Source organism: Streptomyces sp. BK79, from assembly GCF_044142145.1.
Classification (GTDB): Bacteria; Actinomycetota; Actinomycetes; order Streptomycetales; family Streptomycetaceae; genus Streptomyces.
The window spans coordinates 1-41,370 of the sequence record NZ_JBHVOC010000041.1; the positions used below are offsets into that span (position 1 = coordinate 1).

The window sequence follows — 41,370 nt, forward strand, 5'->3', positions numbered from 1 at the left end:
CGTTCGGTGGCCGGACACCCCCCGGCCCGGCCCCAACCCACCCGACCACGCACCGCGCAACCCGCACCCCCACCCACCCCGCACAGGCCGCCGCAGGCACCCGGCTCAACCGCCGGAGGCAACCGCCCGATCCAGCAACCCCGTCCGCGCCGCCAGCGCCGCCGCCTCCAGCCGCGACCCCACGCCCAGCTTCATCAGCACCCGCTGCACATGCGTCCGGGCCGTGGACGGCGCGATCCCCATCCCCGCCGCGATCAGCCGCGTGTCCTCTCCGTCGGCGACCCGCACCAGCACCTCCACCTCCCTCGGCGTGAGCATCTGCAACAGCCGCTGTCCCTCGTCGTCGGGCTGGGCCGCCGGATTCAGCAGCTCACCGAACGCCCCCTGCAACAACGCCGGCGCCACCGCCGCCTCCCCCGCCCGCGCCTTCATGATCGCCCGCTCGACGCCCTCTATCCGCTCGTCGTGCCGGACGTACCCCGACGCCCCCGCCGCGAACGCCGCCGCGATCCCCCGCGGACTCGGCACCGGCCCCAGCACGAGCACCGCCACCTGCGGCCGCTCCCGCTTGATCCGCACCACCGGATCGAAGATCCCCGGCTCGGCCGGTGCCGCCGTCCCCAGCAGGCACACCTCCGGCGCCCGGCTGATCACCAGCTCCGCCGCCCCCGCGGCCGGCGCCGCCGCGGCCAGCACCCGGTGCCCCCGCAGCTTCAGCGCCGAGGCCAGCGCCTCGGCGAGCAATCGGTGATCGTCGACCACCATGAGCCGTACTCCCATAGAGCAACCCCCCAGTCACCCAGACCCCCGGCACGGCACAGCACGGACGGCAAGGACCCCGGCCCCCCACCCACGGCCCCACCCCGACCCGACCCCGCCCTTCATCCCCCGGAAGCTACACGCTGGCTCGACGTCGCGCTGCCCCTACCGGTGATAACCGCCCCGGATCGCCGAATTCCCCCGCAATACGGCCCGCGGCCCCGCCCCTGAACAGGGACGGGGCCGCGGGGACAGCTCCGGAACACCGGTACCCGACGCGGTGTCAGCCGCCGGCGCCGAACCCGATCGCCAGGTACTCCTTCTCGTCCGCGCTGGTCGGCTCGCTGGCGTACACCTGCGACATGTACAGGCGCCCCTGCGAGTAGAGGATCTCGGAGTACTCCGGAAGCATGCTCGCCTCCACGTCCCGCACCGTCTCCGTCGCCGGGTTCTCCAGCAGCTTCGTCTGCTGGAACGTCCCGCCGTCGATGCTGACGATCTGGCCGCCCTTGTCGTACGGCGGGCGCTTGTACGCGATCACGTTGGCGCCGTCCATGCGCAGCGGGGTGATGGTGTAGCCGTCGCCGGCGTCGGCGCGCTGCCCGGTCTGCTTGCCGGTGGCGAGGTCGAAGGCGACGACCTCGTTGGTCCGGACGTACGACTCGCCGCCGCCCTCGTGCTCCTCGGTCGGGATGTAGAGCCGGCCGTTGCCGACCGCGAGCCCCGAGCAGTGCTCGATCTTGGTGATGGTGTCGCAGCGGGCCGCGAACTGCTCGCCCGGCGCGGAGATGCGGGTGAGCAGCTTGCCGGTCTTGTTGTCGATGGAGAAGAAGTCCGAGATGCCGCTGCCGTCACCGGCGGAGTCGCCGACGTCGGCGGCCACGACCAGCGGGTTCGTCGACACGACACCCGCGTACTCGATGCCCTTGGCCATCTTGTACTCGGAGATCACCTTCCCGCTCTTCGGGTCGATGGTCTGGATGTTGAGCTGCCGGGCGTCGTACGTGCCGCACTTGCGCACCGCGACCAGCTTCTCGCCGCCGCCGTAGCCCGCGTCGTAGCAGGTGTCGGCGGTCTTCGGCGACCACAGGACGTTGCCCTTGGCGATGTCCCAGGCGACGCCGCCGTCGGTGCTGCCGGCCGCGACGGTGTCCCCGCTGATGGTCACGTTGTCGAAGGACATCGGCTGGTCACCGGCGGTCTTCGTCCACACCTTCCTGCCCGCGTCCAGGTCGATGACGGCGACCTGGGTGCAGCCGTGCGAGGGTTCCGCCTTGGTCGGCATGGCGGGCTGGTGGACGACGACCGTCTTGTTGTCGTCGGTGACGTACTTGCTGGCCGTGCACACGGGACCGGGCAGCTTGACCGTCCACTTCTCGCTGCCCTTGGCGGGGTCGTAGCCGACGATCTCGGCGATGCCGCTCTTGGCGTACACGCTGTCGGTGAGCCACGAGCCGTCGACGACGACGCTGTTGTCCTCCTTGCTCACCGGGGGCGCGGGAACCTGGAAGAGCACCTTCGAGGCGGGGTTCGAGGGCACCTTCTCCTCGCCCTTGGAGGAGCCGCCGCCCTCGCCGCCCTTCTCGTCCGTGCCGCCCTTGCCGCCGGTCCCGCCGCTGGTGCCGGCGGTGTCGTCCTTGCCGCCGTCATCGGAGGAACCGGCGTACCAGACACCACCGCCGATGATCAGCGCGATCGCGACGACGGCCGACACGATGATCGCCACCTGCGCGTTGATCTTCCGCCCCCCGCCGGGCCCGCCGGCCTGCGCCTGCATCGGCACGGTCGCCTGCGGATAGCCGTAACCGGGCTGCCCCGGGAGACCGGGCTGCCCCGGCTGGCCGTACGCCGGAGTCGGCTGCCCGTAAGGCCCCGGCTGCTGCGGCTGCGGCGGCTGCCCGTACGGGCCGGGCTGCTGACCGGGGTAGCCGTAACCGGGCTGCGGCTGCGGCGGGGTCTGCGGATACCCGTACCCCGGCGGAGTCTGCGGCGCGCCGGCCGGCGGGACCGGCGGAGCCGCGGGGGCCTGCGGCGGCGTCTGCGGATAGCCGTAGCCCGGCTCGGGCGTCTTGCCGAGGTTCGGCCCGCCCGCCGGCGGGGTGGGCGGCTGCGGCGGCTGGTCCTGCGGCGGACCGAAGCCTCCCCCCTGCGGGGGCTGGTTCGGTGGCTGGGGCGGCGGCTGGGTCATGGCGTGAGTACCTCGAAAGAGCGGGGACGGGGACGGTTCAGGACGCGGACGAACGGAAGAAGAAGGTCACTTGCCGAAGGCGAGCATCAACTTCTCCTTCGTGTCGTCGTTGCCGGTCAGCCGGGTGTTGGAGATGTAGAACCGCCCGTCGACCCAGTCGATGTCCTTGGAGTAGAAGCTGCCCTCGATGTCCGCGACGCCCTGCGGGTTCCGCAGCAGCTCGGACGGCTCGTGGCTGCCGCCGCCGGTCGCGATGGAGACGACCTTGCCGCCCGCGTCGTAGGACGGCTGGACGTACGCGATGAGCCGGTCGCCCTCGACCTTCATCGGCGTCATCGTCTCGTCCGCGGGGGACTTCACCCGCCACTTCTCCTTGCCGGTGGTGAGGTTGATCGCGACGATCTCGTTGGCGCCGGTGGTCGCCTCGGTCGGCAGGTACAGGGTGCCGCCGGCGACGGCGACGCCCGCGCAGCCCTGGAGGTCGCGTTCGAGGATCGCCCAGCCGCACTCGGGGGCGAAGTCCTCGTCGACACCGACCTGCTGGAGGACCTTGCCGCCGGAGGTGAAGGTGGAGATGTTCCAGACCTTCTTGTCCTCGTTGGTGGCGTACATCACGAGGGGGTCGACGGAGTAGGCGCGGGCGACCCGCCAGCCCTTCTCGTACTTGTAGGTCCACAGGACCTTGCCGGTCCTCGGGTCGAGGCCCTGCAGCTCGTCGTGCTCGTTGTTGCCGCCGGCGCCGCAGGAGGCGACCTGGACGAGCTTGGTCGCGCCGCCCGCGAACCCGGCCGGGAAGCAGGCGTCCCCGTACCGCTTCTTGTCGTACAGCTTCTTGCCGCTGGTGACGTCGTAGGCGGTGCCGGACTGGGAGCGGCCGACCATCAGGACCTTGCCGCTGACGGTGAGCTCGACGGAGAGCGTGGAGTCGAACAGCTCGCCGTCCCCGACCTCCTGGGTCCAGCCCTTCGCGCCGGTGGCGAGGTCGATCTCCTGGAGCTTGTTGCACTTGGCGCGGTCGCTGGAGCCGCTCATGTAGGCGACGACGATCTTGTCGTCAGCCGTCTTCTCCGGGGTGACCGCGCAGATCTTCTCCGGGAACGCGATCGGGTCCCAGGACGGCTTGCCGTCCTCCACGCCGTAGGCGAAGACCTGCTTGTACGCCGCCTTCACCGCGGTCTTGTCGGTGATCCACATGCCGGGGGCGTCGGCGCCGGAACCGGGGGCGTCGGGCGCCTCCTTGTACCAGAGCACCTTGGACTCGCCCGCCTGGCGGCCCTCGTTGAGGTCCTCGGGGTCCTCGCCGCCGTCGCCGCTGCCGTCACCGGGGTCGACCGGGGCGGCGCCGGAGCCGGCGGGCTTGGGGTCGTCGCTCTTGCCGGCGACGGGCTTCTTGTCCTTCTCCTCGTCACCGCCGCTCGCGGTGACCGCCCACACGCTGCCGCCGATGACGAGCAGCGCCGCGACCGCGGCGCCGACCACCAGGGCGGGCTTGCCCTTGAAGGGGCTGCGGGGTCCGGAGCCGCCGGGCGGCGGGGTGCCGGGGGCGCCCGGGAACTGCGCCTGCGGGTAGCCGTACCCCGGCTGCCCGGGCTGCTGGCCGTACGGTCCCGGCTGCTGCGGCTGGGCGTACGGGCCGGAGTTGTACGGGCCGGGCTGCCCGTAGGGACCCGGCTGTCCGGGCTGCCCCGGCTGTCCGTACGGTCCCGGCTGTCCGGGCTGTCCCGGCTGCTGCGGGTAGCCGTACCCGGGCTGCGGCGGCGGACCGGACGGCGGGCCCTGCGGGGGCGGCGGGGTCGGCGCCCCGAAGCCTCCCGGTGGTGGATCCTGCGGCGCTCCGAAGCCACCCTGCGGCGGCTGACTGGGCGGTTGGCTCATCAGCGCGTTCCCCCTTATTGCTCACTGATTTCTAGCCACGGCCCGAGGTACGCGCTGGCCTCGGAGTCGTCTGGCGGCAGTGATTCAGACAGTTCTCGGACGGCCTTTCTATCACCCGGGAGGAAGGGCGCACCGGGCCGCGTCCGCCCCTGTTCCCAAGGGAGGACCGGCCCGTGATGGCTCCGTTACGCGCCTTCACGCCCTCTTCACGCCACGCGCGCCCCCCGCGCGCGGTGACTCAGGCGTCCTCGGCCAGTTCCAGCCAGCGCATCTCCAGCTCCTCGCGCTGACCGGCCAGTTCGCGCAGCTCGGCGTCCAGTTCGGCCACCTTCGCGAAGTCCGTGGCGTTCTCGGCGATGCGCGCGTGCAGCTTGCCCTCCTTCTCGGAGACCTTGTCCAGCTGCCGCTCGATCTTCTGGAGTTCCTTCTTGGCGGCACGCACGTCGGCGGCGCTCTTCTCGGACACGTCCGCGGCCGGCTTCACCGCCACCGGGGCGGCGGCCGCGGCCGCCTCCTCCATCCGCTGCCGCCGCTCCAGGTACTCGTCGATGCCGCGCGGCAGCATCCGCAGCGCGCCGTCGCCGAGCAGGGCGAAGACCCGGTCGGTGGTCCGCTCGACGAAGAACCGGTCGTGGGAGATGACGATCATCGAGCCGGGCCAGCCGTCGAGCACGTCCTCGAGCTGGGTGAGGGTCTCGATGTCGAGGTCGTTGGTGGGCTCGTCGAGGAAGAGGACGTTGGGCTCGTCCATCAGCAGCCGCAGCAGCTGGAGCCGCCGCCGCTCACCGCCGGAGAGGTCGCCGACCGGCGTCCACTGCTTCTCCTTGCCGAAGCCGAAGGTCTCGCACAGCTGCCCGGCGGTCATCTCCCGGCCCTTGCCGAGGTCGACGCGCTCGCGGACGCGCTGCACGGCCTCCAGCACCCGCCAGGTGGGGTCGAGTTCGGCGACCTCCTGGGAGAGGTAGGCCAGCTTGACGGTCCGGCCGACGCGCACCTGCCCTCCCGCGGGCTGCCGCTCGCCCTCGCTGCGGGCGGCCTCGGCCATGGCGCGCAGCAGGGAGGTCTTGCCGGCGCCGTTGACGCCGACCAGGCCGATGCGGTCGCCGGGGCCGAGCTGCCAGGTGACGTGCTTGAGCAGCACCTTGGGACCGGCCTGGACGGTGACGTCCTCCAGGTCGAACACGGTCTTGCCGAGCCTGGACGAGGCGAACTTCATCAGCTCGCTGCTGTCCCGGGGCGGCGGCACGTCGGCGATCAGCTCGTTGGCGGCCTCGACGCGGAAGCGCGGCTTGGACGTCCGCGCGGGCGCCCCGCGCCTGAGCCAGGCCAGCTCCTTGCGGACCAGGTTCTGCCGCTTGGTCTCCTCGGTGGCGGCGATGCGCTCGCGCTCGGCGCGGGCGAAGACGTAGTCGGAGTAGCCGCCCTCGTACTCGTACACGTCGCCGCGCTGCACGTCCCACATGCGGGTGCAGACCTGGTCGAGGAACCACCGGTCGTGGGTGACGCAGACGAGCGCGGACCGGCGCTCGCGCAGGTGCCGGGCGAGCCAGGCGATGCCCTCGACGTCGAGGTGGTTGGTGGGCTCGTCGAGGACGATCAGGTCCTGCTCCTCGATGAGCAGCTTGGCCAGCGCGATCCGGCGCCGCTCACCGCCGGAGAGCGGCCCGATGACGGTGTCCAGCCCCTGCGGGAAGCCCGGCATGTCCAGCCCGCCGAACAGCCCGGTCAGTACGTCGCGGACCTTGGCGTTGCCCGCCCACTCGTGGTCGGCCATGTCGCCGATGACCTCGTGGCGGACGGTGGCCTCCGGGTCGAGGGAGTCGTGCTGGGTGAGCACACCGAGCCGCAGCCCGCCGGAGTGGGTGACCCGACCGGTGTCGGGCTCCTCCAGGCGGGCCAGCAGCCGGATCATGGTCGTCTTGCCGTCGCCGTTGCGGCCGACGACACCGATGCGGTCCCCCTCGGAGACGCCGAGGGACACGCCGTCGAGGAGTGCACGGGTGCCGTACACCTTGCTGACGTTCTCGACATTGACCAGGTTGACGGCCATTTCTCTCCTGACTGGGGGACGATCAGCCTTCAAGCGTAGGCCCTCCGGGGGGCGGGGTGACGCGGACGGGGTTGGTCACTCTTTGTGATGACGTGTGTCGTACCCCCCGGTTACCTTGGAGGGCAGGCAGCAGGATCCCGCATATGGGAGGAACCATGACCGCCGAGTTCGTCGAGCAGTCGCGTTGGCCGATGCCGCCGACGGACGGTTACACCGTGGACGACCTGTTCACACTGCCCGATCTCCCGCGACACACCGAGTTGATCGACGGGAGCCTGGTTTTCGTGAGTCCACAGCGCTGGTTCCATTTTGCGGCCATCGACCTGCTGGTGACCGGCCTACGGAGCACGATTCCGTCGCATCTCAAGGTCGCCCGTGAGATGACCGTCGTACTGGACCGGCGCAACGGCCCGGAGCCGGACATCTCCATCGTCAAGGCAGAAGCGAGACGAGGACCTCTCCAGACGCGTTTCGAGGGAGACGAGGTCGTGATGGCAGTCGAGGTGGTCTCGCCGGAGTCCGAGTCACGGGACCGGCACACCAAGCCCCACAAATACGCCACAGCGGGGATTCGCCACTTCTGGCTGGTCGACATGGTCAGCCCGGACAGCCGTCCTGTGATCCAGGTGTACGAGCTCGGACAGACCACGGGCACCTACGCGCTGACCGGCATTCATCACGACCGCATCAAAGTCGACGTCCCCTACCCGATCGACATCGACCTGACCGCCATCGAAGGGTACTGAAGCCGAGCCCTCTCACACCACCGTCGCCCCCGCCGCCGCCCCCACCGCCGTACGCACGTCCCGGCAGGTCCCCGACGCCCGCAGCACCCCCGCGATGTCGGACGCGGACTTCGCGTCGGTGGCGAGGAAGGCCGTCGTCGGCCCCGATCCGGAGACCAGGGCCGCCAGCGCGCCCGCCGCACGACCCGCCGCGAGGGTGTCGGACAGCTCGGGGAAGAGGGAGAGCGCGGCGGGCTGGAGGTCGTTGGTGACGGCGACTGCGAGCGCGGCGGGGTCGCCCTTGGCGAGGGCGTCGAGGACCGGCTGCGCGGCGACCGGCTCGGGGATGTCCAGGCCCTCCCCCAGCCGGTCGAACTCGCGGAAGACGGCCGGCGTGGACAGCCCCCGCGAGGCCAGCGCGAACACCCAGTGGAAGTCGCCGCCGACCTCCAGCTCCGTCAGCCTCTCCCCCCGCCCGGTGCCCAGCGCCGCCCCGCCGACCAGGCTGAACGGCACGTCGCTGCCCAGCTCGGCGCAGATCTCCAGCAGCTCGGCGCGGGAGGCGCCGGTGCCCCACAGGGCGTCGCAGGCGACCAGCGCGCCGGCGCCGTCCGCGCTGCCGCCCGCCATGCCGCCGGCGACGGGGATGTCCTTGGCGATGTGGAGACGGACGTCGGGCTCGCGGCCGTACCGCTCGGCGAGGGCGAGGGCCGCGCGGGCGGCCAGGTTGGTGCGGTCCAGCGGGACCTGGTCGGCGTCCGGGCCCTCGCAGGTGACGCGCAGGCCCTCCGGTGAGGGGGTCGCGGTGATCTCGTCGTACAGGGAGACCGCGAGGAAGACGTTGGCCAGGTCGTGGAAGCCGTCGGGGCGCACGGCGCCGACCGCGAGCTGGACGTTGACCTTGGCGGGGACGCGGACCGTCACGCTCACTTGCTCGTCACTCCTTGTGTTCGGCGATACGCGCGAACTCTTCCACGGTCAGCGCCTCTCCGCGCGCCTGCGGCGACACGCCCGCGGCGACGAGGGCGGCCTCGGCGGCGGCGGCCGAACCGGCCCATCCGGCGAGGGCGGCCCGCAGGGTCTTGCGGCGCTGGGCGAACGCGGCGTCGACGACGGCGAAGACCTCCCGCCGGGACGCGGTGGTCTTCAGCGGCTCGGTCCGCCGGACGAGTGACACGAGCCCGCTGTCGACGTTGGGCGCGGGCCAGAAGACGTTGCGGCCGATGGACCCGGCCCGCTTGACCTCGGCGTACCAGTTGGCCTTGACGGAGGGGACGCCGTACACCTTGTTGCCGGGTCCGGCGGCGAGACGGTCGGCGACCTCGGCCTGGACCATGACGAGGGTCCGCTCGATGGTCGGGAAGGTGTCGAGCATGTGGAGGAGGACGGGCACGGCCACGTTGTACGGGAGGTTCGCGACCAGCGCGGTCGGGGCGGGGCCCGGCAGCCCGGTCACGTGCATCGCGTCGGAGTGCACCAGCGCGAACCGGTCGGCGCGCTCGGGCATGCGGGCGGCGACGGTGGCGGGGAGGGCGGCGGCGAGGACGTCGTCGATCTCGACGGCGGTGACCCGGTCGGCGGCCTCCAGCAGGGCCAGGGTGAGCGAGCCGAGACCCGGCCCCACCTCGACCACCACGTCGTCGGGGCGTACCTCGGCGGTGCGGACGATACGGCGGACCGTGTTCGCGTCGATGACGAAGTTCTGGCCGCGCTGCTTGGTGGGGCGCACGCCGAGCGCTGCCGCGAGTTCACGGACGTCGGCGGGCCCGAGAAGGGCGTCGGGGGTGGGGCTGCTCACCCCGCAAGGGTAGCCGGGGGCGACGGGGTGACGGCCCGGGCGGGCGGGGGCCAAGAGGCCGGGGGCCCGGGGACCCGGGAGTCGGGGAGTCCGGCGGCCCGGCGGCCCGGGGGTCCGGGAGTCCGGCGGCCCGGCGGCCCGGAAGCCCGGGGGCCCGGGAGTCCGGCGGCCCGGAAGCCCGGGGGTCCGGGGGCCCGGGAGTCCGGCGGCCCGGAAGCCCGGGGGTCCGGGAGCCCGGGAGCCCGGAAGCCCGGAAGCCCGGGAGCCCGGGAGCCCGGGAGTCCGGGAGCCCGCAAGCCCCGAAGCCCGGAAGCCGGGCGGCCCGGGCGGGCGGGGGCCAAGAGGCCGGGGGCCCGGGAGTCCGGGAGTCCGGGGGCCCGGGGGTCCGGGAGCCCGCAAGCCCCGAAGCCCGGAAGCCGGGCGGCCCGGGCGGGCGGGGGCCAAGAGGCCGGGGCCCGGGGACCGGGGAGTCCGGGGGCCCGGAAGCCCGGGGGTCCGGGGGCCCGGGAGTCCGGGGGCCCGGGGGTCCGGGAGCCCGCAAGCCCCGAAGCCCGGAAGCCGGGCGGCCCGGGGGCCGGGGACCCCGGGAGGCCCGGGAGGCCCGGGGGCCAAGGGACCGAGGCCAGGGCCCGGGGGGCCTGGGGGCCGGGGACCGGGGGCCAGGGGCCGGGGGCCCGGGGGCCCGGGGGCCGACGCCCCGGAAACCCGGGAGCCGGGGGGCCCGGAGGCCGGGGTCGGGGGATCCGGGCCGTCGCGGGTCAGCCGCGCAGGCGGGCCCCGCAGTGCGGCCAGGGCGCGGCGCCGCTGCGTACGTACAGCTTCTTCGCGCGGGCGGTCTGCTCCGCGGGCGGCGCGTCCTGGGGGCGGCCCTCGCCGCCGAGGTCGTGCCAGGTGCGGGTGTCGAACTGGTAGAGGCCGCCGTACGTCCCCGAGGGGTCGACGGCGTCGGGGCGGCCGCCGGACTCGCACGCGGCCAGCGCCCGCCAGTTCAGGTCGTCGGCGCCCTGTACGGACGCGGGCCGCGGACGGGTGCCGACCCGCACGATCCGCGGGCGGGGCGCGCGGACCAGCTCGGTGTGCAGCAGGCGCGGTTTCTGCCGGACGCCGTTGACGGTGCGCAGGGCGTACGTGGTCCGGCGCAGCCCGGGCTGCCCCGCCTGCTCGACGACCTCGGTGCCGCGGTGCAGGGCGGGGTCGTCGGTGCGGCGCACGGCGAAGGGGACGGGGTCCTCGTGGACCTCCTGGGAGGTGGTGATCCGCAGCACGCCGACGGTCTGGCCGTCGCGGGGGAACCCGGTCGCCGGTACGGAGGTGGTGTCCTGGCCGCGCAGGGTGACGCCGGCCTCCTCGACGGCCTCGCGCACGGTCGCGGCGTTGGTGCGGATGGTGCGGGCCCGGCCGTCCGCCATGACCGTCACCACCCGCTCGGTCCGCACGTTCAGCGCGAGGCCCTCGCGTCCGATGCGCCGGGAGCCCTCGGTGGACAGGTACGCGCCCTCCGTCCGCACGCCCAGCTCCCGCAGCGCCCCCTCCACCGTCCCCGCGGTCGTCCACACCTGGCGCCGGTGACCGTCGAGGGTGAGCAGGACGGGCCGCCCGTAGCGGACGGTGACCTCCTCGCCGCTGGTCAGCGGCGTGCCGGGGGCGGGCACGACCACGTCGTGGGCGCCCACCTGGACGCCCTCCCGCGCGAGCAGTTCGGTCACGTCGTCGGCGAAGGTGTGCAGGGTGCGCGGGGTGCCGTCGACGGTCAGCTCGACCGCCTTGTCCTCGGCCACGAAGGCGGTGGTGCCGCCCGCGAGGAACGCCAGGACCAGCGCGCGCGGCAGCAGCCGGCGCAGGGAGCCGTCGGCACGCGCCGCGCTCCGCTCGCGGCGCCGGCGCGCACCCCGGCCGTCGTCCGCCGCCCGGTGGGCGGGCCGGTAGGTCTCGCCGTACGCGAGGGTCGGCGCGCTGTGCAGGTCGTAAGGCGCCGGCGCCGCGTCGTACGGCTCGTACGGCGCCGGTGCCGGTGCCGGTGCCGGTGCCGCGTCATACGGCCGGTACGGCTCGTACGGCCCGTACGGCTCGTAAGGCGCCGGTGCCTCGCAGGTCTCGAACTGGGTTCCGCTCACGCCGACACGCTCCAGGGGTCCGGATCGGGCCACCAGAACCTAGCGGAGCGCCGGTCACTCTCCAAAGCGACGCGACTACGCAGCGTGGCGCCACGCGTGCCCCGCGGGCGCCGCGACCGGTCGGCGCGCGCCTCAGTAGCCGAAGGCCCGCGCGGTGTTCGCGGCCAGCGCCGCCGCGAGCGTGTCCTCGTCGACGCCCCGCACGGCGGCCATGGCACGCACCGTCACCGGCACCAGGTAGGGCGCGTTGGGGCGGCCCCGGTAGGGCACGGGCGTCAGGAACGGCGCGTCGGTCTCCACCAGGACGCGGTCCAGCGGGGCGACGGCGAGGGCGTCGCGCAGGTTCTGGGCGTTCTTGAAGGTGACGTTGCCGGCGAAGGACAGGTAGTAGCCGGCGCTCGCGCAGACCTCGGCCATCTCGGCGTCGCCGGAGTAGCAGTGGAAGACGGTCCGCTCGGGGGCGCCCTCCTCCTTGAGGACGCGCAGGACGTCGGCGTGGGCGTCGCGGTCGTGGATGACCAGGGCCTTGCCGTGCCGCTTGGCGATCTCGATGTGGGCGCGGAAGGACCGCTCCTGCGCCTCCTTGCCCTCGGGTCCGGTGCGGAAGTAGTCCAGTCCCGTCTCGCCGACGCCCTTGACCTGGGGCAGCGCGGCCAGCCGGTCGATCTCGGCGAGGGCGTCGTCGAGCGCCGCGTCCCCGCCGGCCTGCCGCGCGCCCTGCCGGGACCAACCGTCGGGGTCCCCGTGGACGATGCGCGGCGCCTCGTTGGGGTGCAGGGCGACGGTGGCGTGGACGGCGTCGTACGCCGCCGCCGTCTCGGCCGCCCAGCGGGAGCCGGCGAGGTCGCAGCCGACCTGGACGACGGTCGTGACACCGACCGCCGCGGCCTTGGCGAGGCCCTCCTCCACCGTGCCCGCCTGCATGTCGAGGTGGGTGTGCGAGTCGGCGACCGGCACCCGGAGGGGTTCGGGGAGCGGCGGCGCGTCGTTCTTGTCGGACCGGCCCGAGGCGTTCGAAGGCATGCCGTCGATCCTACGAAAGGTCCGGCCGGTCCCGTCCGGTCCCGTCCGGGCGCCGCACCGCCCCCGGATCCCCGGTCAGGAAACGGTCACGCGCCCGCGTTCTTGGCGGCCACCACCGCGTCGAACACCTCCCGCTTGGGCACGCCGGCCTCCGCGGCCACCGCCGCGATCGCCTCCTTGCGCCGCTCCCCCGCCTCCTCGCGCACCCGCACCCTGCGCACCAGTTCCTCCGCGCCGACCTCCCCGGGCCCCTGCTCGGGCGCGCCCTCGACGACGACGGTGATCTCGCCGCGCACCCCCTCGGCGGCCCACGCGGCCAGCTCGGCCAGAGGGCCCCGCCTGACCTCCTCGTAGGTCTTGGTCAGCTCCCGGCAGACGGCCGCCCGCCGGTCGGCGCCGAAGACCTCGGCCATGGCGGCGAGGGTGTCGTCCACGCGGTGCGGGGACTCGAAGAAGACGAGGGTCCGGCGCTCCCCGGCCACCTCGCGCAGCCGGGTCAGCCGCTCGCCGGCCTTGCGCGGCAGGAAGCCCTCGAAGCAGAACCGGTCGACGGGCAGCCCGGACAGCGCGAGCGCGGTGAGCACGGCGGACGGCCCGGGCACGGCGGTGACCCGCACGCCCCGTTCGACGGCGGCGGCGACCAGCCGGTAGCCGGGGTCGGACACCGACGGCATCCCGGCGTCGGTCACGAGCAGCACCCGCGCGCCGCCCACCAGTTCCTCGACCAGCTCGGGCGTGCGGGCGGACTCGTTGCCCTCGAAGTACGACACGACACGCCCCGACGTCGTGACGCCGAGCGCCTGGGTGAGCCGGCGCAGCCGCCGGGTGTCCTCGGCGGCGACGACGTCCGCGCCGGCCAGTTCCGCGGCGAGCCGGGGCGGGGCGTCCTGGACGTCGCCGATGGGGGTGCCCGCCAGTACAAGGGTTCCAGTCACCTCCCCATCCTCCCAGCAGCGGGCGGACCGGAACGCATCCGGACCACCGGTCGGGGCCATGCGCGGGACGCACACAGCGCGGTTCCCTACGATGGCGCGGTGACCAGTACCGCGTCCTCCACGGACACCCGGCAGGACCAGGCGCCGCACGACCGGCGGACCACCTGGCCGCAGCGGCTGCGCCGCTTCGGCTACACGGCGGGGCCCGCGGCCGACGACGTCCGCGGCCGGCTGGTGCCGCCGTACACGCGCCCCGGTCCCCGCCTGTGGGTCTTCCTCGGCCTGTCGAAGCCGCGCGCCGACCGGCTCGTGCGCTGGTCGGCGTGGGGCGGGCCGCTGCTGGTGGCGCTGCTCGCGGGCGTGCTGCGGTTCTGGAACCTGGGCAGCCCGAAGGCGGTGATATTCGACGAGACGTACTACGCCAAGGACGCCTGGGCGCTGATCCACCGCGGTTTCGAGGTCAACTGGGACAAGAACGCCAACGACCTGGTCCTGAATTCCGGCGGCGACGTCCCGATCCCCACGGACGCGGCGTACGTCGTGCATCCGCCGGTCGGCAAGTACGTCATCGGTCTCGGCGAGCTGCTGTTCGGGTTCGACCCGTTCGGCTGGCGGTTCATGACGGCGCTGCTCGGCACGCTGTCGGTGCTGCTGCTGTGCCGGATCGGGCGGCGGCTGTTCCGGTCCACGTTCCTGGGCTGCCTGGCGGGCGCGCTGATGGCGCTGGACGGGCTGCACTTCGTGATGAGCCGCACCGCGCTGCTGGACGGCGTGCTGATGTTCTTCGTGCTGGCGGCGTTCGGCTGCCTGGTCGCCGACCGCGACTGGGCGCGCGGGAGACTCGCCGCCGCGCTGCCGGTGGACGAGGACGGCCGGGTGCGCCCGGACGCGGACCTCGCGGAGACGTTCCGCTTCGGGTGGCGGCCGTGGCGGCTGGCGGCGGGCCTGATGCTGGGCCTGGCGGCGGCGACCAAGTGGAACGGCCTGTACATCATGGCGGCCTTCTGTGTGATGGCCGTGCTGTGGGACGTCGGCACCCGCCGGGTCGCGGGCGCGCACCGGCCGCATCTGGCGGTGCTGAGGTACGACCTGGGCTGGGCGTTCCTGTCGACGGTGCCGGTGGCGCTGGCCACGTACGTGCTGTCCTGGCTGGGCTGGATCCTCTCCCCCGCCGACGGCAGCGGCGGCTACTACCGGAACTGGGCGGCGACCGACGGCAAGGAGAGTTCCTGGTCGTTCCTGCCGGACTGGCTGCGCAGCCTGTGGCACTACGAGACGCAGGTCCTCGACTTCCACACCCACCTGACCTCGCCGCACACCTACCAGTCGAACCCGTGGAGCTGGATCGTCCTGGGCCGTCCGGTCTCCTACTTCTACGAGTCGCCCGCGGCCGGTACGGACGGCTGCCCGGCCGACGCGGGCGAGAAGTGCGCCCGCGAGGTGCTTGCGCTCGGCACGCCGCTGCTGTGGTGGGTGGGCTGCTTCGCGCTGCTGTACGTCCTGTGGCGCTGGGTCTTCCGCCGGGACTGGCGCGCGGGAGCCATCGCCTGCGGGATCGTGGCCGGCTACCTGCCCTGGTTCTTCTACCAGGAGCGCACGATCTTCCTGTTCTACGCCGTGGTCTTCCTGCCGTTCCTGTGCCTGGCGGTGGCGATGCTGCTGGGGGCGGTCATCGGCCGGCCGGGCTGCGGCGACGCCCGGCGCGTCGCGGGGGCCACGGGCGCGGGCGTCCTGGTGCTGCTCATCGCCTGGAACTTCATCTACTTCTGGCCCCTCTACACCGGCACCGCCATCCCGATGGAGGACTGGCGGTCACGTATGTGGCTGGACACGTGGGTGTGAGCGGGCGCCGGCACACCGGATCTCCATTCGGCCAACATACGGAAACAACCGTCCCGCATGTCACTCCCCGCACCTAGAGTGCTACCCACAACTGCTTCTGAACGCGTTCAAGCCCGCGTGCGGAAGGAGTACGGAACGGGGATCCGACGGGGAGGGACTGCCGATGGGCAGGGGGGTGAAGGTCGCCGTCATAGGCGGCGTGTTCGCCGTGATGGTCGGCGGGGCCGGGTACGGCACCTACAACGTCGTCTCGGCGCTGAACGGCGACGGGGGCTCGGGGCCCGCCGGGGCGTCGGTCAAGAGCGGTCCGCCGAGCGGTGACGAGGTCGAGGAGACGGCGGAGAAGTTTTTCACGGCCTGGGAGAAGGGGGACGCCGCCACGGCGGCCTCGCACACGAACAACGCGGCGGTCGCCGGGACGCTGCTGACCGCCTACGGCGACGAGGCGCACATCACCGGCGTCCGGATCACGCCCGGCGAGGCGACCGGCACCGCCGTGCCGTTCACCGTGAAGGCGAAGGTGTCGTACGAGGGCGCGACCAAGCCGCTGACGTACAAGAGCGAGCTGACGGTGGTGCGCGGGCAGACCACCGGGCGGGCGCTGGTCGACTGGCGGCCGTCCGTCGTCCACCCGGACCTGAAGGACGGCGACACCCTGGTCACCGAGGAGTCGGCGACCCCGCAGATCCAGGCGGTCGGCCGCGACGGCGCCGTGCTCACCAAGGAGAAGTACCCCTCCCTCGGCCCGGTCCTGGCCACGCTCCGGGAGAAGTACGGCGACAAGGCGGGCGGCACCCCGGGGGTCGAGCTGGTGATCCGGCACGGGAGCGACGGCGGGCCGGACACCCCGCTGCTGACCCTGGCCCAGGGCGAGCCGGGCAGGCTGGAGACGACGCTCAGCGCGGGCGTCCAGGCGGCGGCCGAGCGGGCGGTGAAACGGTACGGCGAGTCCTCGGTGGTGGCCGTCGAGCCCAGCACCGGCGAGGTGCTGGCCGTGGCGAACAACCGGGCGGACGGCTTCAACGCGGCCTTCCAGGGACGCGTCGCCCCCGGCTCCACCATGAAGATCATCACCGCGGCCATGCTCATCGACAACGGCGTGACCACGATGAACGGCCCGGCGCCCTGCCCGGACACGGCGACCTGGCAGAGCCAGACCTTCAAGAACCTCACCGGCATGGCGCCCGACGAGGGCGCCACCCTCGCCAACACCTTCATGCGCTCCTGCAACACGGGCTTCATCAAGCTCATCGACGAGGAGCCGCTGACGGACGCCTCGCTGACGGCGGAGGCCGAGGAGCGCTTCGGGCTGGGCCGGGACGACTGGCAGACCGGCATCGTCTCCTTCGACGGCAAGGTCCCCGCGGTGAGCGGCCCGGACCGGGCGGCGGGCGCCATCGGCCAGGGCCAGGTGCAGATGAACCCGCTGAACATGGCGTCCGTGACGGCGACCGCCATCACCGGCGAGTTCCGCCAGCCCTACCTGGTCTCCCCCGACCTGGACGGCCGGCGGCTGGCCACCGCCAAGGGCGTGCCGCAGAGCACCGCCGCCCAGCTCAAGCAGATGATGCGGCTCACCGCCACGCAGGGCACCGGCGCCGCGGCCATGTCCGGACTCGGCGGCGACATCGGCGCCAAGACGGGCTCGGCCGAGGTGGACGGGCAGACCACGTCCAACAGCTGGTTCACCGGGTTCCGGGGTGACGTCGCGGCGGCGGCGATGACCGAGGCGGGCGGCCACGGCGGTGACGCGGCCGGCCCGATCGTGGCGGACGTACTGCGGGCCGGGGGCTGAACCCGGCCCGGCGGGCGGGCCGGTGGGAGGTGACGTCCCGTCCGCCGCACGGCGGACGGGAGGCGTCGGACGCCCCTCGGAACACCCCCTAGGGTGGTCGCCGTCGTTGGAAGCGTGACGCAGCAAGGGCACCGGCGGACCCGCGACGACGGGCGCCGCGGAGGAACGGGACGCAGTGAACAGCAGAAGGGCCGCCGGTGAGCGGCGGAAGACGAAACCCGCCGTGATCGGCAGCGTGGCCGCCGTGATCGTGGCCGGCGCCGGATTCGGTGCCTACGCGATGTACGGCGGCGGGCCCGGCGCCGAGGACGGCGCGCGGACCAGGTCCGCGCCGGGGAACGAGGTGAAGTCGGGCCCCCTGTCGGCGGCCGAGGTCACCTCGGCGGCCGAGCGCTTCCTGTCCGCCTGGCAGAGCGGCGACATCGCCGGGGCCGCCGCCGCGACCGACGACGCCGAGGCGGCGAAGGCGCAGCTCACCGGCTGGACGAAGGACGCCCGCGTCAAGGACGCCACGCTCACCGCGGGCACCCCGGCCGGGGAGAAGGTGCCGTTCTCGGTGAAGGCCACCGTCGCCCACGAGGAGACGGCGAAGCCGCTGGCGTACGACAGCGCGCTGACCGTCGTCCGCCGGGCCGGTGACGGCGAGCCGCGCGTCGACTGGCACGCCGCCGTGGTCCACCCGGAGTTGAAGGACGGCGACCGGCTGGTCACCGGGGAGGCCGGGACCCCGCCGGTCAAGGCGCTGGACCGGGACGGCGCGGAACTCACCGCCGCGAAGTACCCGTCGCTGGGCACCGTCCTGGACGGCCTGCGCGAGAAGTACGGCAAGCGGGCCGGCGGCACCCCGGGCGTCGAACTGCGCGTGGTCCGCGGCAAGGAGTCCAAGGCGGCGAAGGTCTCCGACAAGACGCTGCTGGAGCTGAGCGAGGGCACGCCCGGCACCCTGAAGACCACCCTGGACCCCGCCCTCCAGGCCGCCGCCGAGAAGCAGGTGTCCGGCAAGCCACGGGCGTCGGTGGTCCTGCTGCGCGCCTCCACGGGCGAGATCCTCGCCGTCGCCAACGGCGGCCGCGGCTTCAACACCGCCTTCCAGGGCTCGCTGGCGCCCGGTTCCACGATGAAGGTCGTCACCGCCTCGATGCTGATCGAGAAGAACCTGGCGTCGGCGGACAAGAAGCACCCGTGCCCGAAGTACTTCAGCTACGGCGGCTGGAAGTTCCAGAACGACGACAAGTTCGAGATCAAGGACGGCACCTTCAAGGCGAGCTTCGCCCGCTCCTGCAACACCGCCTTCATCAGCCAGGCGCCGAAGCTGGAGAACGACGACCTGACCCGGCAGGCGAAGGAGGTGTTCGGCCTGTCCATGAACAACTGGTCGGTCGGTGTGCCCACCTTCGACGGCGCGGTGCCGGTGCAGAGCGCGGCCCCGATGGCCGCCTCCCTGATCGGCCAGGGCGGGGTGCGGATGAACCCGCTGAACATGGCGTCCGTGGCGGCGACCGTGAAGTCGGGCAGCTTCCACCAGCCGTACCTGGTCGCCCCCTCGGTCGACGGGCGCGCGCTCGCCACCGCCTCGCGCACCATGTCGGCGTCCACGCTGGCGCAGTTGCGCGACCTGATGTCCTACACGGCGGCCGCGGGCACCGCCGCGGAGGCGATGACCGGGGTCGGCGGCGACGCCGGCGCGAAGACCGGCTCGGCGGAGGTCGACGGGCAGGAGAAGCCCAACGGCTGGTTCACGGCGTACAAGGGCGACCTGGCCGCCGCGGGCGTGGTCCAGCAGGGCGGCCACGGCAGCGAGAGCGCGGGGCCGATCGTCGCGGCGCTGCTGAAGAACGCGGGCTGACCGGCGCGGGCGTGGGCGGCCGGTGGTTCAGTGGGCCACCGGCTGGGCCACCGCCGTGTAGGTGCGGCGCAGGAACCGCATGAGCGCCTTGGTCTCGAACTGGACCACCGAGCAGCCCTGCGGGGTGTGGAACTCGACGACGGTCTGCACCCGGCCGCACGGCCACACCCGCACCTCGCCGCGGCCGGCCGGCGCGCGCAGCCCCTGTTCCAGCAGCGCCCGGGTGAAGGTCCACTCGCGGGGGCCGGCACCGTGCCCCCGCGCGGGGAGCGCCACCCGCACGGACCGCGGGTCGTGGTCGGGGTCGTAACGCAGCACGACGGGTATCGCTCCGCCGTCGTCCGCGTCCGGGAGGTCCGCGTCCGTCAGGATGTGGGCTCGTGCGTACTCTTCGACAACGGACATCGGATCGCCCCTAGCGCTGTGCCACCTGTGCCACCTGTGCGAAAGCTGTGCGTCCACCCCTCATCCAATGTCCCACATTTCCCGTCCCACGCCTTTCGGGCCGAATATCACAGGTGAGATGAGCGCTCGGGCCGGGGCGGAATCGCGAGGGGGAACCGGGGGCGGAATCGGGGGCGGTCGGTGGCGGTTGCACCCACTGCCACCCCCTATCACCCCCTGTCACAGGAGAGCGGAAGGAAGCGGAAACGTGGACGTGAACGTGCACGGCACGGTCGCCGAGGGCTTCGAGCCGGTCAGGGACGCGTTCGCACGCAACTTCACCGAGCGCGGTGACCGGGGCGCCGCGGTCGCCGTCTACCGGGACGGACGCAAGGTCGTCGACCTGTGGGGCGGCACCAAGCACGTCGACGGCGCGGAGCGCGCGGCGGACGGCGTCGCGGACGGCGCCGAGCCGTGGCGCCGGGGCACCGCGCAGGTCGTGCGCTCGGCGACGAAGGGCGTCGCCGCCGCCGTACCGCTGCTGCTGCACCAGCGCGGGGAGCTGGACCTGGACGCGCCGGTGGCGTCGTACTGGCCGCGGTTCAAGGCGCACGGCAAGGAGCGGGTGCTGGTGCGGCACGTGCTGAGCCACCGGGCCGGGCTGCCGGTCCTCGACCGCCCGCTCACCCCCGAGGAGGCCCTCGACCCGCTGCGGGGCCCCGAGGCCGTCGCCGCCCAGGCACCCGTCTGGGAGCCGGGCACCGACCACGGCTACCACGCGTTGACGTACGGCTGGCTGCTCGACGAGCTGGTGCGCAGGGTGACCGGCGGGCGGAGCGCCGGGGAGTTCCTCGCGGACGAGATCGCCCGGCCGCTGGGGCTGGACCTGTGGGTGGGGCTGCCGCCCGCCGAGGAGGCGGCGGGCCGCGCCGGGCGGGTCGGACGCCTGGAGGACCCCGAGCCGTCGGGGGACGGCCCGCGCCTGCGGCCCAAGCGGTCCGTCACCGAGGCGTACCAGGACCCCGGCTCCCTCACCCGCCGCGCCTTCGCCGCGATCACGCCGTTCCCCGACCAGAACGACCCCGCCTACCGCGCCGCGGCCCTCCCGGCGACCAACGGCGTCGCGACGGCGGACGCGCTGGCCCGGTTCTACGCGGCGCTGATCGGCGAGGTCGACGGCGTGACGCGGCACCCGCGGCTGTTCGATCCCGCGACGACGGAACGGGCCCGCGCCGAGGAGTCGGCCGGACCGGACCGGGTCCTCGTCGTGGGCACCCGCTTCGGCCTCGGGTACATGCTGCACGGCAGCGCGTCGCCGTTCCTGTCCCCCGGCTCCTTCGGCCACCCGGGCCGCGGCGGCGCCCTCGGCTTCGCCGACCCGGAGGCGGGCATCGCGTTCGGCTACGTCACCAACGGCTTCCGCAAGACCGTGACGGCCGACCCGCGGGCCCAGGCCCTGGTGCGGGCGGTCCGTACGTCGCTCGCCACCGGCTAGGCGTACGCCTCACGCCGCCGGCCGGGGCGCGCCTCGGGGCGTCTCACACGTGGATCGGGTGGGACGTCCTGCCCGACGCCGCGTCGATCTCGTCGTGCGCCTTGGTGAGCAGTCGCATCGCCAGCTCGTTCAACGCCCGCGCCCCCGCGACCTCCTCGCCGACCCTCGGCTGGTGGGGGTCGACGCGGTGCCGGCTGGCGTGACCGTGCGCGCGGACCTCGGTGCCGTCGGGGAGCCGCACCATCGCGACCGCCCGCGTGTGCTGGTCGTCCTCCATGAACTCCAGCTCGACATGCCATCCCACTGCGGTGTGCATCATGACGATCACCTCCGGAACACCTTCTTCCAGGGTGCGCCTCACGGGCGTCGTACGCATCACCCCGGCGGTGGCCGGTGAGGTCACTCGGGGCGTTCGCGCACGTCCACGAGGGTGGCGCCGGCGGTGGCGACGAGTTGCCCGGGCTCCATCGGGAAGACCGCGTACGGGGTGCCGGCGGCGGCCCAGACGACCTCGTGGGCGAGCAGGGACCGGTCGGCGAGCACCCGGGTCCGCTCCCGGTGCCCGAAGGGCGGGACGCCGCCGATGGCGTACCCGGTGGTCTCGCGTACGACGTCGGCCTTGGCCCGGGTGACCTTGCCCGCGCCGAGTTCCTCGCGGACCCGCTCCACGTCGACGCGGGAGGCGCCGTCCATGAGGACCAGCACCGGCACGCCGTCGGCGGCGAAGACGAGCGACTTGCAGATCTGGCTCAGCTCGCACCCGATGGCGGCGGCGGCCTCGGTGGCGGTGCGCGTGGCCTCGGGGAAGTGCCGGACCTCGGCGGTCAGGTCGCCGAGCCCGAGTCCGCGCAGGGCCTGGGCGAAACGGGGGTGGACGGCGGGGGCGGCGGTCGTCGCCGCGGTGTCGTCGGTCGTCATGGACGGCACCGTAGCGGTGCGTGTACCCGGCACGCGACCGGGTTGCGGGGCCGGCGCCGCGTCCGTACATCCCCCTAGGTCCCTCGTACATCCCCGTACCAGGATGTACGACAGGAAGCCGGTGAGGGCAGCCCCGTCCCCACGGAGCCCTCACCGGCTGGTCTCTGTCGTGCCCGTCGGGCGACGGGTGTCAGGTGCGCACCAGCGCCCGGTCCTCGTCGGGGTCGGCGCCCCGCTCCTCGGCGGTGCGCAGGCCCTCGCCCTCGACGTCCACGTTGGGCAGTGCGCGGTCCAGCCACTTCGGCAGCCACCAGGCCTTCTTGCCGAGCAGGGCGAGGACCGCCGGGACGATGGCCATGCGGACGACGAACGCGTCGAAGAAGACGGCGATCGCCAGGCCGAAGCCGATCATCTTGACCATCGACTCGCTGGAGCCGATGAAGCCCGCGAAGACCGCCATCATGATGACCGCCGCGGCCGTGACCACCCGCGCACCGTGCTTGAAGCCGGTGACGACCGCCTGGCCGGGCTGCTCGCCGTGGACGAACGCCTCCCGCATACGGGTGACCAGGAAGACCTCGTAGTCCATCGCCAGGCCGAAGACCACGCCGACCATGAAGATCGGCATCATCGACATGACCGGACCGGTCTCCTCGACGCCCATCAGGCCGGACAGCCAGCCCCACTGGAAGACCGCGACGACCGCGCCGAGGGCCGCCATGACGGAGAGCAGGAAGCCGAGGGCCGCCTTCAGCGGGACCAGGATCGAGCGGAAGACCACGATCAGGAGGAGGAAGGCCAGGCCGACCACCAGGACCAGGTACGGCACCAGCGCGTCGTTGAGCTTCTGGCTGACGTCGATGTTCATCGCCGTCGAGCCGGTCACCAAGGTCTCCGCGCCGGTGTCCGCCTTGATGTCGCCGCCCGCGTCACGGATGGCGTGCACCAGGTCCTCGGTCTGGACGGAGGACGGCTTGGAGTCCGGGATCACGGTGATCGTCGCGGTGTCGCCGGCCTTGTTGGGCGCGGGCGGGGTCACCGCCACGACGTCGTCGAGGCCCTTGATCTCGTTCGACACGTCGGTGAACACCTGCTGCGGCGCGTCGCTGCCCTTGGCGTCCACGACGACCATCAGCGGGCCGTTGAAGCCGGGGCCGAAGCCCTCCGAGAGCAGGTCGTAGGCCCGGCGCTGGGTCGTGGACGTCGGCTGGGAGCCGTCGTCGGGCAGGCCCAGTTCCAGGGAGGCCGCCGGGACGGCCGCGGCGCCGAGGCCGACGACGCCCAGCAGGAGGACGGCGACCGGACGCCGGACGACGAAGCGCGCCCAGCGGGTGCCGAGGTTGTCCTTGGGCTGCCGCTTCTCCGCCGTCCGCGTGTCCGCGTTCCGGTCGGCGTCCTCGCGGGGGGCGCGGCGGCCCAGCAGCTTGCCCTTCGCACCGGCCGGCTTGACCCTGCGGCCGGCGTAGCCGAGCAGCGCGGGGACCATCGTGAGGGCGATCAGGACGGCGATGGCGACGGTGGCGGCCGCCGCGACGCCCATCTTGGTCAGCATCGGGATGTTCACGACCGCGAGGCCCACGAGGGCGATGACGACCGTGAGGCCGGCGAAGACGACCGCCGATCCGGCGGTGCCGACCGCGCGGCCCGCGGCCTCCTCGCGCTCGCGTCCCTCGGCGAGTTCGGCGCGGTAGCGGGAGACGATGAACAGGGCGTAGTCGATGCCGACCGCGAGGCCGATCATCATCGCCAGGATGGAGGTGGTGGAGCCCAGCTCCAGCGCGCTGGCCAGGGCCGTGATCGAGGCGACGCCGATGCCGACGCCGATCAGGGCCGTCAGCAGGGGCAGCCCGGCCGCTACCAGCGAGCCGAAGGTGATGACGAGGACCACGGCGGCGACGCCGATGCCGATGATCTCGGTGGCGCCGGTGTGCGGGACGGCCTGGAGCGCGTCACCGCCGATCTCGACGGTAAGCCCGGCGTCGCGCGCCTGCTGGGCGGCGTCCTCCAGGGCGTCCTTGGTCGAGTCCTCCAGCTCCATGCCGGAGACGTCGTACCTGACCGACGCGTAGGCGATCGTGCCGTCCTCGCTGACGGCGTTGCCGGTGTACGGGTCGACGGCCGAGGCGACCTCGGAGCCGTCGGCGAGGTCGCCGACGGTCTTCTCGACGGTCGCCCTGTGGCCGGCGTCCGTCATCTTCTCGCCGGCCGGCGCCTTGAAGACGACCCGTGCGGTCGCCCCGTCGGCGCTGGTGCCGGGGAAGCGCTCTTCCAGCAGGTCGAAGGCCTTCTGGGCCTCGGTGCCGGGGATGGAGAAGGAGGTGGTGCCGGCCGGCGGGGCGCTGGCCGCGCCGACGCCCGCGAGCGTCAGCAGCGCCACCCATATGAGGGCGACGAAGTGCCGTCGGCGGAAGGCGAGCCGGCCGAGTTTGTAGAGGAACGTGGCCACGAGGGCGTACTCCCGGTCAGGTCGTGGATCATCAGGGCAGGGGGGATCGGCCCGACGACGTGAGCGGTGACGTCAGGTGGGGCTCAACTGGGGGACGTGTCTGGGGTGGCCTGTCGGAGGTGTCGGAGGGGGGACAGGTCAGGTGGTGGGTGCGCCGAGGGCGGGGAGGATCACGGCGTCGATGTACGAGAGGAGGAAGGCCCGGGTCGGGGGCTGGTCCTCCAGCAGTGTGCGGGTGGCGAACGCGCCGACCATCATGGGCACCAGGAAGTCCAGCGCCGGACAGTCCGCTCTGATCTCGCCCCGGTCGACGGCGCGTTGCAGCAGGCGCCGGAACTGCACCATCTCCGGCTCGATGAGCTGGTCCCGCAGGGCCTGGCGCAGGTCCGGGTTCTGGTGCAGCGCCATGGCCACGCCCCGCATCAGCGCGGAGTTCTGGGCCATGGTGCAGTCGTCCTCGTGGGCCATCAGGGCGTGCAGGTCGCCCCGCAGCGTGCCGGTGTCGACCTCGTCGATCTCACCGGGCTTGTTGTGCCGCATGGCCTTGACGACCAGCTCGGGCTTGCCGCCCCACTGGCGGTAGAGCGTCGCCTTGCTGGACCGGGTGCGGGCGGCCACGGCGTCCATGGTGAGGGCGTCGTAGCCGACTTCGCGGAGCAGGTCGAGCACGGCCTCGTACAGCTCGGCCTCGCGCTCGGGAGTGATCCTGCTGCGGCGTGCGGTGGCGGCTTCGGCCGTCATCTCGCTCACTCCTTCCTGCTTCCGTTCAGTACGACACCGTTTCGTACAGGACCAATGTACCCCCACCCCTAACGAAACGAAACGGTTTCGTACGTGGTCTGGGTCACGGTTGTCGGTTACTCATAAACGTCCGCGGGCGCGGGGCCGAGTTGCCGGTGCCCGGCCCCCGGCAAAGCATGGGGTGGGTGAGCTATCTGCGCCTTCCGCACCTCAGTGGCGACCAGTTGTGCTTCGTGGCCGAGGACGACCTCTGGCTCGCCCGCCTCGACGGGCCGGGCCGCGCCTGGCGGCTCACCGTCGACCGCGCCAAGACCGGCCACCCCCGCTTCTCCCCCGACGGCCGGCACATCGCGTACACCAGCTGGCGCAGCCTGGTGCCGGAGGTCCACCTCGTCCCCGTGGACGGGGGCCCCGCACGGCAGCTCACCCACTGGGGCAGCCTGGACGCGCGGGTGTGCGGCTGGACGCCCCCCGACCCGGACGGCGGCACGGCCGTCCTCGCCGTCTCCTCGCACGGTGAGCCCTTCTCCCATCTGACCTGGGCGCACAAGGTCGTCCCCGACGGCGACCCCGGCCGCAAACTGCCCTGGGGCCCGGTCACCGACATCCAGGCCGCCGACCTCGACGGGGAACGCAGGACCCTGCTCCTCACCGGCACCCCGCCGCACGAGCCGGCCGCCTGGAAGCGCTACCGGGGCGGCGCCACGGGCCGGCTCTGGCTGCACGGGAAGCGGCTGCTGCCCGACCTCCCCGGGCACCTGCACTCCCCCATGTTCGTCGGCGGGCGGATCGCCTTCCTCTCCGACCACGAGGGCGTCGGCAACCTCTACTCCTGCGCCCACGACGGCTCCGGCCTGCGCCGCCACACCGACCACGACGCCTGCTACGCCCGGCACGCGTCGAGCGACGGCAACCGCGTCGTGTACCAGTGCGCGGGCGACCTGTGGATCGTCGACGACCTGTCGCCCGGGGCGGTGCCGCGCCGGCTCGACGTGCGGCTGAGCGGGCCCCGGGCCGGGCGGCGCCGGTATCAGGTGCCCGCCGCCCAGCACGTCGGCGGCGTCTCCGTCGACGAGACGGGCCGGGCCAGCGCCGTCGTCGTACGCGGCAGCCTGTACTGGCTCACCCACCGCGACGGCCCCGCCCGCACCCTCGCCGACACGCCCGGGGTACGGGTGCGGCTGCCCGAGATGCTCGGGGAGAGCGGCCGGATCGCGTACGTGACGGACGCGGAGGGCGAGGACGCCGTCGAGATCGGCCACCTGCCCCGCGCGACCGGCGGCCGCGCGCCCCGCCGGCTGGCCTCCGGACGGCTGGGCCGGGTGCTGGAGCTGGTCTCGGACCCGGCGGGCGAGCGGCTGGCCATCGCCTCGCACGACGGCCGACTGCTGCTCCTCGACGTCTCGGAGGAGACGGACACCGTCGAGGCACTGGAGGGGACGGGGGGCACGGGAGGCCCGGAGGGCACGGGAGACTCGGGAAGCCCGGCGGGTCCGGGAGCCCCGGAAAGCACGGAAGACCCGGCGGGTCCGGGAGCCCCGGCGGGCCCAAGCCGCGACGCCCGTCCCGCCGGGACCGCCGCAGGCGGCGTCATCGAGCTGGTCCGGTCCGGCAACGGCCCCGTGCGCGACCTAGCCTTCTCCCCGGACGGGGCCTGGCTCACCTGGTCCCACCCCGGCATCGGCCGCTCCCTGCGGCAGATCAAGATGGCCCGCATCGGCGGACGGAACGGCCAGGACGGCCAGAACGCCCGGCGAGGCCCGCTGGTGATCGACGTCACCGACGGCCGCTTCGAGGACGAGAACCCGGTGTTCACGCGGGACGGCCGCTACCTCGCCTTCCTCTCCTGGCGCGGCTTCGACCCGGTGTACGACGTGCACACCGGCGACCTCTCCTTTCCGCTGGGCTGCCGCCCCTACCTCGTACCGCTGTCCTCCGCGACCCCCTCCCCCTTCGCCCTGAACCCGGAGGGCCGCCCGGCCGCCGGGGGCCTGGACCCGCTGGAGGACGAGCCCGGCGAGGGCGGCGCGGTGACCGTCGAGGTGGAGGGGCTGGAGGCGCGGGTGACCCCGTTCCCGGTCCCCGCCTCGAAGTACTCGGCGCTGCACCCGGTCGCCGGCGGCGGCCTGGTCTGGCTGCGCTGGCCCATCTCCGGCGCGCTCGGCGAGACCTTCGCCAATCCGGCCGACCCGAGCGAGCGGCCCACCCTGGAGCACTTCAACCTCGCCAAGGCGAGGAAGTCCGAACTGGTCGGCCACCTCGACTGGTTCCGGGTCAGCGGCGACGGCTCCCGCCTGGTCGTGCTCGACGAGGGCGACCTGCGCGCCGTACCGGCCACCGAGGCGGGCGACGGCGACTCGACCACCTGGATCGACCTGCGCCGCATCCTGCACGAGGTCGACCCGGCCGCCGAGTGGCGCCAGGCGTACGACGAGGCCGGCCGTCTGATCCGCGCCTACTTCTGGGACCCCGGCATGTGCGGCATCGACTGGGACGCGGTGCTGGACCAGTACCGCCCGCTGGTCGAACGGGTCGCCACCCCGGACGAGTTCGCCGACCTGCTGCGCGAGGTGCTCGGCGAGCTGGGCACCTCGCACGCCTACGTCGTCGCCGCCCGGCGCAACGAGGGCCCGGCGCACTACCAGCGCTGGCAGGGCCTGCTCGGCGCCAACATCGTGTGCCGGGACGGCCGGTGGGTGGTCAAGCGCATCCTGCCCGGCGACTCCTCCGACTCCAAGGCCCGCTCCCCGCTGGCCGGCACGGGCATCCGCGAGGGCGCGGCCCTGACCCACGTGGACGGCCGCCCGGTGGATCCGGTGACGGGCCCGTACCCGCTGCTGGCCGGCGCGGGCGGTACGACGGTGGAGCTGACCTTCGCCCCGGCGGAAGGCGGCCCGGGCCCCGCCCGCAGGGTCGCCGTCGTCCCCCTGATCGACGAACGGCCGCTGCGCTACCAGGACTGGGTGACCAAACGCCGGGCGGTCGTACGGGAGTTGAGCGGCGGACGCTGCGGCTACCTGCACATCCCCGACATGGGCGGCTCCGGCTGGGCGCAGTTCAACCGGGACCTGCGCATGGAGGTCTCCATGCCCGCGCTGATCGTGGACGTGCGCGGCAACGCGGGCGGGCACATCAGCGAACTCGTCATCGAGAAGCTGACCCGCACCATCCTGGGCTGGGACCTGACGCGGGACGCCCAGCCGGTGTCGTACACCTCCGACGCCCCGCGCGGCCCGGTCGTCGCGGTCGCGGACGAGGCGACCTCCTCCGACGGCGACATGATCACGGCCGCGTTCAAGCTGCTGCGGCTCGGCCCGGTGGTCGGGCAGCGCACCTGGGGCGGCGTGGTCGGCATGACCGGCCGGCACCGCCTCGGCGACGGCACGGTGATCACGGTGCCGATGAACGCGGCCTGGTTCGACGCGTACGGCTGGTCCGTGGAGAACCACGGCGTCGCCCCCGACGTCGAGGCCCTGCGCACCCCGCTGGACTGGGCCGAGGGCCGCTACCCGGTGCTGGACGAGGCGGTCCGGCTGGCGCTGGAGCTGCTGGAGACCAACCCGCCCGCCACGCCGCCCGGTTACGGGGACGTACCCGACCGCTCCCGCCCGCCACTGCCACCCCGCGCCTGATCCCCGCGCCTGATCCCCGTGCCTGATTCCCCGCGCCTGATCCTCGCGCCTGAGGCGTCGGCCCGCCCGGACCCGAGCGGGCAGGCGCCGGCCCGCCCGGACACGCGCAAGGGCGCCCTCCGCGCGAACGGAGGGCGCCCCTGCGTCACTTCGGCCGCGACGCGTCAGGCGTCGTAGCTCTCCTGGAACCGCTCGTCCGCGTCCCGGCGGCGCGAGGACGGGTCGGCCTCGTCCTCGTCACGACGGCGGTCGCGGTTCTGGAACTGGTCCTTGGCCTGCTCGGCACGCTGCTTGCCCTGCTCGGCACGCTGCTTGCCCTGCTCCTGCATGCGCTCGGCCTTGTTCTGGAACTGGTCCTTCATACCCATGTGGGTTCACTCCTGTGCTGTTCGGGTCCGGCCGGATCGGCCGGGCTCGATCAGATTCACACGAGCCGTGACCGTGCGCATGTCGATCACTTACGGACCGTAGCGGCGCTGGTCCGCTCCTGTTCGTCGGCCGCTCCGCCCGCGCCGACCAGGCCGGGCCGCACCCCGTTCAACCGGTCCCCGAAGCGCCGCATCTCGCGCTGCCCGACGGTGCCGATGACGGCCGGCAGATACCCGCGCATCCCCTGCATGCCGCGCAGCCACCACTGCCCGTAGACGTGGGCGGAACGCCGCTCGATGCCCTCCACGAGCCGGTCGACCGCCGGGCCCAGCGGGTACGTCTTGTTCGACGGCCAGGGCAGCCGCTGCCGCAACTCCCGCATCACGTCGTGCTGGTCCGCGCCGCGCACCATGTCCGTGTCGGTCCAGGACAGATACCCGACGCCGACCTTCACGCCCCGGTGGCCGACCTCGCCGCGCAGACAGTGCGCGTACGCCTCCACACCGGACTTGGAGGCGCAGTAGGCGCTCATCATCGGCGCGGGGGTGAGGGCGGCGAGGGACGCGACCTGGAGCAGGTAGCCGCGGCTCTCCAGCAGCGCCGGCAGGAAGGCGCGGGCCGTCACCGCCGAGCCGACCAGGTTGACCTCGATCACCCGCCGCCACGACACCGGGTCGGACTCGACGAAGGGACCGCCGGTGGCGACGCCCGCGTTGGCGACGACGATGTCGATCCTGCCGAAGCGTTCCTTCACCTCCCGGGCGACCTGGGCCATCGCCTCGTGGTCGGTGACGTCGGCGTGCCAGTGCTCGCTGTCGCTGTGCAGCCGCGCGGAGACCTCCTTGAGCGCGTCCGGCTCCAGGCCGACCAGGGCGACCTTCACCCCGCGCGCGGACAGCTTGCGGGCCAGCAGCTCCCCGACGCCCCGAGCGGCTCCGGTGACGACGGCGACCCGCCCTTCCAGGCTCACCCTGCTCATGCGCTCTCCTCGGCGTGTACGGCGTCCTCGACGCGATCGGCGGATATGACGGTCAGGTAGGTGGCGGCCAGCGCGCGTATCTTCCCGCTGACCAGGTCCGGCGCCTCCACCGGCGTCATGTGGCCGAGACCCGGGAGTTCCGTCAGCCCCACGCAGTGGGGAAGCGCGGCGGCCAGCGCGCGGGCGTGCACGGGCGGGGTCAGCCGGTCGGCGGTGCCGACCACCACCTCGACCGGCATCCGCAACTCCCGTACGCCGTGGTCGAGGTCGAGCAGGTCCAGCACCTGCGACCAGGCGTGCCGCACCCCGCGCGGGCAGGCGTGCACGATACGGGCGCAGGCCTCGACCATGTGCGGTGCCGAACCGGGTCCCATCGTGCCGTACTTGAGGATCCTGCGCGCCAGCGGCGTGACCGGCCCGAGCGGGGCCCGGGAGCCGAGGACCCGCCGGGTCAGCCAGGTCCGTACCCGGCCCTCCCCGAGCGGCAGCACGGTCGAGGACGCCACCAGCCGCGAACTGCCGGTGCTGCACAGCAGCACGGCCGCCACGTGCGCGCGCACCCGGGGCCGGGCCGCGGCGGCCATCACCGTCATCCCGCCCATGGAGTGCCCGGCGATCACGGCCCGTTCGTCCGGTCCGAGCGTGGCCGCGAGGACGGCTTCCAGGTCGTCGGCGAGGGCCTCGGTGCCGCACGCCGGATCGGCCGGGCTGCGGCCGTGACCGCGCTGGTCGTAGGCGATGACCCGGTGGTCGGCGGCCAGTTCGCGGATCTGCGCCGCCCAGAAGGCGGTCGAGCAGCACCAGCCGTGCGCGAGGACGACCGCGGGCGCCTCCTCGGGGCCGTGCACCTCGACGTGTATGCGGGCGCCGTCGGCGGCGGTGACGGTCAGCTCGCGGGCCGGCACGGGCGGGGCGTACGGCCCGGCGGCGACGTGCAGCAGGCGGCTCACGCGCTCACCTCCGCGCCGGCGTCCCTGCCCGCGCCCGCGTCCGCGCCGGTGCCGGTGCCCGCTCCGGCGACGGCCGGGCGCAGCACGTCGTACTCGGCCAGGTCCACCCGCCGCGTCAAGCGCCGGAACTCGGCGGTCGTGCCCGGCCAGACGGTGGTGTTGCGGCCACTCGCGTCCAGGTACCAGCTGGTGCAGCCGCCGGTGTTCCACACCGTGCGCTTCATGCGCTCCTGCACCCGGTGGTTCCAGTTCCGCACGGCGGCGGGCCGGGCGTCGAGGGCGACCCGGCCGCCGAGCACGTTGATCTGACGCAGGTAGTCCGCCATGTAGTTCAGCTGCGACTCGATCATCAGGATCATCGACGAGTTCCCGAGCCCGGTGTTGGGCCCGATGATCGTCATGAAGTTGGGGAAGCCGGCCGCCGAGGCGCCGCGCAGGGCCTCCATGCCGCCCTTCCAGGTCTCGGCGAGGGTCCGCCCGTCCGCGCCCACGACGCGCTCGGCGATGGGCATGTCGGTGACGTGGAAACCGGTGCCGAAGATGATCACGTCGGCCTCGGCCTCGGTGCCGTCGGCGGCGACGAGGGTGGAGCCGCGCACCTCGCTCAGCCCGCTGGCGACGACGTCCACGTTGGGCTTGGCGAGCGCCGGGTAGTACGTGCTCGACAGCAGGATCCGCTTGCAGCCGATGCGGTAGTCCGGGGTGAGCTTGGCACGCAGGGCCGGGTCCTTGATGGCGGCGCCCATGTTGCGCTTGGCGATCTGCTCGACGAAGCCCAGCTCGTTGGGGTGCTTGGTGAACGCCTGCACCTGGAGTTCCCGGATGCCCCACAGCAGCCCGCGCCGCAGCTTGGTGGTGACGGGCAGCGCCCGGTGCAGGGCGCGCTCGGCGCCGCTGATCGCCCGGTCCATGCGGGGCATCACCCAGGCCGGCGTGCGCTGGAAGAGGGTGAGGCGGCCGACCTCGGGCTGGATGGACGGCACGATCTGGATCGCGGAGGCGCCGGTGCCGATCATGGCGACGCGCTTGCCGGTGAGGTCGTGGTCGTGGTCCCAGCGGGCCGAGTGGAAGACCTTGCCGGGGAAGGAGTCCAGGCCCGGGATGTCCGGCACCTTGGGGTCGGACAGCGGCCCGCTCGCGGAGACCACGACGTCGGCGGTCAGCCGGCCGCTCGCGGTGTCGATCTCCCACCGCGCCTGCTCGCCGTCCCACGCCATCCGCTTCACCTCCGAGTCGAAGCGGAGGTGGGGACGCAACCCGAAGGTGTCGGTGACGTGCTCCAGGTAGGCGCGGATGTGCTCCTGCCCGGAGAAGGTGCGGGGCCACTCGGGGTTGGGCGCGAAGGAGAAGGAGTACAGGTGGGACGGCACGTCGCAGGCGCACCCGGGATAACTGTTGTCCCGCCAGGTGCCGCCGACGCTCGAGGCCCGCTCCAGCACCACGAAGTCGGTGATCCCTTCGCGGCGCAGCCGCACGGCGGCCCCCAGCCCGCCGAAACCGGACCCGACCACCGCCACCCGCACGTGTTCTTGAACCTGCTCGTGCTCGGCCATCCCGAAGCCTCCACGCATCGCCTAGAACTCTGCCAGTGAACACTGGCGCAATGGGGAGGGTAGAACAGCTCCGTACTCATGGGTAGGGGTCGGGCGGAGGAAAGTTACCGTCGGTACGACTTAGGGTCGTGCCGTGACCGAGAAGCGCGAATACCGCATGGAGGAACTGGCCCGGCTGGCCGGCATCACGGTGCGCACCCTGCGCTTCTACCGCGAACGCAAACTGATCCCGCCACCCCGCCGCGAGGGCCGCATCGCCTGGTACGACGACCACCACCTGGCCCGCCTGCGCACCATCGCGGCGCTGCTGGAGCGCGGCCACACCCTCAACGGCATCGCGGAACTCGCCGACGCCTTCGACCACGGCCGCGACGTCGGCGACCTGCTGGGCCTCGGCGAACCCACCGAGGAGACCCCGGTCCGCCTCACCCCCGAGGAACTCGCCGACCGCTTCCACGGCCAGGACACCCCCGAGAACCTCGCCGCCGCCATGGACCTCGGCTACCTCGGCACCGACGGCGACGAGATCGTCCACATCAGCCACCGCCTGCTGGAGGTCTCCTCCGCCCTGGTCCGCGAGGGCATCCCCCTCGCCGAGGTCCTCCGCGCCGGCGCCCGCGTCCGCGAACACGCGGACGCCCTCGCCGGCCTCTTCGCCGACCTGGTCCTGCGCCACGCCCCCGAACAGGACCTCCCCCGCCTGCGCCCCCTCGCCCGCAGCGTGATCGAGGCGGAACTCTCCCTGGCCCTGGACCGCCGGATACGGAATCCGGCGGACGAGGACCGTACGAGGACCGGACGGGAACGGGACGGGGGCTAGGGGGTGTCGTCTGGATCAGGTCGGCTCCGAGCCACGGTGCCTTGTGGCCGAGTCGAGCGGGGTGTGGTGCGTGCAGCCGCAAGGCGGAGGAGGGCGCCAGGGCGGAGCCCTGGCAACCGACGACAACGCCGCAGATGTGCGTGCCACACCCCGCGACCCCGGCATGATCCGAACGACGCCCCCTAGCGGTCGTAGACCACGGTCACGGGCGCGTGGTCGGACCACCGCTCGGCATGCGTGGCGGCCCGCTCGACATACCCCTTGACCGCCCTGGCGGCCAGCCCCGCGGTGGCCACCTGGTAGTCGATCCTCCAACCCGCGTCATTGTCGAAAGCCCGCCCCCGGTACGACCACCACGAGTACGGCCCCTCGACATCCGGGTGCAGGGCGCGCACCACGTCCACGTAGCCGCCCTCGGCGGGGTCGAGGACCCGGCCCAGCCACTCCCGCTCCTCCGGCAGGAAGCCGGAGTTCTTGGTGTTGCCGCGCCAGTTCTTGAGGTCGGCCTCGCGGTGGGCGATGTTCCAGTCGCCGCAGACGACGACCTCGCGGCCGTCGGCGGCGGCCCGCTCGCGCAGCTCCTTGAGGTAGGCGAGGAACTCGCCCATGAAGCGGACCTTCTCCTCCTGGCGCTCGGTGCCGACCTCGCCGGAGGGCAGGTATAGGGAGGCGACCGTCACACCGGGCAGGTCGGCCTCGACGTACCGGCCGCTGCCGTCGAACTCGGTCGAGCCGAAGCCGACCTGGACGCGGTCGGGCTCGCGGCGGGTGTAGAGGGAGACGCCGGCGCGGCCCTTGGCGGCGGCGGGGGCGTGCGTCACGTGCCAGCCGTCGGGCGTACGGACGTGCTCCGGCAGCTGCTGGGGCTCGGCCCGCACCTCCTGGAGGCACAGCACATCGGCACAGGTGCCGGCGAGCCACTCCACGAAGCCCTTCTTCGCGGCGGCGCGCAGGCCATTGACGTTGACGGAGGTCACGGTGAACATCCCGGCACGATACCGGCACACTGGACGCTGTCCCGCTCCGGACTCCGCATCGATATACGGTAGGAAGCATGAACATACGCCGGGTCCCCTTCGACCACCCCGACGCCGTGAAGCTCAACGACGAGGTCCAGGCCGAGTACGACGTCCGCTACGGCGACGGCGGCGACGCCACGCACCTGGACCCGTCGGACTTCGCGCCGCCGAACGGCCTGTACCTGATCGCGTACGACGAGAACGACGTCCCGGTCGCCTCCGGCGGCTGGCGCAGCCAGGACGCCAACGACGAGGGCAATCTCGACGGGGACGCCGAACTCAAGCGGATGTTCGTGATCGAGCAGGTGCGCGGCCGGGGCCTGGCCCGGCGCATCCTGGCGGCGCTGGAGGAGGACGCCCGCGCGGCGGGCCGCACCCGCATGGTGCTGGAGACCGGGACCAAGCAGCCGGAGGCCGTGGCCCTGTACACGTCCAGCGGCTACCAGCCCTGCGCGAAGTTCGGCTACTACCGCTTCCACGAGGAGAGCCTCTGTTACGCGAAGGCGCTCCAGACCCCGTAGCCGCGTCGACGCGCGCCGCCCGCCCGGGCCGGCGCGCGATCCCGCGCTCCGCGACCCGGAAACGACGAAGGTCCCGTCCGATCGTGATGATCGGACGGGACCTTCGCCAATGTGCGTGGACCTGAGGGGATTTGAACCCCTGGCCCCCTCGATGCGAACGAGGTGCGCTACCGGACTGCGCCACAGGCCCTTGCAACGAGTGAAACTTTAGCACCCCGACCGGCCTGCTCAAAAATCGCTTCCGGTGCCCCGGGGGAGGCGGCCCCGGCAGGGGCTACTCGTTGGCCGCGCGGGGGCGGTCGCCGTCCTCGTACTGGTCGAAGAGCGGGGTCCGTCCGCGCTCCCGGGCGCGGCGGGCGGAGGCGGCGCGACGGGCGTCGCTGCGGCCGGGGGTCTCCTGCCGCTCCTCGGCCCGGTCGGCCGGGTCGGCGGGGTCGGCCGGGCGCTCCGGTGCGGACGGGGCCGTCGCGTCCTGTTCGGGGGTGACGGTGCTGGAGCGGGCCGCGCTCCACGCGTCGGGCCCGCCGAGGTCCACGTCGGGGGTGGCGCGGGGGGCGACGGGAGCGGTGACGTAGGTGGGCAGGGGCACGGGGACCGGGTCCCAGCTGTCGCCCTGGGGCCTGCGCTGCCGTTCCCGCTGCTGGTCGACCCACTCGGCGTGGTCGGTCTGCTCGACCAGTGCGCGCCGGTCCGCGGCGAGCGCCGACAGGCCGGAGGCGGGCTCGGCCTCGGGGCCGTCGTCGGGCTCCTCGGTGTCGCAGGCGGGGTCGCCGAGGGCCTCGGCGGGGTCGGCGGGGGTGCGCCGGCGCGGGCGGGGGTCGCGGTCCCGCAGGCGCCGCGCGGCGGCCTCGGCCTGGCGGCGGTCCATCTGGAAGGCGAACCGGCGGCGCTCCTGCGCGCGCAGGTAGGCGATGTAGGCGCTGAGCAGCACCGCGGGCACTGCGGGCGCCCACAGGAACGCGAGTCCGCCGACGGCCGCTACGACGGAGCCGAGCGTGAAGGCGAGGAACAGCATCACGGTCGTACGGCGGCGGCGCGCGAGGACCTTGCTGCGCCTCGCGCGGGCCGCGGCCGAGGGGGAGACGGGTGCGCGCCGGGCCTGCGGCACGCGCCCGGTCTCCGCCCGGCGCCCGGCTTCGCCTTGGCGTCCGGCTTCGCCTTGGCGTCCGGCTTCCGGCTGGCGTCCGGCTTCCGCCTGTCGTCCGGCTTCGGCGGACCGGGCGGCTTCGGCGGACCGCGCGGGTTCAGCCGGCCGGGCGGATTCGGCGGACCGGGCGGGTTCGTCGGGGCGTCCGGGTCTGGCGTCCTGCGGGTGTGCGCCCGCGTCCGGCCGCGCCTGTCGGCGGGTCCGGGACACGGCGAAGGCCCGGACGTCGACCGAGTCGGTGACGGCGTCCGGGGTGTCGGCGTCGGGCTCCGCCTCGTCGGCGGAGCGCGACTGCAGGTCCTTGGCGTACCGGCGCTCCATGCCCGCCCGTCCGGAAAGCAGCCGGATGGCGGTGCTGAAGCGTTCCGTCGGACGGGCTTCGTTCAGCTCGTCCTGCCTACGGAGCCACATCGGCACCAAGTAGGCGGCCCAGGCCCCGACGATGACTGCGTAGATGAGGCCGCTGCTGCTCACGCCTCACACGGTAGAGGGGTTTGCGTGGGGCCATCCGCCAATTGAGCCGGTGTGTCGCACGATCTGGCTGATATTTCGAACTTTTTTTGTGATCGATCCGATCAGCCGACTACCAGACCGTCGACGTTATGCGTTTCGGGACGGTCGCGAGCCGATCAATTTCGAACGTATATTCAATTACCCGCGTTGGGCGTACTCCGGTCCCGTGACCGGTGCCAGCGTCGCAGCAGCCCTTCCGGGACCTCTTCCGCGGTGAGCGCGAAGACGAGATGGTCGCGCCAGGCTCCGTCGATGTGGAGATAACGCGGCCTCAGGCCCTCCTCGCGGAATCCGAGTTTCTCCACGACCCGGCGACTGGGCGCGTTCTCGGGGCGAATACAGACCTCGACGCGGTGAAGTCCGACGGTGCGGAAACAGTGGTCGACCGCCATCGCCACGGCCGTCGGCATCACCCCGCGGCCGGCCACCGCCTCGTCCACCCAGTAGCCGACGTGCCCGGAGCACATCGAGCCCCAGGTGATCCCGGCCACCGTCAACTGCCCGACCAGCCTGCCCTGGTACTCGATGACGAACGGCAGCATCCGGCCCGCGTGGGCCTCGGAGCGCAGGTGCCGCACCATCTGGCGGTAGGTCGGCCGGTGCGCGAGCGGGCCGCCGGGCGTGGGCGGCGGGATGGTCGCCTCCCAGGGCCGCAGCCAGTCGCGGTTGCGCCGGTTGACCTCGCGCCAGGCCCGCTGGTCGCGCAGCTTTATCGGCCTGAGGACGATGTCGCCGTCCCACAGCTCCACGGGCCAGGATGGGCTGTTCAGCTCGCACCCCCACCACTGGCGGGTCTGGGGTGGTCACCGCCGCGGAGCTGGTCGACGGCGTGCGTGAGCAGCGGCTCCAGCACGGCCAGGCCGTCCTTGACGCCGCCCGAGGAGCCCGGCAGGTTGACGATCAGCGTGCCGCCCGCCACTCCGGCCAGGCCCCGGGAGAGCACCGCGGTCGGCACCTTGTCCCGGCCGTACGCCCGGATCGCCTCCGCGATGCCGGGGACCTCGTGGTCGATGACCGCCCGGGTCGCCTCGGGGGTGCGGTCGGTGGGCGAGATGCCGGTGCCGCCGGTGGTGACGATCACGTCATAGCCCGCCTCGGCGCCCGCGCGCAGGGCGGCCTCGACGGGGTCGCCGTCGGGGACGACCCGGGGTCCGTCCACGGCGAAGCCGAAGCGGCGCAGGCCCTCGGCGATCAGCGGCCCGCCCTTGTCCTCGTAGACCCCGGCGGCGGCCCGGTTGGAGGCGGTGACGACCAGGGCCCTGTACGGCGCGCGCGTCGCACCGCCCGCCGACGCGTCGAGCGTCATGACCGGCTCCAGTCGCCGGACTTGCCGCCCGTCTTCTCCTCCACGCGCACGTCCGTGATGACCGCTCCCTTGTCGACCGCCTTGACCATGTCGACCACGGTGAGCGCGGCGACGGAGACCGCGGTGAGCGCCTCCATCTCGACGCCCGTGCGATCCGTCGTCCGCACCGTGGCGGTGATCTCCACGGCGTCGTCCGTGACCGACAGGTCCAGTTTCACACCGGAGACCGACAACGGGTGACACAACGGGATCAGGTCGGGGGTGCGTTTGGCGCCCATGATGCCCGCGATGCGCGCGGTGGCCAGGGCGTCGCCCTTGGGGACGCCCTCGCCGCGCAGCAGCTCGACCACGCGGGGGGTGACGAGGACGCGCCCGCTCGCGCGCGCGGTGCGGGCGGTCACGTCCTTGCCGGACACGTCGACCATGCGGGCGGCGCCCGCCTCGTCGATGTGCGTCAGCCGGCCCTGCGGGTCCTGGCCGTCGTGCGGGGGTCGGTCCTCGGTACTCATGCTCGTGTGGCGCTCCCGGTCCGGGCCCGGCGCGGTGCGGCGCGTGGGCCTGCTGTGCGCGACACGGTACCGCCAACGGGGCGCGGTCAGCCGAGCAGGACCACCTCGACGTCGGCGCCGGGCTCGACGGACTCGGTGTCCTCGGGGACGACGATCAGCGCGTCGGCGTGCGCGAGGGCGGCGACCAGATGGGAGCCGGCGCCGCCGACCGGGGTGACCGAGCCGTCGGCGTACGTGCCGCGCAGGAACTGCCGGCGTCCCTTCGGCGAGGTCAGCGCCTTGTCGGCGGTGAGGGTCGCGGTGGTGGTCGGGCGGTGGACGTCGCCGAGGCCCATGAGGGTGCGGATCGCCGGGCGGACGAACAGCTCGAAGGAGACGTACGACGACACCGGGTTGCCCGGCAGGGCGAGGAGCGGGGTGTGGTCGGGGCCGATGGAGCCGAAGCCCTGGGGCTTGCCGGGCTGCATGGCGAGCTTGCGGAAGTCCACGCCGCTGCCGGGCTCGTCCTCGTCGGCGACGTGGGCCAGCGCCTCCTTGACCACGTCGTACGCCCCGACGCTCACCCCGCCGGTGGTGACCATGAGGTCGGCGCGGACCAGCTGGTCCTCGATGGTGGACCGCAGGGTCCCGGCGTCGTCGGCGACGGCGCCCACGCGGTAGGCGATGGCGCCGGCGTCGCGGGCGGCGGCGGTGAGGGCGAAGCTGTTGGAGTCGTAGATCTGACCGGGACCCAGGTCCTCGTCGGGCTGGACGAGTTCGCTGCCGGTGGAGAGCACCACCACGCGCGGCCGGGGCCGGACCCGGACCCTGCCGCGGCCGATCGCGGCGAGCAGGGCGATCTGCGGCGGGCCGAGGACGGTGCCCGCCTCCAGGGCGCGGTCGCCGGACCGGACGTCGCTGCCCTTGGCGCGGACGTGCGCGCGTGCCTCGGCCGGCCGGTACACGTGCACGTGGCCCTCGGCGCCCTCGGGGGCCAGGCTGCGGGCGCGCATGCCGGCCACCGGGCCCTCGCCGAGCCCGCCGTCGGTCCACTCGACGGGGACGACGGTCTCGGCGCCGGGCGGCAGCGGGGCGCCCGTCATGATGCGGGCGGCCTGGCCGGGGCCGACGGACGGCGGGTCGGCCTGTCCGGCGGCGACGTCCCCGACGACGTCCAGGACGGCGGGGAACTCCTCGCTCGCGCCCGCGACGTCGGCGACGCGCACCGCGTACCCGTCCATCGAGCTGTTGTCGAAGGGCGGCAGGGAGAGCGGCACCGTGATGTCGTCGACCAGGACGCACCCCTGGGCATCGAGCAGGTTCAGCTCGATGGGTTCCAGGGGGCGGACGGTGGCGAGGATGTCGTCCAGGTGCTCCTGCACCGACCACAGCCGGTCGGGACCGGAGTCCTCGGCGGTGCGGTCGTGGCCGGCGTCGCGGTGTGCGGTGCTGCTCAACGTCGTTACATCTCCTCGGCTACGTAACTGCGAAGCCAGGTCCGGAAGTCCGGGCCCAGGTCTTCACGTTCGCACGCGAGTCTGACAATGGCACGCAGATAGTCGCCCCGGTCACCGGTGTCGTAGCGGCGGCCCTTGAAGACGACGCCGTGCACCGGGCCGCCGACGGTCTCGTCCTCCGCGAGCTGCTGGAGGGCGTCGGTGAGCTGGATCTCGCCGCCCCGGCCGGGCTCGGTCTTGCGCAGTATGGCGAAGATGTGGGGGTCGAGCACATAGCGGCCGATGATGGCGTAGTTGGACGGCGCGTCGGCCGCGTCGGGCTTCTCGACCAGTCCGGAGACCTTGACCACGTCGCTGTCCGCGGTCGCCTCGACGGCGGCGCAGCCGTAGAGGTGGATCTGCTCGGGCTCGACCTCCATGAGGGCGATGACGCTGCCGCCGTACTGCTCCTGGACGTCGATCATGCGCTGGAGCAGCGGGTCGCGCGGGTCGATCAGGTCGTCGCCGAGCAGGACCGCGAAGGGTTCGTCGCCGACGTGCGGGGCGGCGCACAGCACGGCGTGACCGAGTCCCTTGGGGTCGCCCTGGCGGACGTAGTGGATCATCGCGAGGTCGCTGGACTCCTGGACCTTGGCCAGGCGGCCCGCGTCGCCCTTCTTCTGAAGGGCGGACTCCAGTTCGTAGTTGCGGTCGAAGTGGTCCTCCAGGGGGCGCTTGTTGCGGCCCGTCACCATGAGGACGTCGCCGAGGCCCGCGGTCACGGCCTCTTCGACCACGTACTGGATCGCCGGCTTGTCGACGACCGGCAGCATCTCCTTGGGAGTGGCCTTGGTCGCCGGCAGGAACCGGGTACCGAGCCCGGCCGCGGGAATGACGGCCTTGCTGATCCTGGGGTGGGACTGAGTCATGCGCGCCACCATATCCGGTGCCAATAGGGAGAATCTGTGACTCCGGATCAGTGGTGCTCATATGAGCGCATGAGAGCGGTACGGGAGCGACTTTTGAGTCACATCGGACCTGGAGCCCAGCCTGACAAGCGAACGTTGCGGCGGGACCTCCTCGCGGTGAGGAACGGGTTGACGGCGGATGACGTGCGGGAAGCGGCCGAAGCGCTGGCCGCGCGGGCGCTCGGGACACCGGAGGTCGCGGGGGCGCGCGCCGTGGCGGCGTACGTCTCCGTGGGCGCCGAGCCGGGCACCCTCGCGCTGCTCGACGCGCTGCGCGCGCGGGGCGTGCGCGTCCTGCTGCCCGCCCTGCTGCCCGACAACGACCTGGACTGGGGCGAGTACACCGGCGAGGGCTCCCTCGCGCGCGTGCGGCACGGCGGGCGGATGGCCCTGTCCGAGCCCGCCGGTGAGCGCCTGGGGCCGGACGCGGTGACGGAGGCCGACGTGGTGCTGCTGCCGGGCCTGGCGGTCGACGGGCGCGGCATGCGGCTGGGACGCGGCGGCGGGTCGTACGACCGGGTCCTCGCGCGTCTGGAGCGGGCCGGCGCGCGTCCCGTGCTGCTGGTGCTGCTGTACGACGGGGAGGTCGTCGCGCACGTCCCCGAGGAGCCCCACGACCGGCCGGTGGACGCGGTGGTGACACCGTCCGGGGTACGGCGCTTCCGCTGACGGCGGCGAGCACGGCGACCGGACACGGCGACGGCCGTAACGCCCGTGCGGGAAGGGCGGCGCCGT

General features: G+C 73.3%; 34 protein-coding genes and 1 tRNA gene. 9 read left to right on the forward strand and 26 right to left on the reverse strand.

Annotated elements, in window-relative coordinates; genetic code table 11:
* Nucleotides 1–105: 105 nt before the first annotated feature.
* The 4 genes from ACFIF2_RS34300 to ACFIF2_RS34315 all read right to left on the reverse strand — a co-directional run bounded on the left by ACFIF2_RS34300 (nucleotide 106) and on the right by ACFIF2_RS34315 (nucleotide 6,872).
* Nucleotides 106–780 carry a LuxR C-terminal-related transcriptional regulator gene (locus ACFIF2_RS34300; protein ID WP_395577198.1) on the reverse strand — a complete coding sequence of 225 codons (675 nt, stop codon included), beginning with the start codon at nucleotides 778–780 and terminating at the stop codon, nucleotides 106–108.
* 262 nt (nucleotides 781–1,042) lie between these two features.
* Nucleotides 1,043–2,947 carry a PQQ-binding-like beta-propeller repeat protein gene (locus ACFIF2_RS34305; RefSeq protein WP_395577199.1) on the reverse strand — a complete coding sequence of 635 codons (1,905 nt, stop codon included), beginning with the start codon at nucleotides 2,945–2,947 and terminating at the stop codon, nucleotides 1,043–1,045.
* 66 nt (nucleotides 2,948–3,013) lie between these two features.
* Nucleotides 3,014–4,822, reverse strand: a complete 1,809-nt coding sequence (locus tag ACFIF2_RS34310; protein WP_395577200.1) for a PQQ-binding-like beta-propeller repeat protein — start codon at nucleotides 4,820–4,822, stop codon at nucleotides 3,014–3,016.
* 238 nt (nucleotides 4,823–5,060) lie between these two features.
* Nucleotides 5,061–6,872 carry an ABC-F family ATP-binding cassette domain-containing protein gene (locus ACFIF2_RS34315; protein WP_395577201.1) on the reverse strand — a complete coding sequence of 604 codons (1,812 nt, stop codon included), beginning with the start codon at nucleotides 6,870–6,872 and terminating at the stop codon, nucleotides 5,061–5,063.
* A gap of 155 nt (nucleotides 6,873–7,027) precedes the next feature.
* On the opposite strand from ACFIF2_RS34315, the gene ACFIF2_RS34320 reads away from it, so the two are divergent.
* Nucleotides 7,028–7,618, forward strand: a complete 591-nt coding sequence (locus ACFIF2_RS34320; RefSeq protein WP_395577202.1) for a Uma2 family endonuclease — start codon at nucleotides 7,028–7,030, stop codon at nucleotides 7,616–7,618.
* Nucleotides 7,619–7,630: 12 nt separating this feature from the next.
* Here the strand turns inward: ACFIF2_RS34320 and ACFIF2_RS34325 are convergent, their stop codons facing one another.
* From ACFIF2_RS34325 to rsmI, 5 genes are all read right to left on the reverse strand, one after another.
* Nucleotides 7,631–8,527, reverse strand: coding sequence for a 4-(cytidine 5'-diphospho)-2-C-methyl-D-erythritol kinase (locus ACFIF2_RS34325; protein WP_395577203.1), 897 nt, complete (start codon nucleotides 8,525–8,527; stop codon nucleotides 7,631–7,633).
* Nucleotides 8,528–8,534: 7 nt separating this feature from the next.
* Nucleotides 8,535–9,395: a 16S rRNA (adenine(1518)-N(6)/adenine(1519)-N(6))-dimethyltransferase RsmA gene (rsmA, locus tag ACFIF2_RS34330; protein ID WP_395577204.1), complete on the reverse strand. Its 861-nt coding sequence runs from the start codon at nucleotides 9,393–9,395 to the stop codon at nucleotides 8,535–8,537.
* Between the two features lie 758 nt (nucleotides 9,396–10,153).
* A complete protein-coding gene (locus ACFIF2_RS34335; RefSeq protein WP_395577205.1) occupies nucleotides 10,154–11,509 on the reverse strand; it encodes a ubiquitin-like domain-containing protein in 1,356 nt (451 codons plus the stop codon).
* Nucleotides 11,510–11,641: 132 nt separating this feature from the next.
* The gene (locus ACFIF2_RS34340) at nucleotides 11,642–12,532 is read right to left on the reverse strand and encodes a TatD family hydrolase (protein WP_395577206.1); all 891 of its coding nucleotides are present in this window, start codon (nucleotides 12,530–12,532) and stop codon (nucleotides 11,642–11,644) included.
* Between the two features lie 86 nt (nucleotides 12,533–12,618).
* Entirely contained in the window at nucleotides 12,619–13,467 is an 849-nt protein-coding gene (rsmI, locus tag ACFIF2_RS34345; RefSeq protein ID WP_395577207.1) for a 16S rRNA (cytidine(1402)-2'-O)-methyltransferase, read from the reverse strand.
* A gap of 99 nt (nucleotides 13,468–13,566) precedes the next feature.
* Here rsmI and ACFIF2_RS34350 point away from each other — a divergent pair, with 99 nt between their 5' ends.
* The 3 genes from ACFIF2_RS34350 (at nucleotide 13,567) to ACFIF2_RS34360 (ending at nucleotide 18,950) form a co-directional block, all read left to right on the forward strand.
* The gene (locus ACFIF2_RS34350) at nucleotides 13,567–15,309 is read left to right on the forward strand and encodes a dolichyl-phosphate-mannose--protein mannosyltransferase (RefSeq protein ID WP_395577208.1); all 1,743 of its coding nucleotides are present in this window, start codon (nucleotides 13,567–13,569) and stop codon (nucleotides 15,307–15,309) included.
* A gap of 163 nt (nucleotides 15,310–15,472) precedes the next feature.
* Nucleotides 15,473–17,104 carry a penicillin-binding transpeptidase domain-containing protein gene (locus ACFIF2_RS34355; RefSeq protein WP_395577209.1) on the forward strand — a complete coding sequence of 544 codons (1,632 nt, stop codon included), beginning with the start codon at nucleotides 15,473–15,475 and terminating at the stop codon, nucleotides 17,102–17,104.
* 175 nt (nucleotides 17,105–17,279) lie between these two features.
* On the forward strand, nucleotides 17,280–18,950 hold the full coding sequence (locus tag ACFIF2_RS34360) for a penicillin-binding transpeptidase domain-containing protein (RefSeq protein WP_395577210.1): 1,671 nt from the start codon (nucleotides 17,280–17,282) through the stop codon (nucleotides 18,948–18,950).
* Nucleotides 18,951–18,977: 27 nt separating this feature from the next.
* Here the strand turns inward: ACFIF2_RS34360 and ACFIF2_RS34365 are convergent, their stop codons facing one another.
* Entirely contained in the window at nucleotides 18,978–19,355 is a 378-nt protein-coding gene (locus tag ACFIF2_RS34365) for an SsgA family sporulation/cell division regulator (RefSeq protein ID WP_395577211.1), read from the reverse strand.
* 253 nt (nucleotides 19,356–19,608) lie between these two features.
* On the opposite strand from ACFIF2_RS34365, the gene ACFIF2_RS34370 reads away from it, so the two are divergent.
* Nucleotides 19,609–20,829 carry a serine hydrolase domain-containing protein gene (locus ACFIF2_RS34370; protein WP_395577231.1) on the forward strand — a complete coding sequence of 407 codons (1,221 nt, stop codon included), beginning with the start codon at nucleotides 19,609–19,611 and terminating at the stop codon, nucleotides 20,827–20,829.
* A 43-nt stretch (nucleotides 20,830–20,872) separates the two neighbouring features.
* Here the strand turns inward: ACFIF2_RS34370 and ACFIF2_RS34375 are convergent, their stop codons facing one another.
* The 4 genes from ACFIF2_RS34375 to ACFIF2_RS34390 all read right to left on the reverse strand — a co-directional run bounded on the left by ACFIF2_RS34375 (nucleotide 20,873) and on the right by ACFIF2_RS34390 (nucleotide 24,934).
* Nucleotides 20,873–21,148 carry a DUF1876 domain-containing protein gene (locus ACFIF2_RS34375; RefSeq protein WP_395577212.1) on the reverse strand — a complete coding sequence of 92 codons (276 nt, stop codon included), beginning with the start codon at nucleotides 21,146–21,148 and terminating at the stop codon, nucleotides 20,873–20,875.
* Nucleotides 21,149–21,228: 80 nt separating this feature from the next.
* Entirely contained in the window at nucleotides 21,229–21,747 is a 519-nt protein-coding gene (locus ACFIF2_RS34380; RefSeq protein WP_395577213.1) for a YbaK/EbsC family protein, read from the reverse strand.
* 190 nt (nucleotides 21,748–21,937) lie between these two features.
* Nucleotides 21,938–24,193: an MMPL family transporter gene (locus tag ACFIF2_RS34385; RefSeq protein ID WP_395577214.1), complete on the reverse strand. Its 2,256-nt coding sequence runs from the start codon at nucleotides 24,191–24,193 to the stop codon at nucleotides 21,938–21,940.
* A gap of 138 nt (nucleotides 24,194–24,331) precedes the next feature.
* Entirely contained in the window at nucleotides 24,332–24,934 is a 603-nt protein-coding gene (locus tag ACFIF2_RS34390; RefSeq protein ID WP_395577215.1) for a TetR/AcrR family transcriptional regulator, read from the reverse strand.
* A 176-nt stretch (nucleotides 24,935–25,110) separates the two neighbouring features.
* Between ACFIF2_RS34390 and ACFIF2_RS34395 the strand changes: the two genes are divergently transcribed.
* Nucleotides 25,111–28,566: a S41 family peptidase gene (locus tag ACFIF2_RS34395; RefSeq protein WP_395577216.1), complete on the forward strand. Its 3,456-nt coding sequence runs from the start codon at nucleotides 25,111–25,113 to the stop codon at nucleotides 28,564–28,566.
* Nucleotides 28,567–28,730: 164 nt separating this feature from the next.
* Here ACFIF2_RS34395 and ACFIF2_RS34400 read toward each other — a convergent pair whose 3' ends face one another.
* The 4 genes from ACFIF2_RS34400 to ACFIF2_RS34415 all read right to left on the reverse strand — a co-directional run bounded on the left by ACFIF2_RS34400 (nucleotide 28,731) and on the right by ACFIF2_RS34415 (nucleotide 32,417).
* Complete coding sequence (locus tag ACFIF2_RS34400; RefSeq protein WP_395577217.1) at nucleotides 28,731–28,934, reverse strand: hypothetical protein; 204 nt, start codon at nucleotides 28,932–28,934, stop codon at nucleotides 28,731–28,733.
* A gap of 86 nt (nucleotides 28,935–29,020) precedes the next feature.
* Complete coding sequence (locus ACFIF2_RS34405; RefSeq protein WP_395577218.1) at nucleotides 29,021–29,914, reverse strand: SDR family oxidoreductase; 894 nt, start codon at nucleotides 29,912–29,914, stop codon at nucleotides 29,021–29,023.
* Nucleotides 29,911–30,864 (reverse strand): alpha/beta fold hydrolase, encoded by a 954-nt coding sequence (locus tag ACFIF2_RS34410; RefSeq protein ID WP_395577219.1) that lies wholly within the window; start codon nucleotides 30,862–30,864, stop codon nucleotides 29,911–29,913. Before ACFIF2_RS34410 ends, ACFIF2_RS34405 begins: the two co-directional genes overlap by 4 nt.
* On the reverse strand, nucleotides 30,861–32,417 hold the full coding sequence (locus tag ACFIF2_RS34415; protein ID WP_395577220.1) for a flavin-containing monooxygenase: 1,557 nt from the start codon (nucleotides 32,415–32,417) through the stop codon (nucleotides 30,861–30,863). The genes ACFIF2_RS34410 and ACFIF2_RS34415 overlap by 4 nt, the downstream gene beginning before the upstream one ends.
* A 133-nt stretch (nucleotides 32,418–32,550) precedes the next feature.
* On the opposite strand from ACFIF2_RS34415, the gene ACFIF2_RS34420 reads away from it, so the two are divergent.
* A complete protein-coding gene (locus tag ACFIF2_RS34420) occupies nucleotides 32,551–33,237 on the forward strand; it encodes a MerR family transcriptional regulator (protein ID WP_395577221.1) in 687 nt (228 codons plus the stop codon).
* A 182-nt stretch (nucleotides 33,238–33,419) separates the two neighbouring features.
* On the opposite strand, the gene ACFIF2_RS34425 is transcribed toward ACFIF2_RS34420, so the two are convergent.
* A complete protein-coding gene (locus ACFIF2_RS34425) occupies nucleotides 33,420–34,223 on the reverse strand; it encodes an exodeoxyribonuclease III (protein ID WP_395577222.1) in 804 nt (267 codons plus the stop codon).
* Between the two features lie 68 nt (nucleotides 34,224–34,291).
* Here ACFIF2_RS34425 and ACFIF2_RS34430 point away from each other — a divergent pair, with 68 nt between their 5' ends.
* Complete coding sequence (locus tag ACFIF2_RS34430; protein WP_395577223.1) at nucleotides 34,292–34,777, forward strand: GNAT family N-acetyltransferase; 486 nt, start codon at nucleotides 34,292–34,294, stop codon at nucleotides 34,775–34,777.
* Nucleotides 34,778–34,893: 116 nt separating this feature from the next.
* Here the strand turns inward: ACFIF2_RS34430 and ACFIF2_RS34435 are convergent.
* From ACFIF2_RS34435 to galU, 7 genes are all read right to left on the reverse strand, one after another.
* A tRNA-Ala gene (locus ACFIF2_RS34435) sits at nucleotides 34,894–34,967 on the reverse strand.
* Nucleotides 34,968–35,051: 84 nt separating this feature from the next.
* On the reverse strand, nucleotides 35,052–36,398 hold the full coding sequence (gene glpR, locus ACFIF2_RS34440; protein ID WP_395577224.1) for a gephyrin-like molybdotransferase receptor GlpR: 1,347 nt from the start codon (nucleotides 36,396–36,398) through the stop codon (nucleotides 35,052–35,054).
* Between the two features lie 173 nt (nucleotides 36,399–36,571).
* On the reverse strand, nucleotides 36,572–37,186 hold the full coding sequence (locus tag ACFIF2_RS34445) for a GNAT family N-acetyltransferase (RefSeq protein ID WP_395577225.1): 615 nt from the start codon (nucleotides 37,184–37,186) through the stop codon (nucleotides 36,572–36,574).
* A gap of 17 nt (nucleotides 37,187–37,203) precedes the next feature.
* Complete coding sequence (locus ACFIF2_RS34450; RefSeq protein ID WP_395577226.1) at nucleotides 37,204–37,743, reverse strand: molybdenum cofactor biosynthesis protein B; 540 nt, start codon at nucleotides 37,741–37,743, stop codon at nucleotides 37,204–37,206.
* Nucleotides 37,740–38,252 (reverse strand): cyclic pyranopterin monophosphate synthase MoaC, encoded by a 513-nt coding sequence (gene moaC, locus ACFIF2_RS34455; protein WP_395577227.1) that lies wholly within the window; start codon nucleotides 38,250–38,252, stop codon nucleotides 37,740–37,742. Before moaC ends, ACFIF2_RS34450 begins: the two co-directional genes overlap by 4 nt.
* Before the next feature lie 86 nt (nucleotides 38,253–38,338).
* Nucleotides 38,339–39,688, reverse strand: coding sequence for a gephyrin-like molybdotransferase Glp (gene glp, locus ACFIF2_RS34460; RefSeq protein WP_395577228.1), 1,350 nt, complete (start codon nucleotides 39,686–39,688; stop codon nucleotides 38,339–38,341).
* A 5-nt stretch (nucleotides 39,689–39,693) separates the two neighbouring features.
* Nucleotides 39,694–40,596: a UTP--glucose-1-phosphate uridylyltransferase GalU gene (galU, locus tag ACFIF2_RS34465; protein WP_395577229.1), complete on the reverse strand. Its 903-nt coding sequence runs from the start codon at nucleotides 40,594–40,596 to the stop codon at nucleotides 39,694–39,696.
* 69 nt (nucleotides 40,597–40,665) lie between these two features.
* Here galU and ACFIF2_RS34470 point away from each other — a divergent pair, with 69 nt between their 5' ends.
* Complete coding sequence (locus ACFIF2_RS34470) at nucleotides 40,666–41,304, forward strand: 5-formyltetrahydrofolate cyclo-ligase (RefSeq protein ID WP_395577230.1); 639 nt, start codon at nucleotides 40,666–40,668, stop codon at nucleotides 41,302–41,304.
* Nucleotides 41,305–41,370: the final 66 nt, after the last annotated feature.

Coding starts and splice junctions, on each gene's coding strand:
- ACFIF2_RS34425 (WP_395577222.1), bottom strand. CDS start 34,223: ATGTTCACCGTGACCTCCGTCAACGTCAATGGCCTGCGCGCCGCCGCG.
- ACFIF2_RS34365 (WP_395577211.1), bottom strand. CDS start 19,355: ATGTCCGTTGTCGAAGAGTACGCACGAGCCCACATCCTGACGGACGCG.
- ACFIF2_RS34340 (WP_395577206.1), bottom strand. CDS start 12,532: ATGCCTTCGAACGCCTCGGGCCGGTCCGACAAGAACGACGCGCCGCCG.
- ACFIF2_RS34355 (WP_395577209.1), top strand. CDS start 15,473: ATGGGCAGGGGGGTGAAGGTCGCCGTCATAGGCGGCGTGTTCGCCGTG.
- ACFIF2_RS34375 (WP_395577212.1), bottom strand. CDS start 21,148: ATGATGCACACCGCAGTGGGATGGCATGTCGAGCTGGAGTTCATGGAG.
- ACFIF2_RS34400 (WP_395577217.1), bottom strand. CDS start 28,934: ATGGGTATGAAGGACCAGTTCCAGAACAAGGCCGAGCGCATGCAGGAG.
- ACFIF2_RS34390 (WP_395577215.1), bottom strand. CDS start 24,934: ATGACGGCCGAAGCCGCCACCGCACGCCGCAGCAGGATCACTCCCGAG.
- ACFIF2_RS34470 (WP_395577230.1), top strand. CDS start 40,666: ATGAGAGCGGTACGGGAGCGACTTTTGAGTCACATCGGACCTGGAGCC.
- ACFIF2_RS34450 (WP_395577226.1), bottom strand. CDS start 37,743: ATGACGCTCGACGCGTCGGCGGGCGGTGCGACGCGCGCGCCGTACAGG.
- ACFIF2_RS34405 (WP_395577218.1), bottom strand. CDS start 29,914: ATGAGCAGGGTGAGCCTGGAAGGGCGGGTCGCCGTCGTCACCGGAGCC.
- ACFIF2_RS34310 (WP_395577200.1), bottom strand. CDS start 4,822: ATGAGCCAACCGCCCAGTCAGCCGCCGCAGGGTGGCTTCGGAGCGCCG.
- galU (WP_395577229.1), bottom strand. CDS start 40,596: ATGACTCAGTCCCACCCCAGGATCAGCAAGGCCGTCATTCCCGCGGCC.
- ACFIF2_RS34305 (WP_395577199.1), bottom strand. CDS start 2,947: ATGACCCAGCCGCCGCCCCAGCCACCGAACCAGCCCCCGCAGGGGGGA.
- ACFIF2_RS34395 (WP_395577216.1), top strand. CDS start 25,111: ATGGGGTGGGTGAGCTATCTGCGCCTTCCGCACCTCAGTGGCGACCAG.
- ACFIF2_RS34415 (WP_395577220.1), bottom strand. CDS start 32,417: ATGGCCGAGCACGAGCAGGTTCAAGAACACGTGCGGGTGGCGGTGGTC.
- ACFIF2_RS34380 (WP_395577213.1), bottom strand. CDS start 21,747: ATGACGACCGACGACACCGCGGCGACGACCGCCGCCCCCGCCGTCCAC.
- ACFIF2_RS34320 (WP_395577202.1), top strand. CDS start 7,028: ATGACCGCCGAGTTCGTCGAGCAGTCGCGTTGGCCGATGCCGCCGACG.
- ACFIF2_RS34430 (WP_395577223.1), top strand. CDS start 34,292: ATGAACATACGCCGGGTCCCCTTCGACCACCCCGACGCCGTGAAGCTC.
- moaC (WP_395577227.1), bottom strand. CDS start 38,252: ATGAGTACCGAGGACCGACCCCCGCACGACGGCCAGGACCCGCAGGGC.
- ACFIF2_RS34315 (WP_395577201.1), bottom strand. CDS start 6,872: ATGGCCGTCAACCTGGTCAATGTCGAGAACGTCAGCAAGGTGTACGGC.
- ACFIF2_RS34300 (WP_395577198.1), bottom strand. CDS start 780: ATGGGAGTACGGCTCATGGTGGTCGACGATCACCGATTGCTCGCCGAG.